At 65.1% G+C, this 57,671-nt stretch carries 48 protein-coding genes and 3 tRNA genes (2 of these 51 running past the window's edge); 29 read left to right on the plus strand and 22 right to left on the minus strand.

Annotation, left to right across the window (positions count from 1 at the left end; genetic code table 11):
• The 3 genes from infB to truB all read left to right on the plus strand — a co-directional run.
• Positions 1-2,160: the 3' portion of a translation initiation factor IF-2 gene (infB, locus tag A9Z05_RS30760; protein ID WP_069621368.1), read on the plus strand. It extends 762 nt beyond the left edge of the window; the window shows 2,160 of its 2,922 coding nt (coding positions 763-2,922); its start codon lies off the left edge, out of view; the stop codon is at positions 2,158-2,160.
• Between the two features lie 114 nt (positions 2,161-2,274).
• Entirely contained in the window at positions 2,275-2,673 is a 399-nt protein-coding gene (rbfA, locus tag A9Z05_RS30765) for a 30S ribosome-binding factor RbfA (protein WP_050012484.1), read from the plus strand.
• Positions 2,674-2,686: 13 nt separating this feature from the next.
• Complete coding sequence (gene truB / locus A9Z05_RS30770) at positions 2,687-3,619, plus strand: tRNA pseudouridine(55) synthase TruB (protein ID WP_069621369.1); 933 nt, start codon at positions 2,687-2,689, stop codon at positions 3,617-3,619.
• Positions 3,620-3,710: 91 nt separating this feature from the next.
• Here truB and A9Z05_RS30775 read toward each other — a convergent pair whose 3' ends face one another.
• The 4 genes from A9Z05_RS30775 to A9Z05_RS30790 form a co-directional block, all read right to left on the minus strand.
• Positions 3,711-5,270: a DHA2 family efflux MFS transporter permease subunit gene (locus A9Z05_RS30775; RefSeq protein ID WP_069621370.1), complete on the minus strand. Its 1,560-nt coding sequence runs from the start codon at positions 5,268-5,270 to the stop codon at positions 3,711-3,713.
• Between the two features lie 28 nt (positions 5,271-5,298).
• Complete coding sequence (locus A9Z05_RS30780; protein ID WP_069621371.1) at positions 5,299-6,513, minus strand: HlyD family secretion protein; 1,215 nt, start codon at positions 6,511-6,513, stop codon at positions 5,299-5,301.
• Positions 6,514-6,564: 51 nt separating this feature from the next.
• The gene (locus A9Z05_RS30785; RefSeq protein ID WP_069621372.1) at positions 6,565-8,061 is read right to left on the minus strand and encodes an efflux transporter outer membrane subunit; all 1,497 of its coding nucleotides are present in this window, start codon (positions 8,059-8,061) and stop codon (positions 6,565-6,567) included.
• 87 nt (positions 8,062-8,148) lie between these two features.
• Complete coding sequence (locus A9Z05_RS30790) at positions 8,149-8,640, minus strand: MarR family winged helix-turn-helix transcriptional regulator (protein WP_069621373.1); 492 nt, start codon at positions 8,638-8,640, stop codon at positions 8,149-8,151.
• 303 nt (positions 8,641-8,943) lie between these two features.
• On the opposite strand from A9Z05_RS30790, the gene typA reads away from it, so the two are divergent.
• The 6 genes from typA (at position 8,944) to A9Z05_RS30820 (ending at position 18,635) form a co-directional block, all read left to right on the plus strand.
• Entirely contained in the window at positions 8,944-10,770 is a 1,827-nt protein-coding gene (gene typA / locus A9Z05_RS30795; RefSeq protein WP_006490690.1) for a translational GTPase TypA, read from the plus strand.
• Positions 10,771-11,087: 317 nt separating this feature from the next.
• A complete protein-coding gene (locus A9Z05_RS30800; protein WP_069621374.1) occupies positions 11,088-13,952 on the plus strand; it encodes a 2-oxoglutarate dehydrogenase E1 component in 2,865 nt (954 codons plus the stop codon).
• Positions 13,953-14,087: 135 nt separating this feature from the next.
• Positions 14,088-15,365, plus strand: coding sequence for a 2-oxoglutarate dehydrogenase complex dihydrolipoyllysine-residue succinyltransferase (odhB, locus tag A9Z05_RS30805; protein WP_059785457.1), 1,278 nt, complete (start codon positions 14,088-14,090; stop codon positions 15,363-15,365).
• 81 nt (positions 15,366-15,446) lie between these two features.
• Complete coding sequence (gene lpdA / locus A9Z05_RS30810) at positions 15,447-16,877, plus strand: dihydrolipoyl dehydrogenase (protein WP_069621375.1); 1,431 nt, start codon at positions 15,447-15,449, stop codon at positions 16,875-16,877.
• 100 nt (positions 16,878-16,977) lie between these two features.
• Positions 16,978-18,075: a cell division protein ZapE gene (gene zapE, locus A9Z05_RS30815; protein WP_059499047.1), complete on the plus strand. Its 1,098-nt coding sequence runs from the start codon at positions 16,978-16,980 to the stop codon at positions 18,073-18,075.
• Between the two features lie 149 nt (positions 18,076-18,224).
• Positions 18,225-18,635, plus strand: a complete 411-nt coding sequence (locus tag A9Z05_RS30820) for a transposase (RefSeq protein WP_069621376.1) — start codon at positions 18,225-18,227, stop codon at positions 18,633-18,635.
• 102 nt (positions 18,636-18,737) lie between these two features.
• Here A9Z05_RS30820 and A9Z05_RS30825 read toward each other — a convergent pair whose 3' ends face one another.
• The 4 genes from A9Z05_RS30825 to A9Z05_RS30840 form a co-directional block, all read right to left on the minus strand.
• Entirely contained in the window at positions 18,738-19,199 is a 462-nt protein-coding gene (locus tag A9Z05_RS30825) for a DUF2147 domain-containing protein (RefSeq protein ID WP_069621377.1), read from the minus strand.
• 176 nt (positions 19,200-19,375) lie between these two features.
• A complete protein-coding gene (locus tag A9Z05_RS30830) occupies positions 19,376-21,061 on the minus strand; it encodes a ShlB/FhaC/HecB family hemolysin secretion/activation protein (protein ID WP_069621378.1) in 1,686 nt (561 codons plus the stop codon).
• A gap of 144 nt (positions 21,062-21,205) precedes the next feature.
• Positions 21,206-22,546: a collagen-like triple helix repeat-containing protein gene (locus A9Z05_RS30835; protein ID WP_069621379.1), complete on the minus strand. Its 1,341-nt coding sequence runs from the start codon at positions 22,544-22,546 to the stop codon at positions 21,206-21,208.
• A gap of 40 nt (positions 22,547-22,586) precedes the next feature.
• Positions 22,587-24,251, minus strand: coding sequence for a collagen-like triple helix repeat-containing protein (locus A9Z05_RS30840; RefSeq protein ID WP_069621380.1), 1,665 nt, complete (start codon positions 24,249-24,251; stop codon positions 22,587-22,589).
• A gap of 677 nt (positions 24,252-24,928) precedes the next feature.
• On the opposite strand from A9Z05_RS30840, the gene A9Z05_RS30845 reads away from it, so the two are divergent.
• The 14 genes from A9Z05_RS30845 to A9Z05_RS30910 all read left to right on the plus strand — a co-directional run bounded on the left by A9Z05_RS30845 (position 24,929) and on the right by A9Z05_RS30910 (position 38,836).
• The gene (locus A9Z05_RS30845; protein ID WP_069621381.1) at positions 24,929-25,147 is read left to right on the plus strand and encodes a Flp family type IVb pilin; all 219 of its coding nucleotides are present in this window, start codon (positions 24,929-24,931) and stop codon (positions 25,145-25,147) included.
• Between the two features lie 97 nt (positions 25,148-25,244).
• Positions 25,245-25,745 carry a prepilin peptidase gene (locus A9Z05_RS30850; RefSeq protein ID WP_069621382.1) on the plus strand — a complete coding sequence of 167 codons (501 nt, stop codon included), beginning with the start codon at positions 25,245-25,247 and terminating at the stop codon, positions 25,743-25,745.
• The gene (locus A9Z05_RS30855; protein ID WP_069621383.1) at positions 25,742-26,188 is read left to right on the plus strand and encodes a TadE/TadG family type IV pilus assembly protein; all 447 of its coding nucleotides are present in this window, start codon (positions 25,742-25,744) and stop codon (positions 26,186-26,188) included. The genes A9Z05_RS30850 and A9Z05_RS30855 overlap by 4 nt, the downstream gene beginning before the upstream one ends.
• Positions 26,189-26,278: 90 nt before the next feature.
• On the plus strand, positions 26,279-27,202 hold the full coding sequence (cpaB, locus tag A9Z05_RS30860; RefSeq protein ID WP_069621384.1) for a Flp pilus assembly protein CpaB: 924 nt from the start codon (positions 26,279-26,281) through the stop codon (positions 27,200-27,202).
• A gap of 65 nt (positions 27,203-27,267) precedes the next feature.
• Positions 27,268-28,599 (plus strand): type II and III secretion system protein family protein, encoded by a 1,332-nt coding sequence (locus tag A9Z05_RS30865; RefSeq protein WP_069621385.1) that lies wholly within the window; start codon positions 27,268-27,270, stop codon positions 28,597-28,599.
• Between the two features lie 60 nt (positions 28,600-28,659).
• Positions 28,660-29,934: a fimbrial protein gene (locus tag A9Z05_RS30870; protein ID WP_069621467.1), complete on the plus strand. Its 1,275-nt coding sequence runs from the start codon at positions 28,660-28,662 to the stop codon at positions 29,932-29,934.
• Positions 29,935-29,937: 3 nt separating this feature from the next.
• A complete protein-coding gene (locus A9Z05_RS30875; protein WP_069621386.1) occupies positions 29,938-31,311 on the plus strand; it encodes a CpaF family protein in 1,374 nt (457 codons plus the stop codon).
• Complete coding sequence (locus A9Z05_RS30880) at positions 31,304-32,296, plus strand: type II secretion system F family protein (RefSeq protein WP_069621468.1); 993 nt, start codon at positions 31,304-31,306, stop codon at positions 32,294-32,296. The genes A9Z05_RS30875 and A9Z05_RS30880 overlap by 8 nt, the downstream gene beginning before the upstream one ends.
• Before the next feature lie 4 nt (positions 32,297-32,300).
• Positions 32,301-33,293: a type II secretion system F family protein gene (locus A9Z05_RS30885; RefSeq protein ID WP_069621387.1), complete on the plus strand. Its 993-nt coding sequence runs from the start codon at positions 32,301-32,303 to the stop codon at positions 33,291-33,293.
• Between the two features lie 18 nt (positions 33,294-33,311).
• Complete coding sequence (locus tag A9Z05_RS30890; RefSeq protein WP_069621469.1) at positions 33,312-34,154, plus strand: tetratricopeptide repeat protein; 843 nt, start codon at positions 33,312-33,314, stop codon at positions 34,152-34,154.
• Positions 34,151-34,504, plus strand: a complete 354-nt coding sequence (locus A9Z05_RS30895) for a DUF3613 domain-containing protein (protein ID WP_069621388.1) — start codon at positions 34,151-34,153, stop codon at positions 34,502-34,504. Before A9Z05_RS30890 ends, A9Z05_RS30895 begins: the two co-directional genes overlap by 4 nt.
• A 96-nt stretch (positions 34,505-34,600) precedes the next feature.
• Positions 34,601-36,574, plus strand: a complete 1,974-nt coding sequence (locus tag A9Z05_RS30900) for a pilus assembly protein TadG-related protein (RefSeq protein WP_069621470.1) — start codon at positions 34,601-34,603, stop codon at positions 36,572-36,574.
• 108 nt (positions 36,575-36,682) lie between these two features.
• Complete coding sequence (locus A9Z05_RS30905) at positions 36,683-38,074, plus strand: sigma 54-interacting transcriptional regulator (RefSeq protein ID WP_069621389.1); 1,392 nt, start codon at positions 36,683-36,685, stop codon at positions 38,072-38,074.
• Between the two features lie 54 nt (positions 38,075-38,128).
• Positions 38,129-38,836: a DUF2968 domain-containing protein gene (locus A9Z05_RS30910; protein WP_069621390.1), complete on the plus strand. Its 708-nt coding sequence runs from the start codon at positions 38,129-38,131 to the stop codon at positions 38,834-38,836.
• An 81-nt stretch (positions 38,837-38,917) separates the two neighbouring features.
• On the opposite strand, the gene hfq is transcribed toward A9Z05_RS30910, so the two are convergent.
• The gene (hfq, locus tag A9Z05_RS30915; protein WP_069621391.1) at positions 38,918-39,496 is read right to left on the minus strand and encodes an RNA chaperone Hfq; all 579 of its coding nucleotides are present in this window, start codon (positions 39,494-39,496) and stop codon (positions 38,918-38,920) included.
• Between the two features lie 295 nt (positions 39,497-39,791).
• Between hfq and A9Z05_RS30920 the strand changes: the two genes are divergently transcribed.
• Entirely contained in the window at positions 39,792-40,073 is a 282-nt protein-coding gene (locus A9Z05_RS30920) for a hypothetical protein (RefSeq protein ID WP_069621392.1), read from the plus strand.
• Between the two features lie 27 nt (positions 40,074-40,100).
• On the opposite strand, the gene A9Z05_RS30925 is transcribed toward A9Z05_RS30920, so the two are convergent.
• From A9Z05_RS30925 to A9Z05_RS30940, 4 genes are all read right to left on the minus strand, one after another.
• Positions 40,101-41,018 carry a DUF1571 domain-containing protein gene (locus A9Z05_RS30925; RefSeq protein WP_069621393.1) on the minus strand — a complete coding sequence of 306 codons (918 nt, stop codon included), beginning with the start codon at positions 41,016-41,018 and terminating at the stop codon, positions 40,101-40,103.
• A gap of 29 nt (positions 41,019-41,047) precedes the next feature.
• Positions 41,048-42,802: an AMP-binding protein gene (locus tag A9Z05_RS30930; RefSeq protein ID WP_069621394.1), complete on the minus strand. Its 1,755-nt coding sequence runs from the start codon at positions 42,800-42,802 to the stop codon at positions 41,048-41,050.
• A gap of 157 nt (positions 42,803-42,959) precedes the next feature.
• On the minus strand, positions 42,960-43,781 hold the full coding sequence (locus A9Z05_RS30935; RefSeq protein ID WP_069621395.1) for a TetR/AcrR family transcriptional regulator: 822 nt from the start codon (positions 43,779-43,781) through the stop codon (positions 42,960-42,962).
• A 215-nt stretch (positions 43,782-43,996) separates the two neighbouring features.
• Positions 43,997-45,217 carry an MFS transporter gene (locus tag A9Z05_RS30940; protein ID WP_069621396.1) on the minus strand — a complete coding sequence of 407 codons (1,221 nt, stop codon included), beginning with the start codon at positions 45,215-45,217 and terminating at the stop codon, positions 43,997-43,999.
• 280 nt (positions 45,218-45,497) lie between these two features.
• Between A9Z05_RS30940 and A9Z05_RS30945 the strand changes: the two genes are divergently transcribed.
• From A9Z05_RS30945 to A9Z05_RS30955, 3 genes are all read left to right on the plus strand, one after another.
• Positions 45,498-46,040 carry a GNAT family N-acetyltransferase gene (locus A9Z05_RS30945; protein ID WP_069621397.1) on the plus strand — a complete coding sequence of 181 codons (543 nt, stop codon included), beginning with the start codon at positions 45,498-45,500 and terminating at the stop codon, positions 46,038-46,040.
• 125 nt (positions 46,041-46,165) lie between these two features.
• Positions 46,166-46,792 (plus strand): ParB-like protein, encoded by a 627-nt coding sequence (locus A9Z05_RS30950; protein WP_069621398.1) that lies wholly within the window; start codon positions 46,166-46,168, stop codon positions 46,790-46,792.
• Positions 46,793-46,816: 24 nt separating this feature from the next.
• Positions 46,817-48,547, plus strand: a complete 1,731-nt coding sequence (locus tag A9Z05_RS30955) for a SulP family inorganic anion transporter (RefSeq protein WP_069621399.1) — start codon at positions 46,817-46,819, stop codon at positions 48,545-48,547.
• 22 nt (positions 48,548-48,569) lie between these two features.
• Here A9Z05_RS30955 and A9Z05_RS30960 read toward each other — a convergent pair whose 3' ends face one another.
• From A9Z05_RS30960 to A9Z05_RS30980, 5 genes are all read right to left on the minus strand, one after another.
• On the minus strand, positions 48,570-49,508 hold the full coding sequence (locus A9Z05_RS30960) for a carbohydrate kinase (protein ID WP_069621400.1): 939 nt from the start codon (positions 49,506-49,508) through the stop codon (positions 48,570-48,572).
• A 134-nt stretch (positions 49,509-49,642) separates the two neighbouring features.
• Positions 49,643-50,587: an ABC transporter substrate-binding protein gene (locus A9Z05_RS30965; RefSeq protein ID WP_069621401.1), complete on the minus strand. Its 945-nt coding sequence runs from the start codon at positions 50,585-50,587 to the stop codon at positions 49,643-49,645.
• A gap of 86 nt (positions 50,588-50,673) precedes the next feature.
• Complete coding sequence (locus tag A9Z05_RS30970; protein ID WP_069621402.1) at positions 50,674-51,711, minus strand: ribose ABC transporter permease; 1,038 nt, start codon at positions 51,709-51,711, stop codon at positions 50,674-50,676.
• A 43-nt stretch (positions 51,712-51,754) separates the two neighbouring features.
• Positions 51,755-53,308, minus strand: a complete 1,554-nt coding sequence (locus A9Z05_RS30975; protein WP_069621403.1) for a sugar ABC transporter ATP-binding protein — start codon at positions 53,306-53,308, stop codon at positions 51,755-51,757.
• The gene (locus A9Z05_RS30980) at positions 53,295-54,542 is read right to left on the minus strand and encodes an ROK family protein (protein WP_069621404.1); all 1,248 of its coding nucleotides are present in this window, start codon (positions 54,540-54,542) and stop codon (positions 53,295-53,297) included. The genes A9Z05_RS30975 and A9Z05_RS30980 overlap by 14 nt, the downstream gene beginning before the upstream one ends.
• A 199-nt stretch (positions 54,543-54,741) precedes the next feature.
• On the opposite strand from A9Z05_RS30980, the gene A9Z05_RS38485 reads away from it, so the two are divergent.
• Positions 54,742-55,218, plus strand: coding sequence for an OsmC family protein (locus A9Z05_RS38485; protein ID WP_084044512.1), 477 nt, complete (start codon positions 54,742-54,744; stop codon positions 55,216-55,218).
• Between the two features lie 80 nt (positions 55,219-55,298).
• On the opposite strand, the gene A9Z05_RS30990 is transcribed toward A9Z05_RS38485, so the two are convergent.
• From A9Z05_RS30990 to A9Z05_RS31005, 4 genes are all read right to left on the minus strand, one after another.
• Positions 55,299-55,385: transfer RNA gene (locus tag A9Z05_RS30990), tRNA-Leu, on the minus strand.
• A 396-nt stretch (positions 55,386-55,781) separates the two neighbouring features.
• Positions 55,782-55,868, minus strand: a tRNA-Leu gene (locus tag A9Z05_RS30995).
• A gap of 105 nt (positions 55,869-55,973) precedes the next feature.
• The gene (locus A9Z05_RS31000; protein ID WP_069621406.1) at positions 55,974-56,963 is read right to left on the minus strand and encodes an aliphatic sulfonate ABC transporter substrate-binding protein; all 990 of its coding nucleotides are present in this window, start codon (positions 56,961-56,963) and stop codon (positions 55,974-55,976) included.
• Between the two features lie 180 nt (positions 56,964-57,143).
• Positions 57,144-57,230, minus strand: a tRNA-Leu gene (locus A9Z05_RS31005).
• 249 nt (positions 57,231-57,479) lie between these two features.
• Between A9Z05_RS31005 and rnr the strand changes: the two genes are divergently transcribed.
• A protein-coding gene (rnr, locus tag A9Z05_RS31010; RefSeq protein ID WP_069621407.1) for a ribonuclease R crosses the window boundary here: on the plus strand, positions 57,480-57,671 show its 5' portion. It continues 2,286 nt past the right edge of the window; the window shows 192 of its 2,478 coding nt (coding positions 1-192); it begins with the start codon at positions 57,480-57,482; its stop codon lies beyond the right edge, outside the window.

Raw genomic sequence — 57,671 nt, forward strand, 5'->3', positions numbered from 1 at the left:
GAAGCCGAAGCACGCGCGATCCGCGAAATGATGAACACGCCGCGCAAGGCCGTGGTCAAGGCAGTCGAGCCGCCGAAGCCGGTCGAGCCGCCGAAGCCGGCTGAAGCGAAGGGCACGCTGCACAAGCCGGCGAAGCCGGAAGGCGCACAGGCGCGTCCGGCCGTGAAGAAGCCGGCTGGTGCGGCGGCTCCGGCCACCACGCAGGCGCCGGCAGGTGCGGGCGACCGCAACAAGAAGCCGGGCGCAGGCAAGGGCGGCTGGCAGGACGACGCATCGAAGCGCCGCGGCATCAAGACGCGCGGCGACTCGAGCGGCGGCGTGGACCGCGGCTGGCGCGGCGGCCCGAAGGGGCGCGGCCGTCACCAGGACAGCGCATCGTCGTTCCAGGCGCCGACCGAACCGATCGTTCGCGAAGTGCACGTGCCGGAAACCGTGTCGGTTGCCGATCTCGCGCACAAGATGTCGATCAAGGCCTCCGAAGTCATCAAGGTGATGATGAAGATGGGCCAGATGGTCACGATCAACCAGGTGCTGGACCAGGAAACGGCGATGATCATCGTCGAGGAACTGGGCCACCGCGCGGTTGCCGCGAAGCTGGACGATCCGGAAGCGCTGCTCGTCGAAGGCGAAACCGGTACCGATGCGGAGCAACTGCCGCGTCCGCCGGTCGTCACGGTGATGGGTCACGTCGACCACGGCAAGACCTCGCTGCTCGACCACATCCGCCGCGCGAAGGTGGCCGCGGGCGAAGCGGGCGGCATTACGCAGCACATCGGCGCGTATCACGTCGAAACGCCGCGTGGCGTCATCACGTTCCTCGATACGCCGGGTCACGAAGCGTTCACGGCAATGCGTGCACGCGGCGCGAAGGCGACCGACATCGTGGTGCTGGTGGTGGCAGCCGACGACGGTGTGATGCCGCAGACGAAGGAAGCCATCGCCCACGCGAAGGCGGGCGGCGTGCCGATCGTCGTCGCGATCAACAAGATCGACAAGCCGGATGCGAACCCCGATCGCGTCAAGCAGGAGCTGGTCGCGGAAGGCGTCGTGCCGGAAGAGTACGGTGGCGATTCGCCGTTCGTGCCGGTGTCGGCGAAGACGGGCGCGGGTATCGACGATCTGCTCGAGAACGTGCTGCTGCAGGCCGAAGTGCTGGAACTGAAGGCACCGGTCGAAGCGCCGGCCAAGGGCATCGTGATCGAAGCGAAGCTCGACAAGGGTAAAGGCCCGGTCGCGACGATCCTCGTGCAGTCCGGTACGCTGAACCGCGGCGACATCGTGCTGGCGGGTACGGCCTACGGCCGCGTCCGTGCGATGCTCGACGAGAACGGCAAGCCGACGAAGGAAGCCGGCCCGTCGATCCCGGTTGAAATCCAGGGTCTGTCGGAAGTGCCGGGTGCGGGCGAGGAAGTGATCGTGCTGCCGGACGAGCGCAAGGCACGTGAAATCGCGCTGTTCCGTCAGGGCAAGTTCCGCGACGTGAAGCTCGCGAAGCAGCAGGCCGCGAAGCTGGAAAGCATGCTCGAGCAGATGGGCGAAGGCGAAGTGCAGAACCTGCCGCTCATCATCAAGGCCGACGTGCAGGGTTCGCAGGAAGCGCTCGTGCAGTCGCTGCTCAAGCTGTCGACCGACGAAGTGCGCGTGCAGATCGTGCACAGCGCGGTCGGTGGCATCAGCGAAAACGACGTCAACCTCGCGACGGCATCGAAGGCGGTCATCATCGGCTTCAACACCCGTGCGGACGCTCAGGCACGCAAGCTGGCCGAGGCGAACGGTATCGATATCCGCTACTACAACATCATCTACGACGCAGTGGATGAGGTGAAGGCGGCGATGTCGGGCATGCTGGCGCCGGAGAAGCGCGAAGTCATCACCGGCATGGTCGAGGTGCGCCAGGTCTTCAAGGTACCGAAGATCGGCACGGTCGCCGGCTGTATGGTGACGGACGGTATCGTCAAGCGCTCGTCGTCGGTGCGCGTGCTGCGCAACAACGTCGTGATCTTCACGGGCGAACTCGAATCGCTGAAGCGCTTCAAGGACGACGTGAAGGAAGTGAAGCAAGGCTTCGAGTGCGGTATGTCGGTGAAGAACTTCAACGACATCGTCGAAGGCGACCAGTTCGAAGTCTTCGAAGTGACCGAAGTCGCGCGTACGCTGTAATCGTCGCGCATCGGCTCATGGGCGGGGCAGGCTTGGGCCTGTCCCGCCCATTTTCATGGTGGCGTGCCGAAAGCGGCCGTCGCTTCATCCTGATAAACGGATCACGGATCGATCATGTCCAGGAAACGTACTTCCCCCAATCGCAACGTTCAGATCGCCGACCAGATTCAGCGCGATCTGTCCGAACTCATCATGCGCGAGGTCAAGGATCCGCGCGTCGGCATCGTGACCATCCAGAGCGTGGAACTCACGCCGGACTATGCGCACGCGAAGGTCTACTTCACGGCGCTCACCGGCGATCCGGACAAGACGCAGGAGGCGCTGAACCATGCGTCGGGTCACCTGCACAACCTGCTGTTCAAGCGCCTGCACATTCATACGGTGCCGACGCTGCATTTCCATTACGACCAGACGATCGAGAAGGCCGTCGAAATGTCGCGCCTGATCAAGGAAGCGAACTCGACTCGCGCGAAGGACGATGACGAGGCCGACGCGCCTGCCAAGGACGACTGAGCTCGACGGGCCTATGACGAATGCAGCACCCCAACGTCCGCGCGTGCCCCGGCGCGTGCTGGACGGCGTTCTTCTGCTGGACAAGCCGGTCGGCCTGTCCAGCAACGATGCGCTGATTCGCGCGAAGCGCCTGCTTCTTGCGAAGAAGGCCGGCCACACCGGCACGCTCGATCCGCTGGCTTCGGGCCTGCTGCCGTTGTGTTTCGGCGAAGCGACCAAGTTTTCGCAGGATTTGCTCGACGCCGACAAGACCTATGAAGCGACGATGCATCTCGGCCAGCGCACGGCCACGGGCGACGCGGAAGGCGACGTAATCGACACGCGGCCGGTCGAATGCGATCGGGCGGCGGTGGAAGCCGCGCTCGTGCGCTTCACCGGCGACATCGTGCAGGTGCCGCCGATGTATTCGGCGCTCAAGCGCGACGGCAAGCCGCTGTATGAATATGCGCGCGCTGGTCAGACCGTCGAGCGGGAAGGTCGCAACGTGACGATCCACTCGCTCGAACTGCTCTCTTGCGAGTTGCCCGACGTGACGTTTCGCGTGACCTGCAGCAAAGGCACGTATGTGCGCACGCTGGCCGAGGATATCGGCGAGGCGCTGGGTTGCGGCGCGCATCTGACGATGCTGCGTCGCACGGGCGTCGGTGCGCTGACGCTCGAGCATGCGGTGACGCTCGACGCGCTGTCGGACGCTGCCGAATCGGCGCGCGATGCATGGCTGCAGCCGGTCGATGCGCTGCTGTCGACGTTTCCGCTGGTGCGTCTCGACGAAGCAAGCGCGAAGCGCTTCCTCCACGGGCAGCGCCTCCCGCTGTCGGCGCTTGATTCGATCGATGCGGCCGAAGGCGAGCGCGTGCGCGTGTACGACGCAACGCGGCTGCTAGGTGTCGCGCGCAAGGCGAATGGCGTGCTCGCACCGGAACGGCTCGTCGTGACGGCTGAGTGATGCGAGGCGCGCAAGCGCCATCGGCGGAATTAAAAAACCCGGTCGAGGTCGACCGGGTTTTTTGTTGGGTACGTTGCGTTGAACGTGGCGCTCAGTGCGCGGCCGACGCCGCCGCACCTGCATCGCCGCCGCCCGCGCGTTCGGGCTTCGTGATCCAGATCAGTCCGATCAGCAGCACGAAGATCGCCGCCGAAATGTAGAACAGATCGTTCACGCCAAGCTGTGCAGCCTGCTGCGTGGCCATGTTGTTGATCAGGCCGTGTGCCTGCTCCCGCGTGAGCCCGAGGTTACCCATCTGGATGACGGCTTGGTTGAACGTCGGGTTGTACGGGTTCGCCTGCTCGACCAGTTGCGCGTGGTGGAAGTTGTTCCGATGATCCCACGCGGTCTGGAAGATCGACGTGCCGATGCCGCCGCACATGATCCGCACGAAATTCGACAGGCCGGACGCCGCGGGAATGCGGTGGCCGGGCAGGCCGGACAGCGTGATCGACACGAGCGGGATGAAGAACCCGGCCATCGCGATGCCCTGCACGAGCGTCGGCAGCGTCAGCGACCATTCGTCGACGCCGGTCGTGTAGCGCGAACGCATCCAGAAGCACAGCGCGAACGTGAGGAATGACGCCGTCGAGATGAAGCGCGGATCGGTGCGCGGCAGATACTTCCCGGTGAGTGGCGACAACAGGATGGCGAACAACCCGACCGGCGCCATCACGAGGCCGGCGTCGGTCGCGGTGTAGCCGATTTGCGTCTGCAGCCACAGCGGTAGCAGCACGAGATTGCCGAAGTACAGGCCGTACCCGATCGACAGCGCGACGGTGCCGCCGGTGAAGTTTCGTATGCGGAACAGCGACAGGTCGACGACCGGGTGCTCGGCGGTCAGCTCCCAGATCACGAAGAACGCGAAAGCAATGACGGCGGTCAGCGCGAGCACGACGATGGTCGTCGACGCGAACCAGTCCAGATCCTTGCCCTTGTCGAGCATGATCTGCAGCGAGCCGACCCAGACGACCAGCAGCGCGAGACCCACGCCGTCGATCGGCGCGCGGCGCACGGCGGACTCCCGATTGCGGTAGATCATCCACGTCGCGGCGGCGGCGGCGATGCCAACCGGGATGTTGACGTAGAAGATCCACGGCCACGAATAGTTGTCCGAGATCCAGCCGCCGAGAATCGGGCCCGCGACGGGGGCGATCAGCGTCGTCATCGCCCATAGTGCGAGCGCCATCGGCGCCTTCGCCCGCGGATAGCTCGACAGCAGAAGCGCTTGCGACAGCGGAATCATCGGGCCCGCGACGGCGCCCTGGAGCACGCGCGATGCGAGCAGGAATGGCAGGCTCGGCGCCAGCCCGCACATCCACGACGAGATGACGAACAGGATGATCGACGCGAGGAACAGGCGGACTTGCCCGAAACGGTCGGTCAGCCAGCCGGTCAGCGGCACCGAGATTGCGTTCGCGACCGCGAACGACGTGATGACCCACGTGCCCTGGTCGGACGACACGCCGAGGTCGCCCGAGATGGTCGGGATCGCGACGTTCGCGATGGACGTGTCGAGCACGTTCATGAACACCGCGAGCGATACCGCGATCGTCCCGAGCAGGAGTTGCCCGCCCTGCAGGGGCGGGTAGGAGACAGGAGCCTGTGCCATGTCGGTTGTTTTTCCGGAGTCGGAACGGTTACATCATTTTCGCGGCGGTGTTCTGCTTCGCCGCGACCGGCGCCGACGTGTTGCCGCCTGCGTTTTCGGCGATGATGCGCGCGATTTCGGCGTCGGCTTCGTCGCCGTATTTCGCGAACACGTTGGTCTCGTAGACGGTGTTCGGCGCGTTGACGAGCTGGTCGCCGCGTTCGTCCTTGATGTCCACGTCGACCTGCATCGACAGGCCGATGCGCAGCGGATGCTTGTCGAGATCCTTCGGGTCGAGCTCGATCCGCACCGGCAGGCGCTGCACGACCTTGATCCAGTTGCCGGTCGCGTTCTGCGCCGGCAGCAGCGAGAACGCCGAGCCCGTGCCGGCCGAGAAGCCGACGACCTTGCCGTGATACGTGACCGACGAGCCGTAGATGTCGGCCGTCATCTCGACCGGCTGGCCGATGCGCATGTGCTTGAGCTGGACTTCCTTGAAGTTCGCGTCGACCCACACGGCATTGAGCGGCACCACCGACATCAGCGGGTTGCCGGGCGACACGCGCTGGCCGACCTGCACCGAGCGCTTCGCGACGTACCCGGTGACCGGCGCCGGCAGCACGTTACGCGCGTTCGCGAGGTACGCGTCGCGCACCTTCGCGGCGGCGGCCATCACGTTCGGGTGCGATGCGATCGTCGTGTTCGCGGTCAATGCACGATTCGACGCGAGTTGCTGCTGGGCGGCATCGACCGATGCCTGCGCGGCTTTCACCGCGTCGCGGGCGTGCGAGATTTCTTCCTGCGACACGGCGCCCGTCTGCGCGACGGCGAGGCGGCGACGCAGGTCGTCCTGCGCCTTCGACAGGTCGGACTGGCGCAGCGCGACTTGCGCGCGGTACTGGTCGTCGTTGACGAACAGGCCGCGCACCTGGCGCACCGTTTGCGCGAGGTTCGCTTCCGCCTGCTGCAGCGCGACCTGCGAATCGGCCGGGTCGAGCACGACGAGCGGGTCGCCGGCCTTGACCGTCTGCGTATCGTCCGCCTTCACGGCGATCACGGTGCCGGTGACCTGCGGCGTGATCTGCACGACGTTGCCGTTCACGTACGCATCGTCGGTGTCTTCATGGAAGCGGGCGACGAGGAAGTAGTACAGGCCGTACGCGATGGCCGCGATCACGATGACCGCGACGAGCAGCGTCATCATTCGTTTGCGCTTGCCGTTGTTCTGCGGCTGCGCGCTGGCGGCGTTTTGTTGGTCGCTCATGGCGATTTTCTCCGTCCGTTATTTCGAGTGTCTGCGTAGTGTGGCGCCGGCTCAGTTGGCGGCTTGTTTGGTCGGCGTGGCCGCATCGGGCGCGGCGAGTGGCGTGCCGGTCGCGTCGAACCCGCCGCCGAGCGCCTTGATCAGCGCGAGCTGCATGTCGCGGCGACGCATCTTCAGGTTGGTCACCGTCTGCTCCGATGCGAGGCGGTTGCTGTCCGCCGTCAGCACCTGCAGTTGCGGCGACAGGCCGGCCTTGTAGCGGATGACCGCGAGATCGTACGCACGCGTCGATGCGTCGAGCGCACGTTGCGCGTCGCCCATCTGGCGATCGATCGCGCGGATCGACGCGACCTGCGTCGCGACGTCGTTCAGCGCGCTGATCAGCGTCTGGTTGTAGTTCGCGACCGACAGATCGAAGTCGGCGTAGCGGCCCTTGAGCTGGGCGCGCAGCGCGCCGGCATCGAAGATCGGCAGGTGGATCGCCGGGCCGAACTGCGCCTGGCGGCTCGCGAAGTTCAGGAATTTGCCCCAGCCGAACGCATCGAAGCCGAAGCCGGCCGCGAGGTTCACGTCGGGGTAGAACTCGGCCTTCGCTTCCTTCACGTCGTGCATCGCGGCTTCGACCTGCCAGCGCGCGGCGACGATGTCGGGGCGGCGCGACACGAGATCGGCCGGCAGGTTGCCGGGCAGCGTGACGTCGCCGCTCGGGTTCATCACGGGCGCCGCGATCTGCAGCCCGCGATCCGGACCCTTGCCCAGCAGCGCGGCGAGCTGGTAGCGCACTGTCGTGATCTGGCCGTCGAGGTCCGACAGCGAAGCCTGGGTCGTCGCGATGTTGCCGCGGGCCGTCTGGCGTTCGACGTTGGTGTCGAGGCCGGCCGAGACGCGGCCGTCGGTGATCTTGCCGACTGTCTCGCGGTTGGTGATCTCGCGCTGCGCGATGTCGCGCAGCGCATAGAGCTGCGCGAGCGAGTTGTAGGTGCGCGCGACCGACGACGCGAGCGTGATGCGCGCTTGCTGCATGTCGGCTTCGGCGGCCTTTTCCTGCGACACGGCCGTATGCAGGCGTTCGCGGTTCTTGCCCCACAGGTCGAGTTCCCACGACGCGCTCGCGAGCGCATTGTTCTCGCTGTACCACTGGCCGCCGTACGGAGGCGGGAACAGCGCGTTCGACGAATACAGCTCGCGCGTCCACGAATAGCTGGCTTCGGCCTTCGGCATCAGGTTCGAGCGGGACGATTCGATGTACGACGACGCCTTCGCGATGCGCGCCTGCGCCTGGGCGATCGACGGATTGCCCTGCAGCGCTTCGTCGATCAGCTTCGGCAGTTGCGGGTCGCCGAACTGGCTGGCCCAGTCGAGCGCCGGCCACTGGCCGCCCTGGGCGGGCAGGCTCTGGGCGGATTCGAATTGCGACGCGGGGGCGATCTGCTTGTCGCTCTTGATGCCGATGTAATTCGCGCAGCCCGCCAGCGCCAGCGCGGCGACCGCGGCGGCGACGGCGGCGCGGCACGACCCGGCGCGCACGGACAACGGGGAGGTTTTCATCGCGCTAACCTCTGACTCGGAATGAATGATGGACACTGCAAGGATTTCCTTACATTAATCTGTCAAAAGTAATTGTTATGGCAACTATTACGTGATGCTGCCGCCGGCCGTTTCGCAATAGTTGCTGAGAATGCGTCGCAGCATGCTCTTCAGGAACCCGACTTCTTCCGGCGTAAACCCGTCCAGCACCTGGTCGAGCACGCTGCGAAAAATGGGCGGCAGCCGTTCGGCCAGCGCACGGCCTTCGTCGGTGAGTTCGAGGCGCACGACGCGCCGGTCCTCGATGCTGCGCACGCGCGACAGCAGGCCGCGTTTCTCGACCCGGTCGAGCAGGCGCGTGACCGCGCTTGCGTCGATCCCGTATTCGCGCGCCAGTTCGGCGGCCGTCGAACACTTGCCGACCGCGATCATGAACAGCATGCTCGCCTGCGTGCCCGTGATGCCGAGCTCTTCCTGCGTGCGTTGCGTGACGAGGTTGGTCATCACGGACTTCACGCGCGACATCAGATAACCGACGCTGTCGTTCATCTGATACGTGGACAACGGCGAAACGGGCGGTGGGGTAGGAGAATCCGACATAAAACCCTGAAGCTGCAATAGTTGACTAGGCAGCAGTATAGGTACAATTGCTTGCCGCGGCAAATGTTAATCGAACGGCAAAGCCCGTGCTCGGCACGGCGAGAATCCCTTATCTCGATAAGGTTTTTCGTCCGGGCGCGGAGGGGCGAAGCGGGTTGGTGCAACCCGTTTTGTTGCGTTGCAGCGCGCGGGTCAGCCGTCGACACGAGTACGTGCTATAATTTGAGGCTCTCCAAGCTGCAACGCGCGTGCCGTGAAAAACGAGCGCGCGCGTTTGCGCGTTCAAACGATTTCCAGGTTTCTATGACCCGCGCCCTTCGCAATATCGCCATCATTGCCCACGTCGACCACGGCAAGACCACGCTCGTCGACCAGCTGCTCCGCCAGTCCGGCACCTTCCGCGACAACCAGCAGGTTGCGGAGCGGGTGATGGACTCGAACGACATCGAAAAAGAGCGCGGGATCACGATTCTCGCGAAGAACTGCGCGGTCGAATACGAAGGCACGCACGTCAACATCGTCGACACCCCGGGGCACGCGGACTTCGGCGGCGAAGTCGAGCGCGTGCTGTCGATGGTCGACTCGGTGCTGCTGCTCGTCGACGCGGTCGAGGGCCCGATGCCGCAAACGCGCTTCGTCACGAAGAAGGCGCTCGCGCTCGGCCTGAAGCCGATCGTCGTCGTCAACAAGATCGACCGTCCGGGCGCACGGATCGACTGGGTGATCAACCAGACCTTCGACCTGTTCGACAAGCTCGGCGCGACCGAAGAGCAGCTCGACTTCCCGATCGTCTACGCATCGGGCCTGAACGGCTATGCGTCGCTCGACCCGGCGGCGCGCGAAGGCGACATGCGCCCGCTGTTCGAGGCGATCCTCGAGCACGTGCCGGTTCGCCCGGCCGATCCGGAAGCGCCGCTGCAGCTCCAGATCACGTCGCTCGACTATTCGACGTACGTCGGCCGGATCGGCGTCGGCCGCATCACGCGCGGCCGCATCAAGCCGGGCCAGCCGGTCGTGATGCGCTTCGGCCCGGAAGGCGACGTGCTGAACCGCAAGATCAACCAGGTGCTGTCGTTCAAGGGGCTGGAGCGCGTGCAGGTCGAATCGGCCGAAGCAGGCGACATCGTGCTGATCAACGGGATTGAAGACGTCGGCATCGGCGCGACGATCTGCGCGGTCGACACGCCGGAAGCGCTGCCGATGATCACCGTCGACGAACCGACGCTGACGATGAACTTCCTCGTCAACTCGTCGCCGCTCGCCGGCCGCGAAGGCAAGTTCGTGACGAGCCGCCAGATCCGCGACCGCCTGATGAAGGAGCTGAACCACAACGTCGCGCTGCGTGTGAAGGATACTGGCGACGAAACGGTGTTCGAAGTGTCGGGCCGCGGCGAACTGCACCTGACGATTCTCGTCGAGAACATGCGCCGCGAAGGCTACGAGCTGGCCGTGTCGCGTCCGCGCGTCGTGATGCAGGAAATCGACGGCGTGCGTCACGAGCCGTATGAACTGCTGACGGTCGACGTCGAGGACGAACACCAGGGCGGCGTGATGGAAGAGCTCGGCCGCCGCAAGGGTGAAATGCTCGACATGGCGTCGGACGGCCGCGGCCGTACGCGCCTGGAATACAAGATCTCGGCACGCGGCCTGATCGGCTTCCAGAGCGAATTCCTGACGCTCACGCGCGGCACGGGCCTGATGAGCCACATCTTCGACTCGTACGCGCCGGTCAAGGACGGCTCGGTGTTCGAGCGCCGCAACGGCGTGCTGATCTCGCAGGACGACGGCGCAGCGGTCGCCTACGCACTGTGGAAGCTGCAGGATCGCGGCCGCATGTTCGTGAAGCCGGGCGACGCGCTGTATGAGGGCATGATCATCGGCATCCACAGCCGCGACAACGACCTCGTCGTGAACCCGATCAAGGGCAAGCAGCTGACCAACGTGCGCGCGTCGGGTACCGACGAAGCCGTGCGTCTCGTGCCGCCGGTCCAGATGTCGCTGGAGTACGCGGTCGAATTCATCGACGACGACGAGCTCGTCGAAGTGACGCCGCAGTCGATCCGTCTGCGCAAGCGCTTCCTGAAGGAGCACGAGCGTCGCCGCGCGAGCCGCGAAGGCGCGGTCGACTAAGCACCGGCCGTTCCCGAGCACGACGAAAAAGGCTGCCTTCGGGCAGCCTTTTTTGCATCCGCGCATCGCGCAACCGGATTGCCTGCAAAACACTGTTCCGGCGGGTCGCGACAATCCGGCAAAACCCCGCCGCGCGGTGCTTTCGGGCACATTTCGCCGTGAACTCCGGTATCGGTTCTGTGATATGCTGCGCGCACGCAAGTTTTAGGTCCTTCCAAGCAAGACTTGATTCGCAATCCGCTAAACGGTCAGGCCGTGTCGCGGAAGGTTGAGTAACCCGCTATTTCTCGAGAAGCTCGAAGAAAGGTGAGCGTAAAATGTCAGATGTAATGAAGCAGTTTCAGCTGAACTCCTATCTGTTCGGCGGCAATGCTTCGTACGTTGAAGAACTGTACGATGCATACCTCAACAATCCGGCATCGGTGCCGGAGAACTGGCGAGAGTATTTCGACGCGCTGCAGAACGTGCCCGCGACGGACGGCTCCAACGCCAATGACGTCGCTCACTTCCCGATCGTCGAATCGTTCGCCGAGCGCGCGAAGGCCAATGCCTTCATCCCGCGCGAAAGCACGAGCAACCTCGCGACCGCACGCAAGCAGGTGCACGTCCAGTCGCTGATCAGCGCCTACCGCTTCCTCGGCTCGCAATGGGCCAACCTCGATCCGCTGAAGCGTCGCGAACGTCCCGCCATTCCCGAGCTCGAACCCGCGTTCTACGACTTCTCCGAAGGCGACCTCGACCAGACGTACAGCGCCAGCAACCTGTACTTCGGTTTCGACCAGGCTTCGCTGCGCGACATCGTCAAGGGCCTGCGCGACACGTACTGCGGCACGATCGGCGCCGAGTACATGTACATCAGCGACCCGGAACAGAAGCGCTGGTGGCAGGAGCGTCTGGAATCGACCCGCGCGACGCCGTCGTTCTCGGTCGACAAGAAGAAGCACATCCTGAATCGCCTGACGGCCGCCGAAGGCCTCGAGCGCTACCTGCACACCAAGTACGTCGGCCAGAAGCGCTTCTCGCTCGAAGGCGGCGAAAGCTTCATCGCGGCGATGGACGAAGTCGTCCAGCACGCGGGCAAGCGCGGCGTGCAGGAAATCATCATCGGCATGGCGCACCGCGGCCGTCTGAACGTGCTGGTCAACACGCTGGGCAAGATGCCGGCCGACCTGTTCGCCGAATTCGAAGGCAAGCACGTCGACGACCTGCCGGCCGGTGACGTGAAGTATCACAAGGGCTTCTCGTCGGACGTGTCGACGGAAGGCGGCCCGGTCCACCTGTCGCTCGCGTTCAATCCGTCGCACCTCGAAATCGTGAACCCGGTGGTCGAAGGTTCTGCGAAGGCGCGGATGGACCGTCGCGGCGACGAAGACGGCCTGCAAGTGCTGCCGGTGCAGATCCACGGCGACGCGGCCTTCGCCGGCCAGGGCGTCGTGATGGAAACGCTGAACCTCGCGCAGACGCGCGGTTACGGCACGCACGGCACGCTGCACATCGTCATCAACAACCAGATCGGCTTCACGACGTCCGACCCGCGCGACGCGCGCTCGACGCTGTACTGCACCGACGTCGTCAAGATGATCGAAGCGCCGGTGCTGCACGTGAACGGCGACGATCCGGAAGCCGTCGTGCTCGCGATCCAGATCGCGATCGACTACCGGATGCAGTTCCACAAGGATGTCGTGATCGACATCGTCTGCTTCCGCAAGCTGGGTCACAACGAGCAGGACACGCCGGCGGTCACGCAGCCGCTGATGTACAAGAAGATCGCGCAGCACCCGGGCACCCGTGCGCTGTACGCCGAGAAGCTCGTGCAGCAGGGCGTGATCACCGCGGAAGACGCCGACAACTACGTGAAGGCGTACCGCAAGGCGATGGACGACGGCCACCACACCGTCGATCCGGTCCTGTCGAACTACAAGAGCAAGTACGCGGTCGACTGGGTTCCGTTCCTGAACCGCAAGTGGACGGACGCAGCCGACACGGCCGTGCCGCTCGCCGAACTGAAGCGCCTGGGCGAACGCATCACGACGGTCCCGGAAAACTTCAAGGTTCACCCGCTCGTCGAGCGCGTGATCAACGACCGTCGCAACATGGCGCGCGGCGACCAGCCGCTCGACTGGGGCATGGGCGAACATCTTGCGTTCGCGTCGCTCGTCGCATCGGGCTACTCGGTGCGCCTGACGGGTCAGGACTCGGGTCGCGGCACGTTCACGCACCGTCACGCGGTGCTGCACGACCAGAACCGCGAGCGCTGGAACGATGGCACGTACGTGCCGCTGCAGAACATCGCCGACGGTCAGGCGAAGTTCACGGTGATCGACTCGGTGCTGTCGGAAGAAGCGGTGCTGGGCTTCGAATACGGTTACTCGACCGCCGAGCCGAACACGCTCGTGCTGTGGGAAGCGCAGTTCGGCGACTTCGTCAACGGCGCGCAGGTCGTGATCGACCAGTTCATCTCGTCGGGCGAAGTGAAGTGGGGCCGCGTGTCGGGGCTCACGATGCTGCTGCCGCACGGCTACGAAGGCCAGGGTCCGGAACACTCGTCCACGCGTATCGAGCGTTTCCTGCAACTGTGTGCCGACCACAACATGCAGGTCGTCCAGCCGACGACGCCGGCGCAGATCTTCCACCTGCTGCGTCGCCAGATGATCCGCCTGTTCCGCAAGCCGCTGATCGTCGCCACGCCGAAGTCGCTGCTGCGTCACAAGGAAGCGGTGTCGGACCTGTCGGAACTGGCGAAGGGTTCGTTCCAGCCGGTGCTGGGCGAAACCGACGGCGGCATCGACGCGAAGAAGGTCAAGCGCGTGCTGGTGTGCTCGGGCCGCGTGTACTACGACCTCGTCGCGCACCGCCGCGAAGCGAAGGCGAACGACGTCGCGATCATCCGTATCGAGCAGCTGTATCCGTTCGCGCACAAGCAGTTCGAAGCCGAAATGAAGAAGTACGAGAACGCGACTGAAGTGGTCTGGGTGCAGGACGAGCCGCAGAACCAGGGCCCCTGGTTCTACGTCGAGCACCACCTGAAGGAAGGCATGAAGGAAGGGCAGAAGCTGGCATACAGCGGCCGTCCGGCTTCGGCCTCGCCGGCGGTTGGCTACTACGCGAAGCACTACGAGCAGCAGAAGGCCCTGATCGAAGGTGCATTCGGCCGCCTGAAGAGCGCATCGATCGCGAAATAACCGACGTCAAGCGAAACGGGAAGGCGCGCGGCGCTTTCCCGTCCCTTATGGCCGCCGGGCGCGTCGCGCGCCGCGCCGGCCGAGGGAATCGCACGAACCTCGTCACACCCCAGATTAAGCATCCAGGAAAATCACATGGCTATCGTAGAAGTCAAAGTCCCCCAGCTGTCGGAGTCGGTGTCGGAAGCCACCATGCTGCAGTGGAAGAAGAAGCCGGGCGAAGCAGTCGCGCAGGACGAAATCCTGATCGAGCTCGAGACCGACAAGGTCGTCCTCGAAGTGCCGGCGCCGGCCGCGGGCGTGCTCGCGCAAGTGCTGCAGAACGACGGTGACACGGTGGTCGCCGATCAGGTGATCGCGACGATCGACACCGAAGCGAAGGCAGGTGCTGCCGAAGCCGCGGCAGGCGCCGCCGAAGTCAAGCCGGCGGCAGCGCCTGCTGCAGCCGCACCGGCCGCGCAACCGGCCGCTGCAACCGCATCGAGCTCGGCCGCCGCATCGCCGGCCGCGGCGAAGCTGCTGGCCGAGAAGGGTCTGTCGACCGGCGACGTCGCAGGTTCGGGCCGCGACGGCCGCGTCACGAAGGGCGACGCGCTGGCCGCAGGCAGCGCACCGAAGGCGGCTCCGGCCGCCGCACCGGCGAAGACCGCCGCCGCGAAGCCGGCGCTGCCGGAAGTGAAGGTGCCGGCGTCGGCAGCGACCTGGCTGAACGACCGTCCGGAGCAGCGCGTGCCGATGTCGCGCCTGCGTGCGCGTATCGCCGAGCGCCTGCTCGAATCGCAGCAGACCAACGCGATCCTGACGACGTTCAACGAAGTGAACATGGCGCCGGTCATGGAGCTGCGCAACAAGTACAAGGACAAGTTCGAGAAGGAACACGGCGTGAAGCTCGGCTTCATGTCGTTCTTCGTGAAGGCGGCCGTGCACGCGCTGAAGAAGTTCCCGCTCGTGAACGCGTCGATCGACGGTAACGACATCGTCTACCACGGCTACTTCGACATCGGTATCGCGGTCGGTTCGCCGCGCGGCCTGGTCGTGCCGATCCTGCGCAACGCGGATCAGCTGAGCCTCGCCGAGATCGAGAAGAAGATCGCCGAATTCGGCCAGAAGGCGAAGGACGGCAAGCTGTCGATCGAGGAAATGACGGGCGGTACGTTCTCGATCTCGAACGGCGGCGTGTTCGGCTCGATGCTGTCGACCCCGATCATCAACCCGCCGCAGTCGGCCATCCTCGGCGTGCACGCGACGAAGGAGCGCCCGGTCGTCGAAAACGGCCAGATCGTGATTCGCCCGATCAACTACCTCGCGCTGTCGTACGACCACCGCATCATCGACGGCCGCGAAGCCGTCCTGTCGCTCGTCGCGATGAAGGATGCGCTGGAAGATCCGGCCCGCCTGCTGCTCGACCTGTAAGCCGAGTCTCACTGCATTGACCCGCCCCGCACGCTCGCGCACCTGCGCGAGCGTGCGGGCGTACAAGTAGAAAGGATTGTCATGTCCAAGGAATTTGACGTCGTCGTGATCGGCGCCGGCCCCGGCGGCTACATCGCCGCGATTCGCGCCGCGCAGCTCGGCAAGACCGTTGCCTGTATCGAGAAGTGGAAGAACCCGGCCGGCGCGCTGAAGCTCGGCGGTACCTGCCTGAACGTCGGCTGCATCCCGTCGAAGGCGCTGCTCGCGTCGTCGGAAGAGTTCGAGAACACGTCGCATCACCTGGCCGACCACGGCATCACGGTTGACGGCGTGAAGATCGACGTCGCGAAGATGCTCGGCCGCAAGGACGCGATCGTCGAGAAAATGACGAGCGGGATCGAGTTCCTGTTCAAGAAGAACAAGATCACCTGGCTGAAGGGCCATGGCAAGTTCACCGGCAAGACGGACGCCGGCGTGCAGATCGAAGTGAGCGGAGAGGGCGAAACCGAAGTCGTCACCGCGAAGAACGTGATCATCGCGACGGGCTCGAAGGCGCGTCACCTGCCGAACATCCCGGTCGACAACAAGATCGTGTCGGACAACGAAGGCGCGCTGACGTTCGACTCGGTGCCGAAGAAGCTCGCCGTGATCGGCGCGGGCGTGATCGGCCTCGAGCTCGGCTCGGTGTGGCGTCGTCTGGGCGCCGAAGTGACGGTGCTCGAAGCGCTGCCGGCGTTCCTCGGCGCAGCCGACGAAGCGCTCGCGAAGGAAGCGGCGAAGCTGTTCAAGAAGCAGGGCCTCGACATCCATCTCGGCGTGAAGATCGGCGACGTGAAGACGAGTGCCGACGGCGTGTCGATCGCCTACACGGACAAGGACGGCAACGCGCAGACGCTCGACGCCGACCGCCTGATCGTGTCGGTCGGCCGCGTGCCGAACACCGACAACCTCGGCCTCGAGGCAATCGGCCTGACGGCGAACGAGCGCGGCTTCATCGACGTGGACGACCACTGCCGCACGGCGGTGCCGAACGTGTACGCGATCGGCGACGTGGTGCGCGGCCCGATGCTCGCGCACAAGGCGGAAGACGAAGGCGTGCTGGTCGCGGAAGTGATCGACGGCCAGAAGCCGCACATCGACTACAACTGCATTCCGTGGGTGATCTACACGTACCCGGAAATCGCATGGGTCGGCAAGACGGAGCAGCAGCTGAAGGCCGAAGGCCGCGAGATCAAGACGGGCAAGTTCCCGTTCTCGATCAACGGCCGCGCGCTCGGCATGAACGCGCCGGACGGTTTCGTGAAGATGATCGCGGACGCGAAGACCGACGAGCTGCTCGGCGTGCACGTGATCGCGGCGAACGCGTCGGACCTGATCGCGGAAGCCGTGGTGGCGATGGAGTTCAAGGCGGCGTCGGAAGACATCGCCCGCATCTGCCATCCGCACCCGTCGATGTCGGAAGTGATGCGCGAAGCGGCGCTCGCGGTCGACAAGCGCTCGCTGAACAGCTGAGCGCGGTATAGCGCCGGCCGGCCACCGGCTGGCGCAACCGTCTCATGACGAGGGCGGGCGGGGTTTTCCCGCTCGCCTTTGTTTTTTCCGGTTTGCCCTGATGAACGTCACCGAATACTACACGCGCGAGTTGACTACGCGCGGCTATCAGTCCGATCCCGCTCAGCGCGCGGCCGTCGATCGCCTGCAGCGCTGTTTCGACGAATGGGTCGACTACAAGGCGCGCCGCTCGAACGCGTTCAAGAAGCTCATCAATCACCCGGATCTCCCGCGCGGCGTCTACATGTGGGGCGGTGTCGGCCGCGGCAAGAGCTTCCTGATGGACAGCTTCTACGCGGTGGTGCCCGTGCAGCGCAAGACGCGCCTGCATTTCCACGAATTCATGCGCGAAGTGCACCGTGAGCTCGAGGAACTGAAAGGGCAGGCCGATCCGCTCGACGAACTCGCGCGACGCATCGCGAAGCGTTACCGGCTGATCTGCTTCGACGAGTTCCACGTGTCGGACATCGCCGACGCGATGATCCTGTACCGTCTGCTCGACCGCCTGTTCAACAACGGCGTGCAGTTCGTGATGACGTCCAATTACGATCCCGATGACCTGTATCCGGATGGCCTGCATCGCGACCGCATGCTGCCGGCGATCGCACTGATCAAGGAAAAGCTCGACGTGCTCAACGTCGATGCGGGGGTCGACTATCGCCAGCGCACGCTCGCGCAGGTGAAGATGTATCACACGCCGCTCGGCGCGGAGGCCGATCGCGAATTGCGCCATGCATTCGGCAAGCTCGCGGCCGTGCCCGACGAGAGCCCGATCCTGCATATCGAGAAGCGCGAGCTGAAGGCGCTGCGCAAGGCGGATGGCGTCGTGTGGTTCGATTTCGCGACGCTGTGCGGCGGTCCGCGTTCGCAGAACGACTACCTCGAGCTGGCGAGCCGCTTCCATGCGATCGTGTTGTCCGAGGTGCCGCAGATGTCGCCGCGGATGGCGTCCGAGGCCCGCCGCTTCACGTGGCTCATCGACGTGCTGTACGACCACAAGGTCAAGCTGCTGATGTCGGCGGCGGTGCCGGCCGAGGCGTTGTATGTCGAAGGTCCGATGGCCAACGAATTCGCGCGTACGGTGTCGCGCATCGTCGAGATGCAGTCGAAGGAGTATCTCGAAACACCGCGCCGCATCGTCGATACGTCGTTGACCTGAGCCGATTGCTGGTTTGGGTAATTGGCGGTATTTAAACGTCAATTTCGGTTAAATTCAGCGAATCTCCGGGTATTTTCGGATTTGTCTTATATTCATCGTTGAGGTGAGCCGATATTGTGGTGTCATGGTTATTAAGGCTGGAGATGTCCATGACACCGTATCGCGATTTGACCGACCACGAATGGCGCCGCGTCGCGCCGCTTCTGCCCGAAATGCAGCCGCGCACCGAGTTGCGCGGCCGGCCGTTAGCCAATACGCGGGCCGTGCTGAACGGTGTGCTTTGGATAATCTACAGTGGTGCCACATGGTCGGCCATGCCGCGCCGTTACCCGTCGTATCAAACATGCCACCGACGCTTCAAGGTGTGGCACGAAACGGGCACGCTGATGAACGTGATGCGTGAGCTCTATGGCGACGCCGGCATGAATCTCTGCAATGAACTGTCCGCGCGGATGCGCAAGCACACGCAATCGAAGGCGGCGGAGGCGCGTAGCAACGCGGCACCCGCGTATCGTGCGCCGGACAGCTATCCATCGGATGCGATGAAGCACGCGGCGTGAGGCCCATCGGTTTTTCGTTGTGCGCGCACCAAAAGAAATCGGCCTGGCGACGTCGTCGCAGGCCGATTTTTCATTGAGCCGCGCGTTCTGGCGCGTACGGCGTTATTGCTGGCGAACCCAGGTCTGCGACCGGCCCAGCAGCGACACGCCGATGTAGCCGCGCACCACGAGCTTCTGGCCGCCGTCTTCAAGCGTCATCTTGCACTTGTAGACCTTGCCGTTCTCCGGGTCGAGAATGTTGCCGCCGTCCCAGTGGTCGCCGTCCTTCTTCATCGCCTTGATGATCGTCATACCCTTGATGAGCTGATCCTTGCGCTCGTCCGTGCACGCAGTGCAGCGGCGATCGGGCGTATCGTTCGCGCCGAGGCCCTTGACGACCTTGCCCGTCAGCGCGCCGTCGCCGTCCTCGGCGATCTGCACGAGTGCCTTCGGTTGATGGGTGTTGTCGTCGATCGTTTGCCACATGCCGACGGGGCTGTCGGCTTGTGCGAACGTGGGAGCTGCGCACGCGAGCAGGGCGCCGGCGATGGCGGTTGCGCGCAACGGGCGGGTCAGTTGAATCATTGTCGTCCTCCTTGTTTTGCATGTCGGTTCGATTCGCTCGCACGACCGTCTGCATGGGGCGGGCATGTTGCGAGCTTCGCCAGAATACGTGAAACCGCACGCCGCGTTTGATAGAGGGGACTCTAATCGAAACGGCCAGCATGACGCTGGCCGTTTCGTGACTCTGTGGTGACCGATCAGTTGAGCTGATAAGAGAACGCCGCGTTGATGCGCGGGCTGCGTGACGCGCTTTCGACCGGCGCATCGCCGACCGGTTTGGCGACGTTCAGGTCGAGACTGTAGTAGCGGCTGTCCGTGAGCCGCACACCGATGCCGACCGATGACATGCGGTTCGGCGATGGCGTGCCCGCGTGCAGATATACGCGCGCCATGTCGTACGCGATGTACGGCGTGATCGATTTCAGATACGTCCAGCCCGGCGTGAAGCCGCGGTTGATTTCCAGCGACATCCCCCAGCCCGAGTCGCCCGACGTTTCGCCCGGCTGATAGCCGAGCGCGTAACGGGTCGAGCCGAACGAGACCTGTTCGGACGTCGGCAGCGAGTCGGGACTGTATTGCCCGGTCAGCGAAACCGACGTGCCGATCCGGAACGGCCATTCGTTCGTCTGCGTGAAGGTCGCGCCGGTGCGAACGAAGGTCAGCGAGATCGGGCTGTCCACCGAGGTCGTCGTCGTACCGATGGTGATGTCCTGCGCTTTCGACGCACCGAGGATGTTGAAGCCCTTCGCGACGTTGACGCTCAGCTTCTGCACCTGTTTCGGCTGGACGCTCGTGTAGTCGAGCTGCATCTGCAGCACGCGGACTTGCGAGCGCGTGTCGATGCTGTTGCCGTTGATCTTGCTCTGGTAACGGTCTTCGTTGTGCGACGCATAGCCGGACACCGTGCCGAGCAGGCTGCGCTGATTGTTCAGCAAGATCGGATAGGAAGCCGAAAGACCCAGTTTCTCGTTCTTGACCGTGCGCTCGACCGACGACGGCAGGCCGGGATTGTCGGTCGGCTTGCCGCGATACGTGCTGGCATCGAGGCGCGTGATCAGGCCGTTGCTGCCGACCGGCACCGCGCCGCTGAACGCGAAGTAGGTCTGTTTGTCGCGTCCCGGCGGCGCGAGCGCCGAAATGCTCAACTGCTCGCCGAAACGCGTCAGGCCGTTTTCGGTCGCGGTGATGAGGCCCTGGACGCCCGGGTGGTTGAAGTCGATCCCCGTGCTGACGTTGAACGGCTTGCGATCGACCGCAAGTTCGAGCGTCGTCGCGCCGTCGGTGGTTTGCGGCGGCGGCACGTTCGCCTTCACCGTGAGTCCGGGCAACAGCCCGAACGTGTTCACGTAACGCTCGAACGTCGCGCGGCGCAGCGGGCGATCGGCCGTGATGTGCGCGGCAATCGCGCGAATCTTCGGTTCCATCGCGCCGGGTTTGCCGGTGACCTTGACGTCCGACACATAGCCTTCGACCACCGTGATGCGCACGACGCCGTTCTCGAACGTCTGCGCGGGAACGAACGCGAACGACAGCGCGTAGCCGCGTTCCTGGTACAGCTTCGTCACGCCGTTGGCGGTTTCGATCAGCTCGCCGATCGTGATGTCCTTGCCGACGAGCGGCGTGAAGCGGCGCGTGATTTCCTCGAACGGTATCGACTTCACGCCTTCGACCTGGAACGTCTTCGGCGTCAGGTGCCGCGACAGCAGCTCCTGTAATTGCGGCGCCTGCGGCGCGACCTGAACGGTGACGTTCGGGCCCGTCTTCGGTGCGTTGATCTGGGGAAGGGAGTCGAGCGGGTTGCCGCCGACGCGCGTTTGCGCCTGTGCCGTGCCTGCTGCCGCGATGGCGAGCAGCATCATCCATCTGTCGAGTCTGGATTTCATTGTTCTTCCTCGTAGGCCTTGCTTTTCGTCTTCTTTGTAATGCCGGCACGCGACACCTGGGTGTCGCGCGCCGCGTGCCGCCATGCCGGTTGTGTTCGTACGGCCGCGCCATTCGCTCCGGCTGCGATGGCGCGGCCGTCCTCCTTACTTGCCGACGCTACCCAGCGTACCCAGCAACCCCGTGACCGGCGCCAGCAGGCCCGTCGAAGCGCCGCCCGACGATGCCGTACCCGACACGCTGCCGACCAGCGACGTGACCGGCGCGAGCGGGCTCGAGCCCCCGGACCCTGCTGCACCGCCCACTGCGCCGGTGACAGTATTCAGCAAACCGGTGACGGGCGCGAGAGGGTTTGCACTGCCTGCGCCGCCCGTCGCGCCGCCGAGCGCGCCGGTGACCGTCGAGACGAGGCCCGTGACCGGTGCGAGCGGGCCGCTGCCCGAGCCGCCCGTTGCGCCGGTGAGCGAGCCGAGCGGTGTCGAACCGAGACCCGACAGCAGGCCGCCGAGCGGATTCGTCGAAGCGGAACCCGACGACGAGCCGTTCTGGACGGTTGCCGTCGAGCCGCCGACGAGACTCGTGATCAGGCCGGGGATCGGGGCTGCGCCGTTCGGGCCGTTCGGATTGACGAGGCCGCCCGCGTTGGTCACGGTGTTGCCGACCGCGGTGACGAGCTGGCCGACGTCGCCGACGAGCGGCTGGCTCGACGTCCCGCCGACCTGCTTGCCGGCCGAGCTGATGGCGCCGCCGATCTGGCCGAGCAGGCCCGAGACGGGTTGGCCGAGGCCGGTCGTCGTGCCGACCTGCTGCGTGACCTGGCCGGCCGTGATCACGAGCGGCGTGATCGCCGAGCTGATCGGTTGCGTGACCTGCTGCACGGCGCCCGACGACAGCGTCGAGCCGATCGTCGTGCCGGCGGCCGTCAGGCCGTTGGCGACCGTGTCGAGCACGGAGCCGACCGGCGTCGTGACCGGTGCGAGCGGCGCCAGCGGGCCCGTGCCCAGCGCCTTGACCGTCGAGCTCAGGCCGGACACCGTGTTGCTCGTCGCGCCGACGACGTTGCCGAGACCGGCGACCGTCGTGCCGACCGGATCCTTGATCGAGCCGGTCTGGCCGAGCCCGTTGCTCAACGCATCGGCGGCCGCGTCGATGATCGTGCCGGTGCTCGACACGGTGCTGCCGACGCCCTTCGTCACGCCGTCGCCGAGGCCCGGCAGGCTGACGTTCCCGATGGTGCTGCCAAGGTCGGTCGCGGTCTGGCCGAGCGTGCTGACGGCGCCCTTGGTACCGGTCGTCGTGCCGCTGGTGCCGCTCGTCCCGCTGGTGCCGCTCGTGCCACTGGTGCCGCTCGTCCCGCTGGTGCTGGCACTCGGCGGCGCGCTGACGCTGTTGCCGCCGCACGCGGCGAGCAGGCAGGCCGTCGCGAAAACGGTAAGGGGTACGCGCCATTGGCGCAGGGTGGTCGTCGTGTTGGAACGCTGGGGCATGATGGACTCCTCGCTGTCTTGTCGATGAATGGATGTCGGATTACTTGTGCGTGCCGCCGAGCAAGCCGCCGATCAGCGACGTGACGGGTGCGAGCAGGTTCGTGCCGGAGCCGGAGCTCGTGACGGCACCCGTGCTGCCGCTCAGCGCCGGCGCACTGACGGTGCTGGTGGCTGCGGGGACCGGAGCTGCAATCGGATTGCCGCCGCCCGTTACGCCGCCGAGTGCGCCGGTGACGGCGCCGAGGAGACCCGTGACCGGTGCGAGCGGGCCGCCGCTGGTACCGCCCGTTGCGCCGCCGAGCGCGCCGGTGACCGTCGAGACGAGGCCGGTAACCGGTGCGAGCGGGCCGCTGCCGCCGCCCGTTGCGCCGCCCAGTGCGCCGGTGACCGTCGAGACGAGGCCGGTCACCGGAGCGAGCGGGCCGCTGCCGCCGCCTGCTGCGCCGCCCAGTGCGCCGGTGACGGTCGACACAAGGCCTGTGACCGGAGCGAGCGGGCCGCTGCCGCCGCCTGCTGCGCCGCCCAGTGCGCCGGTGACGGTCGACACAAGGCCTGTGACCGGAGCGAGCGGGCCGCTGCCGCCGCCCGTTGCGCCGCCGAGTGCGCCGGTCACCGTGGAAACGAGACCTGTGAGCGGGGCGAGCGGGTTGGTCGCGCCGCCGGTGCTGCCCGTAAGCAGGCCGCCGACGGCCTTCACGGTGTTGCCCGTCGACGAGACGGTGCCGCCGAGGCCGGTGGTGACCGGGTTGCCGCCCGTCGATGCGAGCAGGGCGCCGGCCTGGTTCAGCCCGTTGCCGACCGTGCCGAGCAGCGTGTTGACCGGTGCGCCGAGGCCGGTTGCCGCGCCGATCGTCTGCGTCGTCTGGCCGACCATCGTCGTGATCGGTGTGATGGCCGAGCTGACCGTTTGCGTGACCTGCTGGATCGGGCCGGTCGACAGCACGTTGGTGAGCGTGGTGCCGCCGTTCGACACGGCGCCGCCGAGCGTCGATACGAGGCCGCCGACGGCGCCCGTGACCGGCGCGAGCGGCGACAGCGGGCCGCTGCCGAGGCTCGTGACCAGATTGCCGGTTTGCGTGACTGCGCCGCCGAGCTGATTGACCACGCCGCCGGTGCTGGCGACCGTGGTGCCGACCGGATCCTTCGTCGCGCCAAGCTGGCCGAGGCCGCTGCCGAGGCCATTGCCCAGCGCAGTGACCGCGCCGCCTACGCTTTGCACGATGCCGCCCGCGGCTTGCGTGGTGGCGGGATTGACGCCCGGCAGCGACTGGCCGGCGATGACGGTGCCGAGGCCCGTGACGGTGCTGCCGAGGCCCGTGGCGATCGTGCTGGTTTGTGCGAGGACAGTTCCCACGGCGTTCGACGAGACACCCGAGGTGCCGGACGTACCACTCGTTCCCGACGTTCCGCTGGTGCCGGACGTGCCGCTCGTACCCGAGGTTCCGCTGGTACCGGAGGTGCCGGACGTGCCGCTCGTGCCCGAGGTCCCGCTGGTGCCGGAGGTGCCGCTCGTACCCGAGGTGCCGCTCGTGCCGTTGCCGCCCGACGTGGAGATCGTATCGCCGCCGCCCGAGCTGGAGCCGCCGCCGAGGCCCTGGCTGATGGAGCCGGAGCCGCCGCACGCGGAGAGGGAGAGCATGGCTGCAACGGTGGCCGCGATCAGAGTCGTCCGGAACACGCCATGAGGGATAACCTTAATGTCCATTTCTTCCTCGCATTAAAAATGTGTTGTGAACTGCGTTGTGTTGAGTGATGCGAGGACTACTCTGCAACTGTCGTGCCATTTCGATGGCCGACGGTTCGACAACGGGTTTTAAACGAGGCAATTCCTTGTCGGAAAAGGGACTTCCGGAAATTGAAAGATTGTTGAATCTGTTTAAGAGCGGATGAATGAGAACGGTTTCGGCCGTTTCGTAACGTAACGTCACAACATTGGCGTTACGCGTGCGGCGTAACGTGGGTCCCCCGCAGGCTTGGTGGACACGGCAATGGTTTTACTGGTGGATTAGGTGTGCACATCTAACCTATCGTAAATCCTATGTGTAAGTCATACCGAAACGCCGTACAAATACGTCGTGCTCCTGGTCTTTTTTTCCCGTCAGAGCGGTTAAAAGAGGTTGGAACTTAAATAGGATCGGATATAGAATCGGGAGCAGATGTAAGGAAATGTACGGTTCGGTACACTACGTTCGAGGAGGAGCGCTATCGCGAATGTTAACTTGCATCAAATCGTGAGCAATGCCCTTCGGGGCGACCTATAAAGAAAGCGCACCCGGTTGACGTTACAGCAGATGTGGCGAACGGTTGGGGCAAACGGCCAGATATGCGGGGATCGATACGTATAAAAGGCCAGAAAACGTAAATACAGGCACGAGGAATAAAATGAAAGCAATCATCAAGCGTTTCCTTAAGGAAAACGACGGGGTTACCGCGATCGAGTATGGGCTGATCGCGGGTCTTATTGCTGTCGCGATCGTCGCCGGGGTGACGAACATCGGCAGCAGTCTCGGTAACATGTTTACCAATCTCGGCACGTGCGTGTCGTCTCCGTCGTCTACGAACTGTTCCGCCGCCGCGATTCGGGCAACGCCGGCGAGCTAAGCCGACTTCTTCTTTTCCGGAGGTCGTCGTGGCGTGGTAGCGGGCGGACTACTTCGGTAATCCGCCCGCCCTTGCATCTGCTGCGGATCGTGGTGCGATGGGACATCTCATTTTTAGCGGGGTATTTCTGACCTGGGCCGGCTCGGTTGTGGTCAGCGATATTCGTTTCCGCCGTATTTCGAACGCGCGTGTCCTGGCCGGACTGATCGCTGGGTTTGGCGGCGCATGCATGGCGGCGAATCCATTTGGCATTTCCGTGCATCAGGCAGTGGTCGGCATGCTGGTCGGCCTGATCGGATTGATGCCGTTCTTCCTTCTGCGCGTCATGGGCGCAGCAGACGTAAAAATTTTCGCCGTGCTCGGCATCTGGTGCGGTGCGCATGCGCTGCTTTGGCTCTGGGTAGCTGCCAGTCTGGCTGCAGGGCTGCACGCGCTCGTACTGATGCTGCTGTCTCGCACGTCGCTCGGGGGCGTGTGGCGGCAGCGCGAACCGATGCTGACAGTTGGCGGGTATCGGGCGACGCCTTATGCCGCATGCCTCGCGGTGCCGGCTGCCGTCTGGTTGGTCTATCTCGTCGCAATCGGGGGCATGCGATGAAACGACAGAACGCGTGCGGGGGACGGCGACGGCAACGTGGAGCGACAGCGGTCGAGTTTGCGATCGTGTTCCCGCTGTTCTTCGTGATTTTCTACGCGATTCTGAGTTTCGGGATGATTTTCGTTATTCAGCAGAGCTTGACGCTGGCCGCGAGCGAGGGCGCGCGTGCAGGATTGGCCTATGCGCCGGACCTCACGGCGCGAGTCGCGAACGCCAAGACGACTACGCAGAACGTTCTTGGTTGGCTGAACAGCAGTCCGCCCAACGTGGTGGCGCAGCAGTGCAACTACAACGGAACGCCTACGCCGTTGCTGTACTGCCTGACAGTCACGGTCAGCTATGCGCCCGATAGCTGGATGACGATCATGCCGTTCCTCGGGGCGATCATGACTAAACCACTGACGGGTACGGCAGTGGTGCAAATTCCGCAGTCGATGCTATGAGTCGGGCATCGTGACGCGATAGACATGTCACGCGCAAATCGCGCGACAAGAAGAAACTGGTTGGCTTCATTCCGGCATCCATACGACAACATGACCAACAACTTAACGAAGATCATCGCGGGGCTGCTGATTGGGATCGCCGTTCTGCTCGGAATCTATGCATGGGTGCTCGGACGCAGCGCTTCAAGTCCCGCGCCGGCACAGCCGATGGTGTCCGCAACTGCGGTGCCTGTCGTGATTGCAACGCGTGCTTTGCCAAGTGGACAGCCGATCCCAGCTGATGCGCTGAAGATCCAGGCGACGGCGCCGGCACCGGCAGGCGCTTTCAGCGATCTTGTTCCGCTGGTTGGTCGCGTGCCGACTCGTGACATTCCGGCCTCGACTCCGGTCGTTGCTGATGCACTGGTGTCAGGGCTTGCCGAGGACGTGCAGCCGGGCGAGCGCGCGGTTGCGGTTCGCGTCGACGAAACGAACGCGGTCGGCAACCGGCTGCGGCCCGGTAATTTCGTCGACGTGTTCCTGAACCTGAAACGAGAAGTGGGCAGCACGATGCTTGACGGTGAGGTTTCGCAGACACAGGCGCGACTGCTGTTGTCGAAGGTCAGGGTGCTGTCGTTCGGCGATGCGACCGCCGAGCGCGACAGCGGCAACAACAACGGTGGTAACGGGCAACCGACCGGCGCTCGCATCGCGGTGCTCGCGGTGCCGACCGCGCAGGTCGACGCGCTGACGCTCGGCGAGGCGAGCGGCCGCCTGACCTTTGCATTGCGTAACCCGCGTGACGACGACCTTGCGCTGCAGACGGTTGCAGTCCGTACGGACAACAAGCTGTCGCCGTCGGCGCTGGCCGCAGCAGGCGTCTCGCTGCAGCAACTGTCCGGCACACCGAGAACACCGGTAGCCAGCGCAAACCTGCCGCCGTTGCCGTCGCATCTGCCGCCGCCTGCTCGGCCGAGCGGGGGCGGCGGCATCGAAGTAATTCGCGGCGGCCGCTCGGAAACGGTTGCTTATTGAATCGGATAAACGGCGATCGATATCAGCGACGACAAGCAAAAGGCCGCGCGCCGGTCTACCAAACGATGAAAAACATACTGATTGCATTCGCGATTGCCATCTGCACCGTGACCTTTACCTCGTTCGCGAGCGCCAGCGCTACGATCGAACTCGCCGTCGGTGCACAACGGCAGATTTCGGCGGGCCGTACCCTGCAGCGCGTCGCGGTCGGTGATCCGGCAGTTGCCGACGTGCTGATCATGAAGGGCAGCCGCTCGGGTTCGGTCCTGCTCATTGCGAAGGCTCCCGGCGCAACGAACGTGATGCTGTGGGAGCGCGGGCGCGATGAACCAACGATCTGGAACGTCGAGGTTGTCGACGCGGCCGCGCAAGCCGTGCTCGACGGCACTACGCCGCGCGTGAATGCATACGGCGGCACGGCTGTGCTGCAAGGTTCCGCCGCGTCGCTCGAGGCGCATGCGCGTGCGGCTGCGGTCGGCAAGAACATGAGCGGGAAGGGCGCCGTGATCGATCGCTCGACGGTTCCCGGCAAGAGTGTCGTGCAAGTTGACGTTCGGGTCGTCGAATTCAGCCGTTCGGTGCTCAAGCAGGTCGGGTTCAATTTCTTCAAGCAAAGCAACGGCTTTTCGTTCGGATCGTTTTCGCCGGGTGGCGTGCAATCTTATAGCGGTGGTTCGGGCCCGGGGACTGGGGGATACGTTCCGACGCTCGGATCGCCAGTCGCGTCCGCATTCAACTTGGTCGTGAACGCGGCCGGGCGCGGCATCTTTGCCGACCTGTCTCTGCTGGAGGCGAACAATCTCGCGCGCGTGCTGGCCGAGCCGACACTGGTCGCGCTGTCCGGCCAGAGCGCGAGCTTCCTCGCGGGTGGCGAGATTCCGGTGCCATCGCCGCAGGGGCTGGGTTCGACGGCGATCCAGTGGAAGCAATACGGCGTCGGGCTCTCGTTGACGCCGACGGTCTTAAGTCCGAGCCGGATCGCGCTGAAGGTCGCGCCCGAATCGAGTCAGCTCGACTTCGTGAACAGCGTGACGATCAGCGGCGTCGCAGTGCCCGGCATTACGACGCGCCGCGCGGACACGACAGTCGAACTGGGTGACGGAGAGAGCTTCGTGATCGGCGGCCTGATCGATCGCCAGACGATGTCGAACGTAAGCAAGGTGCCCTTGCTCGGCGATCTGCCCATCATTGGGACGTTCTTCAAGAATCTGAGCTATCAGCAGAACGACAAGGAACTGCTGATCATCGTGACGCCGCATCTCGTCGCGCCGATTGCCAAGGGTGCGGTGTTGCCTGCAACACCCGGCGAGTTGTCCGAGCAACGCGACGGGCCGGTCTGGAAATCGTATCTGGGCGGAGCTGCGTCGCCCGACGCTGCTCCCGGATTTTCGAAATGAGTGGAATGTCTCGCGGCTTGCGATGCAACGCCACGCCTTGTGCAATCGGGGGTGTTCGACATGAATGCACGAATTCAATCATTGTGTGAACCCGCCGTGACCGACTATTTTGTTTGTGCGTCGCCGCATGAGGCGCATGTCCGCTGGCTGGCCGATACGCTTGTGTCGGCCGGCGCGGTCGAGGCCGCATCGCTCGACCCGGGTGTGCTGGCGCAGCGCATTACGGGCCTCAATCCGGCGCTCGTCTTCATCGATTTCTCGGACGGCAGCACGGCGGCGAGCATCACCGCGGCTGCGATTCGCGCCACACATCCGGGGCTGCCGATTGTCGCGCTGGGTTCGCTCGCACAGCCGGAGAGCACGCTCGCTGCATTGCGCGCCGGTGTCCGCGACTTCATCGACGTGTCGGCTCCGGCGGAAGATGCGTTGCGCACGACTCGCGGGTTGCTGGCGAACGTCGGCGAGCCGGCGAGCCGCCACGGCAAGCTTGCTGCACTGCTCGGCGCGCGCGCGGGCATGGGAGTGAGCACGCTCGCAGCGAATCTGGCCGTATGGTTGCAGAAGCGCTCGGTGAGCCCGGAGGGGAGTGGCGAGCCGAACGGCGGGATGCCAGCCGGTCGCCAGACCGCGCTCGTCGACCTCGGCCTGCCAGCGGGCGATGGCGCGTTGTTCCTGAATACACGCTGCGAATTCCATTTCATCGATGCGGTTCACAACCTTCGTCGCATCGACCGGACCTTCGTGAATACCGCGCTGACCCGGCATGAGAGCGGCGTCGCGTTGACGACGCTGCCGACGGATCTCGGCGCGCTGCGCGACGTGTCGTACGCGTCGTGCGCCGGTTTGCTGAATCGGTTTCGCGCATTCTTCGATCAGCAGATCGTCGATCTCGGCGGTTTTTCGAACCGCGAATTCGTTGCACAGATCATGAGTTCCGCCGACGAAGCATGGCTTGTCTGCGATCAGGGCGTTGCATCGATCGTGTCGGCGGCCGATTTGCTCACCGGGCTGCGCGACGCGGGTGTCGACACCGATCGTGTACGGCTCGTCGTCAACCAGTACGACCCTGCACTCGATCTGACGCCCGCGCAGATCGCGGAGAGACTCGGACTGTCGCTGGTCGGCACGTTGCCTTCGCGCCGCGTCGCGATCGGCCACGCGGCAAACCAGGGCCGACTCATCGTCGATATGGCGGAGCGCGATCCGTACGTGCGTGCGCTCGACTCGCTCGCCGCGCGGTTGCCGGGCGTGTCGATTCGTCCGGCTGTACCGCGTCCGGCGTCTGGCCTGTCCGCGCTGAAGCGCTTCATTCAACCTTCGTCCAAGCGGTCGTAAGCGATGGCACACGACATTCAATTTGCCGACGGCTCAGCGCCGTTTTCCCAGACGCAGCAATTCCACGACATCAAGAATGCCGCACACGAACACTTGCTGACGCGCATCGAAGAGTTGGGCGCCGAGTTCGGCAGATGGTCCCGTCAGGCGATCAACCAGTTCGTCGACCTCGAGATCGACAGCTTCGTGCGCCTGCGCCGCATTCCGCTCAACGAGAACGAGGTACGGACGGTTGCGGAGGCGTTGACGAAGGAACTCGCGGGTTTCGGGCCCATCGAGGATTTACTCGCGGACCCGGCGGTCGAGGACATCCTGATCAACGGCTACAACGACGTGTATGTGTCGCGTCATGGGATCCTTGCCAAGCTGCCCGTGCGCTTCACCGACAACGCGCACCTGTTGCGGATCGTGCGGCGGATCCTCGCGCCGATCGGTCGCCGTCTCGACGAGTCGAACCCGATGGTCGATGCACGGCTGCCCGACGGCGGTCGCGTCAACGTGGTGATTGAGCCGCTGTCGATCGACGGTCCGGTCGTGTCGATCCGGAAATTCCGCAAGGATCCGCTGAAGCCGTCCGACCTGCTCGGCAACGGAACGTTCAACGAAGAGATCAACACGTTGCTTCAGGCGGCAGTCGAGGCGCGCTGCAACATTCTCGTGTCGGGCGGTACGAGTTCCGGCAAGACGTCGCTCCTCAACGCGCTCGCGTTCCATATTCCGGAGATCGAGCGTGTCGTGACAATCGAGGATACGGCGGAACTGTCGCTAAACCACCCGCACGTCGTGCGGCTCGAAAGCCGGCCGGGCGGGTTCGACGGTACCGGCGTCGTGTCGATTCGCGACCTGCTGCGCAATACGTTGCGGATGCGTCCGGACCGGATCATCGTCGGCGAAGTGCGCGGCGGCGAGGTGCTGGAAATGCTCCAGGCAATGAACACAGGCCACGACGGCTCGATGGGCACCGTGCATGCGAGTTCGCCGCGCGAGTGTCTGTACCGTCTCGAGATGCTGGCCGGTTTCGCAGGTTTTCAGGGCACCGAGTCGAGCCTGCGTCGGCAGATCGCGAACGCCATCGACTTCATCGTGCAAATCGGACGCCTGTCGAACGGGCGGCGACGAATTCTATCGATCACCGAAGTGACCGGGCTGTCCGACAACATCATCGCGACCCAGGAGCTTTACCGCTATGAAGCGCGCGTGACACCGGAGGGCGAGGAAGTCGACCACTGGGAAACCCTGGGCATTCATCCGCATTCGCCGAAGCTTGCACGCTTTCGCCAGACGCTGACGAGTGGTGGGTTCGGCGATGGCGGATTCGGTGGGGGCGGCTTTGGCGGTGGTGGGTTCGGCCGCGGCGGCGGGGGCTTCAATGTATAGCGCAATGGTATGGGCGCTGGCGATCGCGATGCTGTGTGTCGCGGCTGCGATGGTGCTGTGGCATCACGCGGAGACCCGGCGCGTACGGACCGACGCGAAGCGTTTCATTGACAGCCGGCTCGAGCCTCGCGCACGCGTCCCCGCATCGGCGGCATCTGCGCCGGCGGCTGGGGCCGTGCGCGCCGTGCAGCAACCGGGGACGGCACGGAAGGTATCGTCCGAGGCCTTCGGGGCGCACTGGTATGGGACTGCCTCGGAATATCTGTCCAACCTTGCGAGCCGCGCGGGGATAGACGATGCGCGCGGCAAGGCAGTCGTCGCGCTTGTCGTGCTTGTCGTGGCTGCGGTCATCGCGGGCAGCCACGGCGGCATGCTGGCGTGTTTCGCGGCACTCATTTGCGGAAGCGCGATACTCGGCGTCTGGCTCGCATCGCGGATTCAGCGGCGGCGGCTGAAAATTGTTCGGCAGATTCCGTCGTTTCTCGACGGGATCGTGCGTCTCGTGACGCTCGGCAACAGCGTGCCTGCTGCTTTTCAGTCCGCGCTGTTGACGACCGAGGAGCCGCTGCGCGGCTGTCTCGACGTCGTGTCGAGGATGTTGCGGAGCGGTATCGAGATCGACCGCGCCATGATGCACATCGCGAAGATCTACCGGGCCGAAGAGTTCGAGCTCGTCGGCTCGGTGCTGCGCTTGTCGGTCAAATATGGCGGTCGCGCGGATGTGATGCTTGAACGGATGGCCGTATTCATGCGCGATCTCGAGCAAGCCGAGCGTGAATTGACCGCGATGTCGTCGGAGACGCGACTGTCCGCGTTCGTCCTCGTCATGCTGCCGATTGCAATCGGCAGCTTTGTCGTGATGACCAATCCGAAGTATCTGTACGGAATGTGGAGCGATCCGAGCGGGCGGTCGCTGCTCATGATCGCGTTCCTGGCCCAAGTGGTAGGCAGCATATGGCTGTATCGAATGGCTCGGCTCAGGTGAGGCTATGACGGCGACTCAAATCGGAGCGATTGCATTGGCCGTGGGTGCACTCGGGGTGCTGCTGCTCGGGATGGCCGTGACGTTACGTGCGAATGCCGCGGCGCGCGCCGAACGAGCATTGGTCGATGCGCTGGATCGGCGCATGGCTGCATTGGAGGCGGCGAAGGCGCGACCATCGCAGGATGGCGAGGCTCCGGCGAAAGCCAACGTGCGCGGCGGGCAGCGTGTCGATCGTTGGCTGGATCGCCTGTCGGCGGCAGGCATGCGGTGGCTGGATACCGGCTTCGGCAAATATGCTGTCGCGGAAGAAGATCGTCGCCTCCTGGAGCAATGCGGGTATGTCGATGCACGGACGCGTGGGCTGTTTCTGAGTGCACGGGTCGCGTGCGGGATCGCGTTGCCGCTGCTGTTCGCAATCTTCGCGAGCGGGCGCGTGAAAGGCAGTATCTGGATGGTCGGCATGTGCGGTGCCTTCGCGCTCGGCTTCATGCTGCCGAAACTCTATGTGCAGCGCCGCGCCGCGTCGCGGCGACAGAGCGTCGTCGACGAACTGCCGTTACTCGTTGACATGCTGCGCTTGCTGCAGGGTGTCGGCCTGTCGCTCGATCAAAGCCTGCAGGTCGTGACGAACGATTTTCGGGGGATGCTGCCGGTACTGTCGTCGGAGGTGGGAATCGCGCAGCGTCAGTTCGCCGCAGGCCGTACGCGCGAGCAGTCGCTGCAACGGCTGTCGAGTGGATTCGACAACGAAGATCTGCGCGCGATCGTGCGATTAATGATTCAGGTCGACAAGCATGGTGGCGCGGTGCAGGAACCGCTCAAGCAGTTCGGCGACCGTTTGCGTGAGACGCGTCGAGCGATGCTGCGCGAACGGATCGGTAGATTGACGGTAAAGATGACGGGCGTAATGGTGCTGACGCTGTTACCTGCTCTGCTGATCGTAACGGCGGGGCCGGGCATGCTGGCGGTGATGCGCGCGTTGTCGTCGCAGCATTGAAGGATGGAAGGACAGACGATGAAGCGAATCGGCGAAGCGGTAACCCGGGCGGGCATGCTGGCGGTGGCGCTGCTGCTCAGCGCATGCGCAACCAAGGAAAGCGGGTATGGCGTCGGCGCACAGACCGAGCGTGCGGCACTGATGCAAGCCGCAGATCAGAAGCAATCCGTGCCGGATACGCCGGGGATGTATCTGGGTCTGATTCAGCGCATGCAAGCGCAGGGCCTCTATTATGCTTCGCTCGCGCACATCGATGCATATGACAAGACATACGGTGTCATGCCGGAATCGATCCTGTTGCGTGCGGATGCGCTGCGGATGACCGACCAGCCGGCCGCAAGTGCGGCTGTGTATGCACAGTTGCTGAAGACGCCACTTGCGGCGCGCGGTTATCGCGGGCTTGGGTTGCTTGCGGGCGCCGCAGGCGATTTCGATCGTGCCGTGCAGGCGTTGACGCAAGCATCGGAGCTCGCGCCGACGGATCCGTCGCTACTGTCCGACCTCGCTTATGCGAAATTGCGCAGCGGCGACGTCGTCGGCGCGCGCGTACCGCTGATGAAGGCTGCCGAACTCGATCAGCGCAATCCGAAAATCGTCAGCAACCTTGCGCTGTATCTGTTTGCGGCAGGGCGTGCGCAGGATGCGCAACGGCTGATGAACCAGCAGCATCTGTCGCCGGAAATTCGAAAGGACATCAGTGGCGATGCCGCGAAGATCGCCGCGGCGGCGCGTGCGCAGCAGCGCGCAATCGCGACGCCGCCGGTGGTGTCGCGGCCCGGCGCGACGACGCCAATCACGCCGATGGCGAACAACTTCGGTTACGACCAAACTGTGCCGCTGCTGCAACGGTTTTCACAATGAACAGGCATTCGGGGAACGACATGAGCGACAACACACGGAATCGAAGCGCATGCGCGGGCCGGATTGCGATGCTGGTCGCGATCATCTGCATCGTAACGGATTCCGGCACTGCATATGGTCAAGATGCCGTGATACTGGGTGCGTCCGACGTTGGCCGCTCGACCAAAGACTGGCTCGCGATGCAACGCGACAACCGCGCGGCGGCGCCGACGCAACCTGTGTTCGGTGACGTCGCGTCGCTTGCGTACCAACGCTATCTCGATTCGTTCAAGAACAAGATCCCTGATTCGATGAGTTCGCAACTCGGCGCTGTGGGCGGCATGTCGGGCGGCGGACAGGGCGGGCAATAAAGCGGGATGACCATGCGTGCAGATCAGTCGCACACGGCACGGCGGGGGAGCGCCGGTAGTCCCGGGATCAGTCGCCAGCGCGGTAGCGTCGCGATCATGGCGACGATCTGGACGCTGGTTGCGATCATTATTCTGGGCGCGATCGACGTCGGCCATTTCTATGCCGAAAGACGCCGGATGCAAGCAGCGGCTGATTTGGCCGCGTTATCGGCAGTCTCTCAGGTGACGACCGACGTGACTTGCCAGGCAGCGAGGACCGCAGCCAGTCAAATCGCGAACCCGGCGACGAATGCATTGCCGGCGGGTTCGAAAGTTTCCGTGTCGTGCGGCATCTGGACCGCGCCTCAGGGCAGCAGCAGCGCGCAGTTCACACGGGTGTCGGGCGACCCGATTATCGGTAACCAGTGCGCTGGGCTCTCTGCCGGAACGGTCAATGGCCAATCGACCAACGCCGTTTGCGTCACGGTGACCGAGCCGGTCGACGGGATTTTTCGCGGTGGCGTCACGATTGGCGGATCGGCCATTGCCAAGAGCGTACCGACAGATACTTTTACGTTGACCACGTCGCTTGCAGCGTTGAACGGCGGATTGGCCAATCAATTGCTCAAGGCGCTGACAAGGTCAAACGACAATGCGCTGAATCTCCAACTGGTCGACTATCAAGGACTCGCGCAAGTCAACTTGAAGCTGGCCGGCATTCTTGCCAATCTCCCGGTCGGCACCAGTACAGGCGTGCTGAATGGCACCGTGACGCTCGGTCAACTGGCTAATGCCGCGGTGCAGGCGGCGACGCAGCAGAGCGTAGCCGCGGCGAACCTGAAGGTGCTGAATGCACTAGTCATCGCCCTTTGTCCGGGGGGAGTGTGTGGCGGGCCGCAGATCGCGCTCGGTCAACTGGTTTCCGCTGCGACTGCGACGGGAAGCTCTGCCGTCAATGCCAGCGTCAATGCTCTCGGATTGCTGTCGACGGCATTGCAGATCGCGAACGGCACGAATTCGGTCGACATTCCCAGCGTCACGGTTCAGACGCCTACGGCGCTCTCACCGCTACTGAACGTGACCGTATCGGGTTCAGTCAAGTTGGGGGCCAATCCGCCGTCCACGGCGAGCGGTCTGCCCGGGCCGTTGAATTGCGGGACGTCCGATTGCACGACCAGCACGTCGACCGCGCAGGGCAACGTGTTTCTCAATACGTCTATCTCGCTGCTGTCAAGCTGCCCCACCGGTGGATTGGTCTTTCCGGGCGGTAGTTGTCCGTCAGGTAGTCCGACGCCGCTTGCCGCCGTTCAATTGCCGATTACGGCGTATGTGGCTCCCGCCACGGCCGGTCTGGCGTCCGTCAGCTGTTTGGCGGACGGTACGAAAAGCGCGACAGTGAACGTGCAGACCGGAGTAGTCGCTGTCTATATCGGCGGGGCTTCGAGTACGAAGATCAATCTCTCTGCTCCGTCCGGGTATTCACCCGATGGTAGCGCGGCGCCGATTCCGCTGGTGACCGTCAATCTGAGTAGTTTGCTCAATCTGCTTAACCTCGGCGGACTGTCGTCTACGCTGGCCGTATTGATCAAGACCCTGACGCTAGGTATCGTCGATCTGAACGCAATTTCGGTCAACATTGGCTTGCGGCCCGGGCAAATGACGACAGTGCCCGTCGCTAATCAAAGTCCAACGCCGTTGCTGTTCTCATATCCGGGTTCTCAATCATCCGCTGCACCGAATCCACCCTCGCCGTACATGCTGGGCACGGGAACGGACCAGTTTCTGTCGCCCGCGGTGACTGGCATCACGAATAATGGTCTGACGGTGTCGTTGACGCTGGGTGACAGTGGATTGCTTGGGGCGCTGAAAGCAGTAGGCATCGATCTGAGCGGGGTATTGAGTCAGTTGTTGAGTAACCTTCTCGGACCGCTTCTGAGCGCACTCGGGAACACGCTCGTTCCGCTCCTCCTGCAACCGATCGATTCGCTCCTGACTTCCGTCACGGGCCTGCTCGGCCTGAGCCTAGGGAACGCCTATGTCACCAACACGCCGGATTCGATCAAATGCGGCAATCCCATGCTGGTTCAATAAATGCCTGAACGTTCTGTTACCGAAGCAGCCGGTATCGTCGCCGCCCGCAGCTGGCCGCTGATCTGCAACACCAAGCAACCCGTCAATTACTGAAGCCGCACCCGAAACATGAGAACCACGCCCGCAATCGAAGAGCTCGACCTGTACGTCTGGGAAGGCAAGGCGGACATCGTCGACCGCGTCGCCCGGTGCATGGCGAGCTTCGACGTCGAAGTGATCCGCGCCGACAACGCGACGGTCTCGCCCGAGCGCGCCGCGATGCGGCGGTCGCTGGCGATCATCAGCGTGACGATGATCGAAGGCGGCGCGGCATTCCTGCGCGACTGGCAGGCCAATATCGGCATGCCGGTCGTCTGGGTCGGCGCGGCGCGCGACCACGACGCGTCGCAGTATCCGCCCGAGTATTCGCACATCCTGCCGCTCGACTTCACGTGCGCGGAACTGCGCGGCATGATCGGCAAGCTCGTCACGCAACTGCGCGCGCACGCCGCCGAAACGTTGCGGCCGTCGGAACTCGTCGCGCACTCCGAATCGATGCAGGCGCTGCTGCACGAAGTCGATACGTTCGCCGACTGCGACACCAACGTGCTGCTGCACGGCGAAACCGGCGTCGGCAAGGAGCGCATCGCGCAGCTGCTGCACGAAAAGCATTCCCGCTATCGGCACGGCGAGTTCGTGCCGGTGAACTGCGGCGCGATTCCGGACGGCCTGTTCGAATCGCTGTTCTTCGGCCATGCTAAAGGGTCGTTCACGGGCGCGGTTGTTGCGCATAAAGGCTATTTCGAGCAGGCGGCCGGCGGCACGCTGTTCCTCGACGAAGTCGGCGATCTGCCGCTGTACCAGCAGGTCAAGCTGCTGCGCGTGCTCGAGGACGGCGCGGTGCTGCGCGTCGGCGCGACGGCGCCGGTCAAGGTCGATTTCCGTCTGGTCGCGGCGAGCAACAAGAAACTGCCGCAGCTCGTGAAGGAAGGGCTGTTCCGCGCCGATCTCTACTATCGGCTTGCGGTGATCGAACTGAGCATCCCGTCGCTGGAAGAGCGCGGTGCGGTGGACAAGATCGCGCTGTTCAAGTCGTTCGTCGCCCAGGTGGTCGGCGAGGAGCGGCTCGCCGAGTTGTCGGACCTGCCGTACTGGCTCACGGATTCGGTGGCGGACAGCTATTTTCCCGGCAACGTGCGCGAATTGCGCAACCTGGCCGAGCGCGTCGGCGTGACGGTACGGCAGACGGGCGGCTGGGATGCCGCGCGGCTGCAGCGGCTGATCGCGCACGCACGCAGTTCGGCCCAGCCGGTGCCGGCGGAGAGTGCGGCCGAGGTGTTCGTCGATCGCAGCAAGTGGGACATGAACGAGCGTAACCGCGTGATCGCCGCGCTCGACGCAAACGGTTGGCGGCGTCAGGACACGGCCCAGCAGCTCGGCATCAGCCGCAAGGTGCTGTGGGAAAAAATGCGCAAGTACCAGATCTTCGACGAAGAGCCCGAGACCCGCGAAAGCGAGTAATTAATGAGATAAAATCGCGTGGAATGACAACGATCCGCGCGGGAATAAAACTTCATGAGCCATATGACGGGGTTGGGGCGGGTGAGCGTATTGCTCGCCCTGGTGGGAGGCATGCAAGGCGCGTTCGCGCAGGGGCTGGCAGGCAGCGATTCGTCGGCGGTGCAGCCGGCGTCGGCGCCCGTAGCCGCGATTCCGGTGATCGATTCGCAGGCGCAGACGTCGGTGCAGCCGCAAGCGGGCGAGTCGACGGGGCCGAGCACGGTTGACGATCTGCAGCGCCAGATCCAGTCGCACGCGTTGACGGAAATGCGCACGAGCTACAACGGCAGCTACGGCGCGAGCCTGCTATTCAACGTCAAGGACGGTGCGTACTTCGTCGCGCTGTTCCAGCAAAAGGCGTTCTGGCGCGTGATCAAGACTTACAACGAAGCGCGGGCGGAAGCGATCTATCGCGATTTTTCGCACCAGGCCGAGCGGCTGGCCGTCGACGAACTGCGCGCGGCGAAGCTGGAATCGCAGAAGGCGCAGATGGACAAGCAGATCGAAGTCGTGCAGGACCGCGCGCGGCGTCTGCAGGCGGACATCTCGATCGCCCGCCAGCAGCAGGCGGCGGTGGCGGATCGCCAGAAGAGCGTACGGAGCGAAACGGCGACGCTGCAGGCGCAACAGGCTCAACTTCAGTCGCAGTTGCGGGCGTTGCAACAGCAGGTGCGTTCGCTGCAGCGCGAGGCCGACGCGGGCCTGCCGGCGACGGCACGCTGAACGCGGTAGCGGCGGTGCGACGACGTGCCGCGCCGGCCGCACCAGTGAAAAGGGCAAGCCGACTGGCTTGCCCTTTTTGTTTTACTGGCCGTCCGGCACGATTCGCCGGCGGCGCGTCACGATGACCGGACCGTTGCCGCCGCGGGAATCCGACGGCGCGGCGTTGCCCGAGGCGTCGCCGGTGTCGCGCGGCGCGCCGTAGCTTTCGCGCGGTTCACGCGGCTCGCGCGGTGCGCCGTAGCCTTCGCGCGGCTCACGCGAGCCGTAACCCTCGCGCGGTTCGCGCGACCCGTAGCCTTCACGCGGCTCGCGGGAGCCGTAGCCGCCGTCGCCGCGCGATTCGCGCGAGCCGCCGTGCGAGCCGTACGGGCTGTGACCGCCGCCTTCACGGCCGCCGGGGCGACCGCCGGTGCGCGGGCCGCGGGGGCCGCCGCCCCCCGGGCGCGAGCCGCCCGTGTCGAGCTGGATCGTGGAAATCGCGCGCTTGTAGATGCCTTGCAGACCCACGGGGGTGCGCAGCATCACCAGATACTGGTCGAACGACTCGATACACCCCGTCAGACGAATGCCGTTGACGAGATAGATTTCAACACGCTTACGTTCCTTGCGCGCCGAATTGATGAAGTCGTTTTGCGGATGGGATTCTGCGGGATTGGCCATTGAGGTGCGGCAGGAGCCTGCGTCAGAGAATATGTTGTGCGTGTGTGTGGCGTGTTCGTCCACAAGGCGTTTGGCGGAATTCTACCCTGTTCGATAGGGGAGCGCGCAGTCGCGATTGTGTCGAACCGTAACCCACTATAGACGTTCCGGCGCATTTTCGCGATTAGGCCGAACGGCCGAAGCCGTTTCGTTACGCTGCGTTACGACTCTCGCAACCCCGTATCACCTCGGTCCGCGCGCCGCGCTTACATTGGTCGCGCGAGCCGGACGGGCCGGCTTATCAGGGATGCGGAGCATGAACAAGAGGCAAGTGGCAGCAGTGATCGGAAGCATGGCGTTGCTCGTTTCCGGTAGTGCAGTGGCGGGGCACGTGGACCTGTCGGTCGGCATCGGCGTACCCGTCGCGCCGGTCTATGTCGAGCCGGCGCCCGTCTATGTCGCGCCGCAGCCCGCCGTCGTCGCCTATCCGGGCTACGGATATGGCTATTACGGCGATGACGACGACGATCGCTACCGCAAGTGGCGCAAGCACTATTACAAGCACTGGCATCGGCACCATGACGACGATGACGATTGAGCCCGTGGCGAGCCCCGCCGACGCGCGTCAGAACGCGTAGTCGGGGTTTTTCGGGTCGAATGCGGTGTCGTCGAACGGCGTGGGCGCGATTTTCTCGATGACGATCCGCTCGAAGATCCTGCCGTCGTTGTCATAGGATTCGACGGTCCGGAAATAGGGGGCGTGCAGGTCGAGCCCCAGCACTTCCTTTTTCGCATAGAACTGCGGCCGGCCGGTCGGCGTTTCGTAGGTGAGCGCGACGACGCGCACGCCGTCGATCGTTTTGGCCTCCACATCGGTCGGCCGCTGGACGCCGGCCTCCACGTATTTCTTCCCTTCGGTCAGGTACAGGTTCGCGATGAACTCGGTGCCGAGATCCTTCACCTGATGATTCGACTGGGCGCGTGCGAGCGCGCCGTCGATCGCCGTCCACAGCGGAATCTTGCCGAGCAGGCCGCCGAGATGGCCGTACATCTCGTCCTTGCGCTGCGTCGTGTCGTAGATGGTCTCCTGTCCGGCATGCGCGCCGCCCGGCAGCCATTTCGCATACACGCGCAGCGGCTCGCGGGTCGTCTTCACGAGCATGCGGTCGGGCGTGTCGGGCCATTTTCCGCTGATGCGCTCCTGGCGCACCATCGTGAACTGGTACGACGGATAGCCGTTCGGGCCGTTCCGGATGTAGAGCGGCACGGCGAGCGGATCGAGCGCCTTGAAGAGCGCGGTGAGCGTCGCGTCGTCGAGCTGCGCGAGCGTGCCGCGCTGGGCCGCCGTGCGCAGCCAGCGCGCCTGTTGCGCGAGCGGCTCGTGCGTGACCTTCGCGAGCTCCGCCGGCAGCGCGGCCGCCTGCGCCGCGCTCGCGGCGCCAGCCGTTTCCTGTGCATGCAGGCCCGCCTGTGCGAGCGACAGTACGCACGCAGCGGCCGCCGTAGCGACATGTCGCGCGTGGCGTTTCATTGCTTCGTTCATCGACGGCAACTCCCGGAGCGATGGATCGTTCAGCCTTGCTTCGCGGCCTTGAGTTTGGCGAGTTCCTCGTCGCGCAATGCGCGGCGCAGGATCTTGCCGACGTTCGTCTGCGGCAGCGCGTCGCGGAACTCGACGAATTTCGGCATCTTGTAGCCGGTCAGGTTCTTGCGGCAGTGCGCGAGCACGTCCTCGGCCGTCAGCGACGGGTCGCGCCGCACGACGAATACCTTGATCCGTTCGCCCTGGACCTCGTCCGGAATGCCGATCGCCGCGGCTTCGCTGATGCCGGGATGCATCACGAGCACTTCCTCGATCTCGTTCGGATACACGTTGAAGCCCGACACGAGGATCATGTCCTTCTTGCGGTCGATCAGGCGGATGAAGCCGCGCTCGTCCATCACGCCGATGTCGCCGGTGGCGAGCCAGCCGTCGGCGTCGATCACCTTCGCCGTCTCGTCGGGGCGCTGCCAGTAGCCGCGCATCACCTGCGGGCCGTGCACGCACAGCTCGCCCGGCTCGCCGATCGCGGCCCAGGTGCCGTCCTCGCGCCGAAAGCGCACGACGGTCGACGGCGCGGGCAGCCCGATCGAACCGCTGAATGCGGCCATGTCGTTCAGGTCCACGGGATTCATCGTGACGATCGGCGAACACTCGGTGAGGCCGTAGCCTTCGACCACCGGCCGGCCCGTCACCTGCTGGAAGCGCTCGGCGACCGCGCGCTGCATCGCCATCCCGCCCGCCATCGCGAGCTTGAGCTTCGAGAAGTCGCGCTTGCGGAATTCCTCGTTGTCGAGGAACGCGTTGTACAGCGTGTTGATACCGGTGATTCCCGTGAACGTTTCGTGGCGGATGATCTTCATCACCATCTTCATGTCGCGCGGGTTCGCGATCAGGATGTTGCGCCCGCCGAGCCCCATGAAGATGAACGCGTTCACCGTCAGCGAATAGATGTGATAGAGCGGCAGCGGCGTGAGCACGGTTTCGACGTCGCCCGACACCTGGTCGGCGATCCAGGCCTTCGCCTGCAGCAGGTTCGCGATCAGGTTGCCGTGCGTGAGCATCGCGCCTTTCGCGACACCGGTCGTGCCGCCCGTGTACTGCAGGAACGCGAGATCGTCGCGCGTGATCTGCACCGGTTGCGGCTTGCCGCGCGCGCCGAGCGCGAGGGCGGAGCGCAGCCGGATCGCCTGCGGCAGGTGGTAGTCCGGCACGAGCTTCTTCACGTGTTTCAGCACGAAGTTGATCAGGCGGCCTTTCGCGTTGAAGCCGTCGGCGAGCAGGTCGCCGAGCGCGGTGACGACGATGTGCTTCACCTGCGTTTCCGGCAGCGCGTCCTGCAGCGTGCGCGCGAAGTTCTCGAACACGACGATCGTCTGCGCGCCGCTGTCCTTCAACTGATGCGCGAGTTCGCGCGCGGTGTAGAGCGGATTCACGTTGACGACGATCGCACCCGCCTTCAGCGTGCCGAACAGCGCGACCGGATACTGGAACGTGTTCGGCAGCATGATCGCGACACGATCGCCGGGCTTCACGCCGATGCTTTGCAGATACGACGCGAATGCGTCGACTTTCCGCGCGAGCGTGCGGTAGGTCATCGACGCGCCGGCGCTCACGTAGGCGACGCGGTCGGCGAAGCGGGTCGTGCATTCGTCGAAGAACTGCACGAGGGACGCGTATTGCGTGACGTCGATCTCGTGCGGAACGCCGGGCGGGTACGACGCGTACCAGACGGCGTCGGTGTTCGGCGGAAGTTGGGCCGAGGTGGATGCTGCGGAAGATGACATGACGTGTCTCCGGTCTTGGCTCTCGGCGCGGGCCCGCGCTTGAACGCCTGCCCATGCCCCGTGCTTCGCGGCTGGTCGACGCGGGCGTCTCGACGCCGCGCCCGACCGCGCGTATCAATCAAATCGTGAACAGGAAGCCGCGCGTGGCCTCGCGCGCTCAGTTCGTGGAATGCAGCGTGGCCGCCTCGGCGGCTGTCGTGCCCGACTGCGGCAGCCCGAACGCTTCGCTTGCGCCCGCGTCGTCGAGCACCGCCGCGAAGATCGACAACTGTGCGCTGTCGGGCATCGGCGCCTTCAGCGCGGCGACGATCAGCGACGACAGCCGCGCGATCATCTGCACGTCGTTCATCGTGCGGCCTTGCGAGAACTCGTCGATCAGGCTTTCCGTCTCGGCGCCCGCGAGCGCGCCGGACAGCGCGCCGATCGCGAAGTGCAGCCGCCAGCCGAGCTCGGTGCGCGGCAGGTGCGGCAGCGCGCGCTGGAACGCGTCGAAGAAGCGGCCCGCGACGCTTGCGTAGTGCGCGGTCAGGAAGTTGCGCACGAACGGCGAAGGATCGGTGTACGCACGGCCGATCAGCCGCAGGAACCCGGGTCCGCCACGTTCGGGATTGCGCGACGCCTTCAGCGCCGGAATGAACATCGCGCCGAGCACGTGCTCGCAGGTGATGTGCGTGCCGAGTTGCGCATCGAAGCGGTCGAGGATGCCAAGGCGTTCCTGGTTCAGCTGGTCGAGCCGGCGCGACAGCATCGCGTGGATCAGCGCTTCCTTGCTGCCGAAGTGGTAGTTGACTGCAGCGAGATTGACCGTCGCGCGCGACGTGATCTGCCGCATCGACATCGCTTCGAAGCCATGTTCGATGAACAGATCCTCGGCCGCATCGAGAATGCGCGCCTTCGTCCCGCCGGTCTGCCGCGTGCCGGATGATCGTGCCCCCGACGGCCGTCCCGCAGATGGCCGCCCCTCCTGACTTACTGCCATGTTCCGCCTCCCATGCCGGTTTCCCGGCCGCGAACAGGTGATTTGATTATCTGATTCAAACAGTCGTTTTTATTAAGATAAAAAATCGCGGGTAGGCCGGGCAAGCGCGGAATCTGGATCAATTCCTCTAGTTCGATGTGCAGGTGCGGAAAGCCCGGCGCCCGCGCCCGACGGGGCGGGGCGCGCGCGATGACGCGGTGCCGCAACGTGCGGGTTCACCCGACGGTGGTACGCGTATTGACCGATTGCGTCATGTCGATGCCGCGCCGTTCGCGGCTGAACAGGATCAGCACGGCGATCGCGACGGCCACGATGCCGGCCACGAGCGCGAGCGCGAAGCCGTAATTGTCGTGGTTCGACACGGCGAGCGACGCCTGCATCGTCGCATTGCCCGACGCGAGCAGATTGCCGAGCTGGTAGACGACGCCGGGGAAGGTCGCGCGGATTTCGTCGGGCGAGATCTCGTTCAGGTGAACCGGTATCACGCCCCACGCGCCCTGTACCGAGATCTGCATCAGGAACGCGCCGGCGGCGAGCGCGATCGCGCCGCTGGAGAACGCCCACAGCGGCAGCACGGGCAGCGCGATCAGCGCGGCGATGAAGATCGCGCGGCGCCGGCCGATCCGCTCCGAGATCGCGCCGAACGACAGGCCGCCGACGATTGCGCCGACGTTCAGCACGATCGTGATCCACGACACGGTATGCGGATCGAAGTGGTGCTGTTCGCGCAGGAAGGTCGGATAGAGATCCTGCGTGCCGTGCGAGAAGAAGTTGAACGCGGTCATCAGCACGATCGCGTAGATCGTGAGCTTCCAGTTCTGCTTCAGCGTGGCGCCGAGGCCCGGGCGCGCTTGCTTCTCCATCTGTTTCCAGGCCGGCGATTCGGGCACGTGCGCGCGCACGTACAGCACGAGCAGCGCGGGCAGCACGCCGACCATGAACATCCCGCGCCAGCCGATGTACTGGTAGAACAGGCCGAACACGACCGACGCGAGCAGATAGCCGCTCGGGTAGCCGGCCTGCAGCAGCCCGGACACGAAGCCGCGCGCGTGGGTCGGCACGGTCTCCATCGTCAGCGCGGAGCCGACGCCCCATTCGCCGCCCATCGCGATGCCGAACAGCGCGCGCAGCACGAGCAGCGCGGTCAGGCTCGGCGCGAAACCCGACGCAAGCTCGAGCAGCGAATAGCACGCGATGTTGACCATCAGCGTGGGGCGGCGACCGAAGCGGTCGGCGAGCCGGCCGAAGATCAGCGCGCCGAGCGGGCGCATCGCGAGCGTCAGCGTGAGCGCGAACGCGACTGAGGGGATCGTCGACGCGAATTCCGCGGCGATGTCCTTCAGCACGAAAACCATCAGGAAAAAGTCGAACGCATCGAGCGTCCAGCCCAGGTAGGCGGCGATCGTGACGTTGCGTTGCTCGCGGGTCCAGCTCATGTGCGGGTCTCCTCGTTGGCTTGCGCGCGCGCGATTGTGCATGCGGATGCCGGCCCGGCTCGCGCGCGACGCGGGGCACTGATCGAGTGTAGGCTTGCGCGCCGCGCGCTGTGGGGCGCGATAACCGAGAATCGGGAATAATCCCTACGAAATGCACTGTTTCGGAAACGGAAACGGAACCGTGCGAGGCCCGCGACAGGACTCTGTATCATTGCGGAAGGCTTTTTGTATCCGTTCTGTAATGCGCTCGCTGCGCATCGCCACCGAATCAGGAGTCCGGATGAACGACCGTTCCGCCGACCCATTGCCCATGCTCGAAACCGCGCGGCTGTGGCTGCGTCCGCGCGTGCTGGCCGATCTCGATGCGTGCATCGAGATGGATCGCGATCCCGAGGTCACGCGCCACATCGCGGGCCCGTGGCACGACCCCGTCGAGCATCGCCGCTTCGTCACGCACCGGATCACGTGCGACTATCCTCCGGGTCTCGGCTACTGGTCGATTTTCGAGAAGGCCGCGCCCGAGGTGTTCATCGGCTGGATCCTGCTGATTCCGGACTACAAGGAAGGGTCGCGCGACGTCGAGATCGGCTGGCGGCTCGTGCGTGCGACGTGGGGGCGCGGCATCGCGAGCGAAGCCGCGGCGGCCGTCGTGCGGCATGCGTTCGACACCGTGCGGCTGCCGCGCGTGATCGCCGATATCGCGGAGGCCAACAGCGGCTCGCTGAACGTGGCGCGCAAGCTCGGGATGCGGCGCGTGAGCATCGTGCACGACGGCATTCCCTACATTCGTCATCGTCTCGAACGCAACGATTTGCGTGCGTAGCGCGGCGTCGCGCAGGCAGCGGGCGTCGCGGATCATTGACCGAAGGCGGATCGCGGTGACGACGGATTAACGGCGCGCGCGATCAGGAGTATCGTTGCCGGAATTTCGCTACATGGGGTACGACCATGGCACTCGGCAACGACGTTCATCTCATTCCCGTCAGGCTCGACGCGCTGCGTCCGACCCAGATGACGGTCGGCTATCGCGAAGTCAAGGCGAAGCGCAAGCGCTGGAAGACGCTGAACAGGCGCGCCCGCAAGGCCGCGATCGAATCGCACTGGTTCCCGGCCGTGCTCGGCCCGGACGGGCTGCACTACATCACCGATCATCATCATCTCGGTCTCGCGCTGATCGAGGAGGGCGAGGCGCGCGTGAACGCCATGCTGTTGAAGGACCTGTCGTGGCTCGACGACACGATCTTCTGGCGGATGATGGAACACAACCAGTGGGTGCATCCGTTCGGTCCGGACGGCTCGCGGCGCGACTATGCGCATTTGCCGAAGGCGCTGACGGGCCTCGAGGACGATCCGTACCGCAGCCTCGCCGGAGAGCTGCGCACGGCGGGCGGCTATGCGAAGGATGCGACGCCGTTCAGCGAATTCCTGTGGGCCGACTATCTGCGCCAGCACGTGTCGCTCGAGCAGATCCGCAAGAACTTTGCGAAGGCGCTCGATATCGCGCTGCATCGCGCGCACGACCAGGATGCGCGCTATCTGCCCGGCTGGTCGGGCGTGATTGCCGTCAAACCCTGACCGGCGCACGGCGCGCACCGCCCCATGACGACCGCCCCGATCCGCCCCGACGCCGGCCCGCAACATCCGGACCATTTCGCGACGCTCGACGCGCCGGCCGCGCCGCGCACGCGGCGCGTCGGCCTCGATGCGCTGGCCGGCCTGTCGATTGCCGGCCTGCTGATTCCCGAGGCGGTCGCGTATGCGGGGCTCGCCAACCTGCCGCCGCAGGCCGGCCTGATCGCGCTGCTGTCGGGGCTCGTCGTCTATGCGCTGACGGGCAGCAGCCGCTTCGCGATCGTGTCGTCGACGTCGTCGTCGGCCGCGGTGCTCGCCGCGACCGTGCTCGCCGAATCGGGGGTGGCGCTGGCCGCGCAGCTCGCGCTCGCGGCGGCGCTCGTCGCGATGACGGGCGTGCTATTCATCCTGGCCGGCGTCGCGCGGCTCGGCGGCATGTCGGATTTCGTCGCGCGGCCCGTGCTGCGCGGCTTCACGTTCGGTCTCGCGCTGACGATCGTCATCAAGCAGTTGCCGAAGATTCTCGCGATTGCCGTGCAGCACGGCGATGCGCCGCACGTCGCGCTCGACCTGCTCGCAGGCGCGCCGCACGCGAATCTCGCGAGCGTCGTGCTCGGTGCGACCGCACTCGCGCTGCTGTTCGGGCTCGGGCGCCGCTCGCGCGTGCCCGCGACGCTCGTCGTGATCGTGCTGTCGATCGCGGCGAGTTATGCGATCGACTGGCAGCGGTACGGAATCGCGATCGTCGGCCATATCGACTTCCGGCATCTTGAATTCGGCTTGCCGCATCTCGATCGCAATGCATGGATGCAGACGGTCGAGCTCGCATTCGCGCTGATGCTGATCCTGTACGCGGAATCGTACGGATCGATCCGCAATTTCGCGCTGAAGCATGGCGATACCGTATCGCCGAACCGCGACCTCGTCGCGCTCGGCTGTGCGAACCTCGTGTCGGGCCTCCTGCACGGGATGCCGGTCGGCGCCGGCTATTCGGCGACGTCGGCGAACGAGGCGGCCGGTGCGCAGTCGCGCGTGGCCGGCCTGTGGGCGGCCGGCGTGGTCGCGCTGATCGTCTGGCTGCTGCTGCCGCAGCTCGCGCGCACGCCCGAGCCGGTGCTCGCGGCGATCGTGATCTTCGCGGTCAGCCATTCGCTGCATCCGTCCGTGTTCCGGCCGTACTGGGCCTGGCATCGCGACCGGCTCGTCGTGATCGCGGCGCTGCTCGCGGTGCTCGTGCTCGGCGTGCTGCACGGGCTGCTCGCGGCCATCGGCGTGAGCCTGCTGCTGACGCTGCGCAAGCTGTCGGAGCCGAACGTGAGCGTGCTCGGCCGGCTGCGCGACAGCCACGATTTCGTCGACGTCGCGAGCCATGCCGATGCGAAGCCGGTACCGGGCGTGCTGATCGTGCGGCCCGAGGCGCAGCTGTTCTTCGCGAACGCAGACCGGATGCTCAATCGCGTGCGGGCGCTGATGAAGGCCGCGCCGGACACGCATACCGTGATGGTGAGTCTCGAGGAAACGCCGGATGTCGACGGCACGACGATCGAATCGTTGCGCACGTTCGCGGCCGAATGCGCGGCGCGCGGGCTGCGGCTCGCGCTCGTGCGGCTCAAGGTGCACGCGCTGCATGCGCTGCGCCGCGCGGCGGACGGTACGCTGCACGCCGACGCGATGTCGGAGCTGAGCGTCGACGAGAGCCTGCAATCGCTGCAGGCCGGCGGGCCGCCGAACGGCAGCGACGGCACGGGCGCCGCGTGACGGCGAGGCGCGTCGGCGCCGTCTATTGCGAAAGGGCGGCGCCGGCGGCGGTGCGCTCGATCATGCCGGCCACTTCCGCGGCAGTTGGCGCATAGGCGCCCGCATGTTCACAGGCGACTGCCGCGCACGCGGCCGCGTAGCGCAGATGTTCGGCGGCCGACGCATCGGGCCGCGCAAGCTGGCTCGCGAGCCAGCCGCCGATGCTCGCATCGCCGCAACCGACTGTATCGACAACGTCGGTCGGGAACGCGGGCTGGAACAGCACGGTATCGCGATGCAGCAGCTGCATGCCGGCCGCGCCGCGCGTGACGAGCATCGTCGCGTCGGGCGCCCACGTGCGCAATTGCGCGAGCGCGGCCGCTTCGTCGAGCTCGGGAAACAGCCCGCGCAGATCTTCGTCGGATACCTTGATCCAGTCGGCGAGCGCGGTCAGCCGGCGCAGCGTGTCTCGATACGACGGCGCGGCCATCGGCGCGCGGAAGTTCGGATCGAACGAGATGCGCTTGCCGGCCGCGCGAGCGGCCTGCGCGAGCGCGATCAGGCGCGAAGCGAGCGGTTCGCGCACGACGCCGAGCGAGCCGACGTGCACGATGTCGGCTGCGTCGAACGCGCCGGTGGGCAAGTCGGCCGGATCGAATGCGAGATCGGCGCTGTTTTCGCCGATGAAGAAATAGTCGGGCGGCTGCTTCGACACGACCATCGCGAGCAGCGGTGCGCGGTCGACTTGCCGGATGAAACGCATGTCGAGCCCCGCGTCGGCGCTCTTGCGCATCAGCTCGTCGCCGAAGGTGTCACGGCTGACCGTACCGGCGAAGGCCGTCGGCACGCCGAGTCGCGCGCCGACGCGCGCGACGTTCCAGCACGAGCCGCCGGCGATGCTGTGCCAGTGCTGCGCGTCGTCGCGGATGAAATCGGTCAGCGCTTCGCCGAAAACGATCAGGCGGGGAAACGTCGTCGTCATGTTGAAAACCTTGTGCCGCGGCGTCGCGCGCGGCCGTACGGCGGTTGATCTGAATCTGAACGGTCGGGCAGTGCCGGCCGTCGCGCGCGGCGACGCGGCCCGGCACCGCCCGGTCTCGCGGGCGATCGCCGCGATCAGCGCGGCGAGCTCCAGCCCTTGTAGGCCTTCACGTTGTCGCGCGTGACGAGCGTCGGCTCGATCAGGATCATCGGATTGGCCGGCTTCTGGCCGTTCATGATCCCGTAGCCGACGTTGACGGCCTGCTGCGCCATCGCCCACGGATCCTGGCTCGACGACGCCTGCACGAGCGTATTCGACTTGAGTGCGACTTCGATGTCGGGCGCACCGTCGACCGACGTGATCACGATGTTCGGGCGATTCAGCTGTTTCGCCGCGAGATCGGTGCCGATCGCCTGCGGGTCGTTGATCGCGAACACGCCGTCGAGTTTCGGAAAGCGCGTCAGGTAGCCCTGCATCGCGTTCATCCCGCCTTCGCGCGAGCCCTTGCCGTCCTGGTCGCTCGACAGCAGCTTGATGCCGGCGTTTTTCGCGAGCACGGCCTTGCAGCCGTTTACGCGATCGATCACGGCCGACACCTGCGGGCCGTTCTCGATGATTACGTTGCCCTTGCCGTTCAGCTTCTTCGCGAGATAGTCGCACGCGAGTTCGCCGGCCTTCACGTTGTTGGTCTGCACGGTCGCGTTCGCGCCGGCCGCCGCGACGTCCACCGCGACGACCGTGATGCCGGCCGCCTGCGCCTTCTTCACCGCCGGCTCGATCGCCTTCGGATCGGTCGCGTTGAGCAGGATCATGTCGACGTGCGCGGAGATGAAGTTGTCGATCTGCGTGAACTGCTTGTTCAGGTCGTAGTCGGCCGATACGGCCGTGACCTTCGCATTCGGGTTGAGCTGCTTCGCGCGCGCTTCTGCGCCTTTCACGATCGTGACGAAGTACGGGTTGCCGAGCGAACCGACCGTGACGCCGATCGATTTCAGCGGCTTGTCGGCTGCATGGGCGGCGGCGGCGCCGAAGGCGAGCGCGCAGGCGACGGCGGTCAGGGCGGTTTTGTGCTTGAACATGTCGTTGTGTCTCCGGAGGGTCCGTTGGCGGACGGGCGCAGGAGGACCTGCCTGCGCCCTGATGGTTGAACTGTGAGGAATGCGTGTCAGGTACGGGCCGAGTCGCGCTGGCGATAGCGGTCGAGCGCGACCGCGCCGATGATCACCAGCCCCTTGATGATGTACTGCCAGATGTCGGACACGCCGAGCAGCACGAGGCCGTTGGTCAGCACCGCGATGATCAGCGCGCCGATCAGCGTGCCGACGATCGAACCGACACCGCCGACGAAGCTCGTGCCGCCGAGGATCACCGCGGCGATCGCGTCGAGCTCGTACGACTGGCCGAGCTGCAGGCCGTTGGCCGCATACAGGCGCGCGGCCGACATCACCGCGCCGAGGCCGGCGAGCAGGCCCGACGCCGCATACACGAACATCTGGATCGCCCGCACGTTGATGCCCGACAGGCGCGCGGCTTCCGGATTGCCGCCGACCGAATAGATCCGCATCCCGAGCACCGTGCGGCGCAGGATGAACCACGAGATCGCGATCACCGCGCATGCGATCACGACGAGCCACGGCACGCCGAGGATCGAGCCGTTACCGATGAACGCGAACGGCAGTTGCGGATTGAACACGGTCGTGTCGTTGCCGATCAGCCGCGCGACGCCGCGCACGGCCGTCATCGCGCCGAGCGTGACGATGAACGGCGGCAGGCGCAGGAACGAGATCAGCCCGCCGTTGATCGCGCCGAACACGAGGCCGACGACGAGCGCGAACGGCACGCCGAGCCAGCCCCAGCCGGGAATGGTCGACGCGATGAGCGCCGCGACGGCCGACGCGGCGAGCACCGAGCCGACCGACAGATCGATGCCGCCCGTCAGGATCACGAAGGTCATGCCGGCGGCGAGCACGATGTTGATCGACGCTTGCTGCGTGACGATCGACAGGTTCTGCAGCGTGAAGAAACCGTCGGTCAGGAAGCCGAAGCCGACGCACAGGACCAGCAGCACCGGCAGCATGCCGGCCGTGCGGATCAGCGATTGCATGCGGGCGCGATGATCGGCGCCGCGCATCAGGGGCGTGCGGTTGGCGACCGGATGGGCGGTCGCGGAAGCGAGGTTCCGCTGCTTGGTCGGGTTGATCATTTCGGTAGCCTGAAGGTGAGAGTGAAATGAAAAGGGGCGACGCTCAGTGCGCGTCGGCCAGTTCGGCCTGCGAGCCGGTGGCGAGCGCGATGATCGCTTCCTGCGTGATCGGCGTATGCGTGTGGCCGCCGAGTTCGCCCGCGATCTCGCCTTCGCGCATCACGAGCACGCGGTCGGCGACGCCGATGATTTCCGGCAGTTCGCTCGAGATCACGATCACGCCCACGCCGGCACGGGCCAGTTCGTTGATGATCCGGTAGATCTCGGATTTCGCGCCGATGTCGACGCCGCGCGTCGGTTCGTCGAGGATCAGCACACGCGGCTTCGTCTCGAGCAGGCGCGACAGGAGCACTTTCTGCTGGTTGCCGCCGGACAGCGCGCCGACGTTGACGTTCGCATGCGGGACGCGGATCGACAGCGATGCAATCGCGTCGCGCGCGCGTTCGGCGCCGCGGGTGAGATCGAGCGCGCCGAGCCGCGCATCGCGGTTGCACACCGAGATGTTGATGTTGTCGCGCACGCTCATGTCGAGGAACAGGCCCTGGCGCTTGCGGTCTTCCGTCAGGTAGACGAGCCCCGCATCGATCGCGTCCCGCGGCGAGTGCGCGCCGAACGTGCGCTCGCCCAGCTTCACGTCGCCGCGCACGCGCGGCTCGGCCCCGAAGATCAGCCGCGCGAGCTCGGTGCGCCCGGCGCCGACGAGGCCCGCGATGCCGAGCACCTCGCCGGCATGCAGGTCGAGGCTGCAGCCGCGCACGCGCGCGCCGTCGGCGATGTCGCGCACCGACAGCAGCAGATGGCCGGGGTCGTACGGTGCGTGTTCCTTCTTGTAGAAGCCGGAGATGTCGCGGCCGACCATCATCGCGACGAGGCGCTCGGCCGACAGCGCCGCGCGCTCCAGCGTGCCGACATACGTGCCGTCGCGCAGCACCGACACGCGATCGGACAGCTCGTAGATCTCCGCCATCCGGTGGCTGATGTAGATGATCGCGAGACCTTCCTCGCGCAACTGGCGGATCAGGCGGAACAGGTGTTCGGTTTCGCGCGACGATAGCGGCGTGGTCGGCTCGTCCATCACGAGGATGCGGGCGCGGGTGTGCACGGCGCGCGCGATTTCGACGAGTTGCTGCTCGGCGATCGACAGCGTGTCGACGAGCGTATCGGGCCCGAACGGGGCGCCCAGGCGCGCGAGCACGTCCTGGCAGCCGCGCGCCATCGCCGCGCGGTCGATCGTGCCCCAGCGCCGGTTGCCGCGGCGCAGTTCGCGGCCGATGTAGATGTTTTCCGCGACGGTCAGATTCGGCGACAGGCACAGCTCCTGGTAGATCACCGCCACGCCGGCATCGCGCGCGGCGAGCGGGCCGTCGATGTCGATGCGTTGGCCGTCGATCAGGATCTCGCCGCCGGCGTCGGCGCGGTAGGCGCCCGACAGGATCTTCATCAGCGTCGATTTGCCCGCGCCGTTCTCGCCCATCAGCGAATGGATCTCGCCCGGATAGACGGTGAGGCTGACGTTGTCGAGGGCGCGCACGGCCGGGAACGTCTTGCTGATTCCGCGCATCTCGAGCAGCGGGCGGGGCGACTCAGAACGCGACATGGTGGACCTCCTGCAAATCGGTGCGGGCGCCCTTGAGGATGCCGGCCCGCGGGGAGAAGTTGAAAAACATCGGCAGCGTGGCGGCGCCGATCGCGCCGGCGTCGGCGCCGAACGTGCCGCGCACGAGTACCGGCGTGCCGCGCGCCTCGGGCGCGGTGGCCACGAGCGCCGCGCGCAGGCGGGTCGTGACCGCGTCGAGCAGGCCCGCGTCGGTATCGGCGTCGAGCACGACCACCGGCGCATCGATCACGCACAGCACCGCGCGCAACGCCGGCGCGAGCGCGTCGACGCAGTCGTCGATCCATTCGTCGACGGCAGGCAGGCCGCGGGCGATGCATGCCTCGAGATCGGCGCGGTTCTCGACCGTCTCGCCGTGATGGCGCAGGTGGCGCACGAGCGCATGCAGCGATGCGCGCGCGAGCAGGATGTCCCACTGGCCGCGCGGCGGCGGCGCGGACGCCAGCCGGCTAGGCGGCACCGGAATCACCGCGATGTCGCCGGCATTGCCGGTCACGCCGCGCAGGCAGTCGCCGTCGATCGCGATTCCGCCGCCGATCGCTGGCCCGATGAACAGGTAGACGAAGTCGTCGCACTGCCGGCCGTACCCGTAGAACAGTTCGGCGATCGCGGCCGCGTTGCCGTCGTTTTCGCCGAATACGGGCAGTGACAGCGTGCGGCCGAGGTCGGCCGCGAAATCGACGTCTTCCCACGCGCGGAACGTATCGGGCGCGAGGCCGAGCTCGCGCATCCACGCGCCGAGGTTGTACGGCTGCGCAACGCCGACGCCGGTCAGGCGCGCACGTTCATGGTCGGGGAGCAGGGCCTGCATCGCGTCGATGTCGTGACGCACGATCTCGAGCACCTCGGCAGGCGCGGGGAGCAGCGTGTCGTGCGAGCGGCGGCCGAGCACGTCGCCCGCGAAGTTGACGAGCGCCGTCTCGATGCGCATCCGGTCGAGATGGACGCCGATGCCGAACGCGCCGCGCGGATCGAGGCGGATCAGCGAAGCCGGCTGGCCGCGCTGGCCTTCGGTGCGGCCCGCGAATTCGATCAGCTTCGCGTCGGCGAGGGACGCAATGATGCTGCCGACCGCCGTACCCGTCATGCTCGCGAGACGGGCGAGATCGGCCTTCGAGGCGCTGCCCGCACGGCGCAGCGTTTTCAGCAGCAGGCGCTCGTTGTAACGGCGCACGTTGGCCGAATTGCTTCCCTGGCCGAAGTGCGGGCTTCTCATGGCGTCTCCTTCCATGTCGCACCGCTCGGCGGCGCATTAAATAAATCACGTTGATTTATTTAACCGCGTGAGCGGCGGCCTGTCAGCCTAGGGAAATCCCGGTTGTGTCCGGGAACGACGGCCGGGCGCGGCCGCCCCGGCGCGCCGGATGACCTGCAATGGCGAATTCGTCTGATGGATTTGCGGTTGGCCACGCGTCATGATCGCCGGCCGGGCCGCATACGACAGCGCAGCCGGAAGAGGGCGACGTCTGCGGGCGCCGCGTGATGCGGGGGTGGCAGCGTCGGTCGTTCATTGGGTGCAGGACGGCGGAGGCTGCGTCCACGTCTGCGCTCGGGAGAAACGCCATGCATCGTACGACGCGGGTGACGGTACGAATCCGGAGCAGTTATTCGTCGCCGGCTTCGCGGCATGCTTTCATGGCGCGTCGACGCGGGTCGCGATGCGGCACCGGATTCGCCTGCCGACCGATCTCGCGATCGCGGCCACCGCAACGTTTCAGCGCGATCCGGCGGATGGGCTGTTTGCAATCGCGCTCGATGTCGCGGTCGGCATGCCGGGCGTCGATGCAGATGCTGCGCGCGAGCGGGTCGCGGAGAGGGAGGCGATTTGTCCGTACGCGAAGATGGCGCGGCGCGGGATTCGGCATGTCGTGCGCGTGACCGGGACGGTGTAATCACGATGTTGCCGGAGGATCGCCGCTTGCGGCGGCGGAAATGAAAAAAGGCCGGCAAAGCCGACCTTTTTAAATACAGATGGTGCCCAGGAGAGGACTCGAACCTCCACGATGTTGCCACCGCTAGGACCTGAACCTAGTGCGTCTACCAATTCCGCCACCTGGGCACGTTTCGCTTGCTGCGATGCGAAGACCGCTATTTTAGCGTGTTGGCGGAGTCTGTCAACACAATTTCAGGTCTTGAACGCAAATAATTCGGGACCGTTTTGCGGCGAGGAAGGGCGTGCGCGGCGTCGATGTGCGCAATCGTCGATTCGAGTTGCGAGTGAGGGGGGCGTCTGTCGGTACGTACCGCGACTCGGCGCCGGAAGTGAAGCGGCCGGTTAGAAGCCGACCTTTTTTGGAAAACAGACGGTGCCAGGGGAGGACTCAGTCACCATGTGCGACCCGGCTGCGCTTGCAAGCGCAGCCTTTCGAGGCCTCGTGCAAAGCGCGCAGGCGCTTTGCTTCCTGGGCGCGAAATGAAAAAAGGCCGGCATAAAGCCGACCTTTTTAAAAACAGATGGTGCCCAGGAGAGGACTCGAACCTCCACGATGTTGCCACCGCTAGGACCTGAACCTAGTGCGTCTACCAATTCCGCCACCTGGGCACGTTTTGCAGTAGCTGCTTGCTGCAAAGAAGAGAGATTATAGCGTGCTTGGAAACGCTGTCAACACAATTCGATCGATGACAAAAAATATTGCGCGCCGCGCCATCACGCGCCGATCGGCTCCGCCCGTTTGGCCGTGAAATTCCAGCGCAGCGCTTCACTCGTGTCGACGCGGGCCGGCAGCAAGCCGGCTGCGAGAAACGTATCCGCGATCTTCTGTTGTTCACCGAAATTCTGCGTGGCAACGGCGCGCACCAGATAGCTGCGTCGCGCATTCGCGCGCTCGATTGTCCTTGCGTCGAGTCCCCAGATCGGCGCCAGGGTATGGGCCGCTTCCTGCTGATGGTCGCGCAGCCACGCGCCGGCCTGCGACAACCGGTCGAACACGATCTGGATGACGTCGGGGCGCGCGGCGGCAAAACTGCTCGACGCGAGGTAATAGCGCTGGTATGACGCGAGGCCGCTGCCGTCGGCCAGAATCCGCACGTCGGGATTCGCGTCGACCGACGCGACGTACGGATCCCACGTAATCCAGGCATCGACACTGCCGCGCTCGAATGCCGCGCGGCCGTCCGCCGGTGTCAGATAGTGGATGGTGGTGTCGCTGGTGGTGAGCTTCGCGCGTGCGAGCGCGGCAAGCAGCAGGTAGTGGCTGCCGGCCGCCTTCGTGACGGCGATCCGCTTGCCCTTGAGATCGGTGAGCGTGCGCAGCGTGCTGTCCTGCTTGACGATGATGGCCTGCGCCTTCGGCGACGGCGCTTCCTGTGCGACGTACACGAAACGGGCATGCGCGGCTTGCGCGAAGACCGGAACCGTGTCGGCCACGTCGGCGCTGAAATCGATCGCGCCGACGTTGAGTGCTTCGGTCAGCGGCAGGCCGCTCGCGAATTCATGCCACGACACGCGCAGGCCGAGCGGTGCGAGCGACTGCTCCAGCGTGCCGCGTGTCTTGAGTAGCGTGATGAGCGTCGACGATTTCTGGTATCCGATGCGCAGCGTGATGGGCATGTTCTCGGCGTGCGCTCGAATGCCGGCGGCGCTCAGACCGGCGGCCAGCATCGCGCGCGCGAACGCGCGGCGGTTCATCGACATCATGAATGGTGCCTCGTTGGATTCGTTGAAAGCGAGGCGGCTAACGTACCAACGGGGACGGCAATCGATAAGCGATTAATTCTGCTATCGATCGGAGTGGTGGGCATATGGCAGGCGCGTGCCGGTAATACGGTGCCCGAAATGAAAAAAGGCCGGCATAAAGCCGACCTTTTTAAAAACAGATGGTGCCCAGGAGAGGACTCGAACCTCCACGATGTTGCCACCGCTAGGACCTGAACCTAGTGCGTCTACCAATTCCGCCACCTGGGCACGTTTTGCAGTAGCTGCTTGCTGCAAAGAAGCGAAATTATAGCGCCCCAATTATTCCTGTCAACACTTTTTTGCGATGCAGCGCAAACCGGCTGCCGCTGCGCGTGCCGGGGGCCTTTCCGTCATTTGACGACACGGGCGGGTGATAGAATGACCCGCCGCCGTCAATATAGAACTGTCAGACGGACACCTCTATGTTGATGCCGTGCACCATCAGTCAACGCAACGAGAACAATCATCGACAAACCCTTGAGCAAATATCCGTACCCCATTCCGAGCCGTGAAGAGATTCTCGGCGTGCTGCGTACGAGCGACGCGCCGCTGGCCGCCAACGACATCGCCGAAGCCCTGTCGATCAAGCGTCAGGAGCGCGAGGGGTTCTTCCGGCGTGTCGCCGCGATGGAACGTGACGGCCAGATCCGCCTCGACAAGCGCGGCCAC

The sequence above is a fragment of the Burkholderia sp. A2 genome (assembly GCF_001729305.1).
Lineage (GTDB): Bacteria > Pseudomonadota > Gammaproteobacteria > Burkholderiales > Burkholderiaceae > Burkholderia > Burkholderia sola.

Bases quoted from the DNA above. Each gene is read 5' to 3' on its own strand.
- rbfA (WP_050012484.1), top strand. From the start codon at position 2,275: ATGTCCAGGAAACGTACTTCCCCCAATCGCAACGTTCAGATCGCCGAC.
- truB (WP_069621369.1), top strand. From the start codon at position 2,687: ATGACGAATGCAGCACCCCAACGTCCGCGCGTGCCCCGGCGCGTGCTG.
- A9Z05_RS30775 (WP_069621370.1), bottom strand. From the start codon at position 5,270: ATGGCACAGGCTCCTGTCTCCTACCCGCCCCTGCAGGGCGGGCAACTC.
- A9Z05_RS30780 (WP_069621371.1), bottom strand. From the start codon at position 6,513: ATGAGCGACCAACAAAACGCCGCCAGCGCGCAGCCGCAGAACAACGGC.
- A9Z05_RS30785 (WP_069621372.1), bottom strand. From the start codon at position 8,061: ATGAAAACCTCCCCGTTGTCCGTGCGCGCCGGGTCGTGCCGCGCCGCC.
- A9Z05_RS30790 (WP_069621373.1), bottom strand. From the start codon at position 8,640: ATGTCGGATTCTCCTACCCCACCGCCCGTTTCGCCGTTGTCCACGTAT.
- typA (WP_006490690.1), top strand. From the start codon at position 8,944: ATGACCCGCGCCCTTCGCAATATCGCCATCATTGCCCACGTCGACCAC.
- A9Z05_RS30800 (WP_069621374.1), top strand. From the start codon at position 11,088: ATGTCAGATGTAATGAAGCAGTTTCAGCTGAACTCCTATCTGTTCGGC.
- odhB (WP_059785457.1), top strand. From the start codon at position 14,088: ATGGCTATCGTAGAAGTCAAAGTCCCCCAGCTGTCGGAGTCGGTGTCG.
- lpdA (WP_069621375.1), top strand. From the start codon at position 15,447: ATGTCCAAGGAATTTGACGTCGTCGTGATCGGCGCCGGCCCCGGCGGC.
- zapE (WP_059499047.1), top strand. From the start codon at position 16,978: ATGAACGTCACCGAATACTACACGCGCGAGTTGACTACGCGCGGCTAT.
- A9Z05_RS30820 (WP_069621376.1), top strand. From the start codon at position 18,225: ATGACACCGTATCGCGATTTGACCGACCACGAATGGCGCCGCGTCGCG.
- A9Z05_RS30825 (WP_069621377.1), bottom strand. From the start codon at position 19,199: ATGATTCAACTGACCCGCCCGTTGCGCGCAACCGCCATCGCCGGCGCC.
- A9Z05_RS30830 (WP_069621378.1), bottom strand. From the start codon at position 21,061: ATGAAATCCAGACTCGACAGATGGATGATGCTGCTCGCCATCGCGGCA.
- A9Z05_RS30835 (WP_069621379.1), bottom strand. From the start codon at position 22,546: ATGCCCCAGCGTTCCAACACGACGACCACCCTGCGCCAATGGCGCGTA.
- A9Z05_RS30840 (WP_069621380.1), bottom strand. From the start codon at position 24,251: ATGGACATTAAGGTTATCCCTCATGGCGTGTTCCGGACGACTCTGATC.
- A9Z05_RS30845 (WP_069621381.1), top strand. From the start codon at position 24,929: ATGAAAGCAATCATCAAGCGTTTCCTTAAGGAAAACGACGGGGTTACC.
- A9Z05_RS30850 (WP_069621382.1), top strand. From the start codon at position 25,245: ATGGGACATCTCATTTTTAGCGGGGTATTTCTGACCTGGGCCGGCTCG.
- A9Z05_RS30855 (WP_069621383.1), top strand. From the start codon at position 25,742: ATGAAACGACAGAACGCGTGCGGGGGACGGCGACGGCAACGTGGAGCG.
- cpaB (WP_069621384.1), top strand. From the start codon at position 26,279: ATGACCAACAACTTAACGAAGATCATCGCGGGGCTGCTGATTGGGATC.
- A9Z05_RS30865 (WP_069621385.1), top strand. From the start codon at position 27,268: ATGAAAAACATACTGATTGCATTCGCGATTGCCATCTGCACCGTGACC.
- A9Z05_RS30870 (WP_069621467.1), top strand. From the start codon at position 28,660: ATGAATGCACGAATTCAATCATTGTGTGAACCCGCCGTGACCGACTAT.
- A9Z05_RS30875 (WP_069621386.1), top strand. From the start codon at position 29,938: ATGGCACACGACATTCAATTTGCCGACGGCTCAGCGCCGTTTTCCCAG.
- A9Z05_RS30880 (WP_069621468.1), top strand. From the start codon at position 31,304: ATGTATAGCGCAATGGTATGGGCGCTGGCGATCGCGATGCTGTGTGTC.
- A9Z05_RS30885 (WP_069621387.1), top strand. From the start codon at position 32,301: ATGACGGCGACTCAAATCGGAGCGATTGCATTGGCCGTGGGTGCACTC.
- A9Z05_RS30890 (WP_069621469.1), top strand. From the start codon at position 33,312: ATGAAGCGAATCGGCGAAGCGGTAACCCGGGCGGGCATGCTGGCGGTG.
- A9Z05_RS30895 (WP_069621388.1), top strand. From the start codon at position 34,151: ATGAACAGGCATTCGGGGAACGACATGAGCGACAACACACGGAATCGA.
- A9Z05_RS30900 (WP_069621470.1), top strand. From the start codon at position 34,601: ATGGCGACGATCTGGACGCTGGTTGCGATCATTATTCTGGGCGCGATC.
- A9Z05_RS30905 (WP_069621389.1), top strand. From the start codon at position 36,683: ATGAGAACCACGCCCGCAATCGAAGAGCTCGACCTGTACGTCTGGGAA.
- A9Z05_RS30910 (WP_069621390.1), top strand. From the start codon at position 38,129: ATGAGCCATATGACGGGGTTGGGGCGGGTGAGCGTATTGCTCGCCCTG.
- hfq (WP_069621391.1), bottom strand. From the start codon at position 39,496: ATGGCCAATCCCGCAGAATCCCATCCGCAAAACGACTTCATCAATTCG.
- A9Z05_RS30920 (WP_069621392.1), top strand. From the start codon at position 39,792: ATGAACAAGAGGCAAGTGGCAGCAGTGATCGGAAGCATGGCGTTGCTC.
- A9Z05_RS30925 (WP_069621393.1), bottom strand. From the start codon at position 41,018: ATGAACGAAGCAATGAAACGCCACGCGCGACATGTCGCTACGGCGGCC.
- A9Z05_RS30930 (WP_069621394.1), bottom strand. From the start codon at position 42,802: ATGTCATCTTCCGCAGCATCCACCTCGGCCCAACTTCCGCCGAACACC.
- A9Z05_RS30935 (WP_069621395.1), bottom strand. From the start codon at position 43,781: ATGGCAGTAAGTCAGGAGGGGCGGCCATCTGCGGGACGGCCGTCGGGG.
- A9Z05_RS30940 (WP_069621396.1), bottom strand. From the start codon at position 45,217: ATGAGCTGGACCCGCGAGCAACGCAACGTCACGATCGCCGCCTACCTG.
- A9Z05_RS30945 (WP_069621397.1), top strand. From the start codon at position 45,498: ATGAACGACCGTTCCGCCGACCCATTGCCCATGCTCGAAACCGCGCGG.
- A9Z05_RS30950 (WP_069621398.1), top strand. From the start codon at position 46,166: ATGGCACTCGGCAACGACGTTCATCTCATTCCCGTCAGGCTCGACGCG.
- A9Z05_RS30955 (WP_069621399.1), top strand. From the start codon at position 46,817: ATGACGACCGCCCCGATCCGCCCCGACGCCGGCCCGCAACATCCGGAC.
- A9Z05_RS30960 (WP_069621400.1), bottom strand. From the start codon at position 49,508: ATGACGACGACGTTTCCCCGCCTGATCGTTTTCGGCGAAGCGCTGACC.
- A9Z05_RS30965 (WP_069621401.1), bottom strand. From the start codon at position 50,587: ATGTTCAAGCACAAAACCGCCCTGACCGCCGTCGCCTGCGCGCTCGCC.
- A9Z05_RS30970 (WP_069621402.1), bottom strand. From the start codon at position 51,711: ATGATCAACCCGACCAAGCAGCGGAACCTCGCTTCCGCGACCGCCCAT.
- A9Z05_RS30975 (WP_069621403.1), bottom strand. From the start codon at position 53,308: ATGTCGCGTTCTGAGTCGCCCCGCCCGCTGCTCGAGATGCGCGGAATC.
- A9Z05_RS30980 (WP_069621404.1), bottom strand. From the start codon at position 54,542: ATGAGAAGCCCGCACTTCGGCCAGGGAAGCAATTCGGCCAACGTGCGC.
- A9Z05_RS38485 (WP_084044512.1), top strand. From the start codon at position 54,742: ATGATCGCCGGCCGGGCCGCATACGACAGCGCAGCCGGAAGAGGGCGA.
- A9Z05_RS31000 (WP_069621406.1), bottom strand. From the start codon at position 56,963: ATGATGTCGATGAACCGCCGCGCGTTCGCGCGCGCGATGCTGGCCGCC.